Raw genomic sequence first — 56,272 nt, 5'->3', positions numbered from 1 at the left:
CTCGCGGTGGGGGCGACGGCCGTGCTCGAACCGGAGCCCTCGCGCCCGGAGTTGCTGGCCGGGCGGGCCCGGGAGTCCGGCGCGACGCTGTTCTTCGCAGGGCCGACGTTCTTCGCCAACATGCTCCGCGCCGACCTGCCCGGCGACACGCTCGCCGGTGTCAGACTCGCGGCCTCCGCGGGCGAGCCGCTGCCCGCCGCGCTTCAGCGCCGCTGGAGCGAGCGGTTCGGCGTCGACATCATCGACGGCATCGGGATGACCGAGACGCTGCACATCTTCCTGTCGAACGCGCCGGGGGCGATCCGCCCGGGCACGACGGGCCGCCCGGTGCCCGGCTACGAACTGCGCGTCCTCGACGAGGAGGACCGCGAGGCACCGGCCGGCACACCGGGCACCCTGCACGTCCGCGGCCGCTCCGTCGCCACCGGCTACTGGTCCCGCTACGACGAGTCCCGCCAGGTGTTCCGTGGCGAGTGGCTGCGCACCGGAGACACCTACGTACGGGACGAGGACGGGTACTTCACATGTCTGGGCCGTACCGGAGACATGCTCAAGGCCGGTGGCATCTGGGTGTCCCCCGCCGAGGTCGAGGCGCGGCTGCTCGAACACCCCGCCGTCGCCCAGGCCGCGGTCGTCGCGGCGACGGACACGGACGGCCTGGAGAAGCCGGTCGCGTACGTCGTCACGTCACCGGGGCAGCACGTCGGCGCAGGCGAGCTCATCGCGTACTGCCGCACCGGGCTGCCCGCTTTCAAGCGGCCCCGGCACGTGCTGTTCACCGAGGCGCTGCCGACGACCGCCACCGGCAAGATCCGCCGCGTGGAGCTACGGGCCCGCGCGGCCGACGATGTGACCGCTTCCCGAGACCTGCACGAGGAGACCTGATGCTGGACGGCCACCCGCTGATCGACGTCCATCTCCACCCGGCGCGCCTGTCCACGCTGAAACCGACGTACGAGGAGTGGACCCAGGGAGTCGCCGACCACGATCTCCTCGCCCGCATCTACGACGACGACACGGTGGACCCCGAGGCGTTCCACCGCCATCTCGTCTCCGAGGGCGTCGACATCGCGCTGCTGCTGTCGGAGTACAGCCCGCGGGCGACGGGCATCCAGCCGATCGAGGACCTGCTGCCGATCACGTCCTACGACCCGTCAAGGGCCAAGCCGATCGCCAACATCAATCCGCATCTGCACTACCCCATCGAGGAGGAGCTCCAGCGGCAGCTCGACCTGGGCGCGGTCGCCTGCAAGCTGCACCCCGTGCACGCGGGGGTCGCCGCCAACGACCGGCGCCTCTACCCCGCGTACGAGCTCTGCCAGTCGGCCGGCATCCCGCTCGTCGTGCACTGCGGCACGAGCACGTTTCCCGGCGCCCTCAACAAGTACGCCGATCCGCTGTTCCTGGACGACGTGCTGCGCGACTTCCGCCGCCTGGACGTGGCGCTCGCGCACGGCGGGCGCGGCTGGTGGTATGACGCGGCGGCCTTCATGGCGCTGTCCAACGAACACGTGTGGATCGAGCTCTCCGGCCTCCCGCCGTCCCGTCTGCGCACGTACTACAGCAAGCACGACTGGTCCCGTCTCACCCGTCGCATGATCTTCGGCACCGACTGGCCGGGCGTCCCGGGCATCGCGAGGAACGCCCGCGCGGTCGCGGCCCTGTGCCCGGACGAGACGACCACGGGCCTGGTCCTGGCGGGGAACGCGGCGCAGGTGTACCGGCTCAAATTGGAGGAGTGACTCACAGGGGAGGAGTGAGCGGCGAGGCGGTCAGCCGGTCCCACTCCTCCTGCGCGGCCCCGTGCCACCGCTCGTGCAGCTCGGTGAAGAGGTTGGCGGCGCGCACGCCGATCCAGTGCGGAGGCAGCAGCTCCAGGGGCAGTTGCGGGTCGAGGGCCGGGAAGCGGCGCCATGCGTCGACGAGGCGGACCTGTGCGAGGAGGGTGTTCGCACCGGGTTCGGCGCGCATGCCGGCGAAGGAGCGGACGAACTCCGCGTACTCCGTGGCCAGGTCGCCGAGCCGCCACGCCTGTTCCACCATGTCCCGTTCGGAGCCGATCCCCGCGAAGGGCCCGCAGAACGAGGACACCTCGGGGCCGAGGCCCAGCTCCTCCACCACCTGCTTGGCCTCCGCCTCGCGTGCGGTGTGCGGGCCCACCCAGAGGCCGGGGGCGGGGCTGCCGAGGCCCACCCAGGTCAGCCGGGTGCGCAGCCGGTGGCGCAGTTCGCGCTTCGTCTCCGGGACGCTGACGAGCAGCACCAGCCAGCGGCCGTCCCAGCTCGCCCGCTCCTGCCCGAAGGAGTAGATGCGCTCCGCGCCCTCGCTCAGCAGCGTCCTGCCGTGTTCGGTCAGTGCCCAGCGCACCCGCCGCCCGGACCGCTCGGCGGTGAGGATGCCGCTCGCGGACAGCCGGTTCAGCGCCTGGCGGGCCGCCTTCTCCTCGACGCCGAGGCCGTCCATCACGCGCAACAGCGCCGAGGTCCAGACGGGGGCGTCCCGTGGCAGCACGTACTCACCGAGCACGGTGAGCAGGAGGGAGCGCGCGCTCCCCGATCCGGTCGGCCTGGTCAATCCGGGCTCCTCCACTGGGCGTTGTGCCAGGGTAGCCGAATCCCGCTACATGCCGACGGCGTAGCGCCACACTTTCGTAGAGCGTCGCGGGGCGCGGAGTCCGGCGTCAGCGCCGCCCCTTGAGCCTCTCCACTCCCGCCACGCCGACGGCGGCGAGGCCGATCTGCATGGCGAGTTCGATCCAGTCGATGCCGTCGGTCTCGGCGACGTCGAAGGCGCCCGCGAGAGCGGTTCCGACGAGTGCCGCGGCGATGCCGACCAGCAACGTCCACAGGATGCCGATGCGTTGGCGGCCCGGTATCGCCAGTCGCCCCAGTACGCCGATCACGATGCCGATGACGATTGCGGTGAAGATGCCGGAGATCTCCATGCCTGTCTGCCTCCCCTTGATCCGACACTTCGACGTTTCGACACAGCTGTCGAATGTCGATTTACGTGTTCCCCGACAGGGGGGACGCAGTCCCGCAGGCGACGGTTGAGCGCTAGGGCCCTTCTGACGGATCAGGCTGGATGCGGGTGGCCGCGAATGTTCGGTGCCGACAAGCGGGGTCTGGTGCGTGCAGCTGCAAGGCGGAGGAGGGCGTCAACGCGGAGCGTTGGCAACCGACGACAACGCAGCAGATGCGCGTGCCAGGGCCCACGACTCCGGCAAGATCCGTCAGAAGGGCCCTAAGCGGCCGCCTGTGGGTGGGTGAGACGGGCCAGCAGGTCGTCGAGGGCGACGAGGCCGGTGAGTCGGCCGGTGTCGTCGCGGACGACGGCGAGCGAGGCCCGGCGGTGGCGGAGTTGCTCGATGGCCTGGCCGACCGTGTCGGATGCCAGCAACTCCGGTACTGGGCGAGCCAGTTCGCCCGCAGTGGTGGCGCGCCCCCGGCTGCGGGCGATCAGCGCGTCGCGGGCGTGCACGGAGCCGACGATCCGGTCCCCCGCGCGGACGAGGAGGCGGCTGCGGTCGCGCGCCGCCGCCGTGGCGAGGATCGTGTCGAGGTCCGCGTCCGCCGGGACGGAGGTGATCCGCGCGGCGGGGGTCTGGAGGCCGCCGACGGGGGTGAGCGGTTCGACCAGCGAGCTGGTGATCAGCTCCGAGTCGTCCTTGCTGATCAGGCCGAGCCGCTCGGACTCCACGACGAGGTGCGTGAGCTGCTCCCGGTTGTGGACCTCGGCGAGTTCGTCGCGCGGGGTGACCCGGCACATCCGTACCAGCGCGTTGCTCACCTTGTTGAGGACCCAGATCAGCGGGCGGACCACCTTGACCACGGCGCGGAACGGCGGAGCCAGCAGCATCGCCGAGCGTTCGGGGTGGGCGATCGCCCAGGACTTGGGCGCCATCTCGCCGACGACCATGTGCAGGAACACGACGACGATCATCGCGAAGGCGAAGGAGACGCCGTAGCTGAGGCCGCTGGGCAGGCCCCAGCTGTGCAGCAGCGGGTCCAGCTCGTGGGAGATGGCGGGCTTGGAGATCGAGCCGAGGCCCAGCGTGCAGATGGTGATGCCGAGTTGGGCGCCCGCGAGCATCAACGACAGCTCACGCATGCCGGCGAGCGCCGCCTTGGCGCCGCGGGCGCCGGACGCGACCGCCTGCTCCATGCGATGCCGTTTGGCCGCGACGAGCGCGAACTCGGCGGCGACGAAGAATCCGCTGCCGATCAGCAGCAGGACCGTGATGAAGAGGGCCATGGGGAAGCTCATGAGCGCGGCTCCTCCTCGGTGTCGGCGGGGGCGGATGCGCGGGACAGGTGGACGAGTTCGGGTACGTGGCGGTCGAGGGTGCGGACGTCGATGACGGCGTGCTCACCGTCGCCCGCCAGGTCGACCGTGACCCGGTCGCCGATCGCCGGGAAGCGGCCGAGGCGGTCCACGATCAGTCCTGCCACGGTGTCGTAGCCCTCCTCCTCGGGCAGCTCGACGCCGGTGGCCTCGGCAACCTCGTCGATGCGGCGGCCGGCGTCGATCACCCAGCCCGTGCCGTCCGGGTCATGGACCGCCAGCTGCGTCTCGCGGTCGGTCTCGTCCGCGATGTCACCGACCAGTTCCTCGGCGATGTCCTCGTACGTGACGACACCGGCCACGCCGCCGTGTTCGTCGAGGACGACCGCGAACTCGTCGTCGGCCTCCCGCATCCGGTCGACGGCGGCGGGGAGCTGGAGCCGGTCCGGCAGCAGCAGGGGGTGGCGGGCCAGGGTCCCGGCCGGGGTGCTCGCGTACGCGGACTGCTGGAGCCGCATCAGTTCGCGCACGCCGAGGACGCCCGTGACGTCGTCGGGGTGGTCGCCCATGACCGGGTAGTTGGAGTGGCCGTGCTTGGCGATCAGCTCGATCGCGTCGGCCGCCGTGGCCTCCTTGCGGACGAAGATCGCGTCGGCGCGCGGCACCATCACCTGGTCCAGGGTCCGCTCGTTGAACTCCAGGGCGTGGTCGAGGAGCGTGGCGGTCTCGCGGGGCAGCTCGCCCTGCTGGTGGGACTCGCCGATGAGATGGCTGAGTTCCTCCAGGGTGGCGCCGTGGTGCAGTTCCTCGACGGGCTCGATGCCGACCTTGCGCAGCAGCTTGTTCGCCGCGCTGTCGAAGAGGTGCACGAGGGGGCCGACGACCTTCAGGTAGCCGACCGTGGACCCTGCGAGCGACTTGGCGAGGCGTTCGGGGACGGCGAGGGCGAGGTTCTTCGGGGCCAGCTCGCCCAGCACCATCTGGACGACCGTGGCCAGGACGAACGCCAGGACGACCGAGATGCCGGTCACCGCGGCGTCCGGGATGCCGATGCCGTCCAGGACCGGGCGCAGCAGGGTCGAGACGGACGGTTCGGCGAGGAAGCCGACGACAAGGCCTGTGACCGTGATGCCGAGCTGGGCACCGGACAGCATGAAGGACAGCCGCTCGAGGACCGTGAGGGCCTTGGCCGCTCTCTTGTCGCCCGCCTCGGCGTCGCGGGCGAGCGCGAGCCGGTCCGCCGCGACATACGCGAATTCCTGGGCCACGAAGTAACCGGTCCCCGCGGTCAGCACGAGGACCGCGAGGAGGCCGAGCACGGCACTCAGCATGTGCCACCACCTCGCCGCGTGCCGTGCTCATCGATCAAGGGGCGGGGTGGTCGGGGACTGTGCCCCGCTGGGTCCGTCGGTCTGGCGGACAACCGGCTGCTCCTTCTCATTTTACTTTCTCTTTGCTTCATTACGACAACGCCCGGCCCGGCGCCGCCGTTCCCGACCACTCTCCGTCGGGCCTGTGGGCGGCGCCACCGCACCCAGGGATGATGGACTGGCCCCCGCACCCAGCCACCAGGAGGAGCCGGTGACGACGTCCCGCCACAGGACCGCACGCCGCGCACAGGGCGAGCTGGAGGCGCAGGTCCTGGCCGCGCTGCGCACGGCCGACACCCCGGTGAGCGCCGGGTGGGTGCGCGACCGGATGGACGGCGACCTCGCGTACACCACCGTGGTGACGATCCTGGCGAGGCTCCAGGCCAAGGACGCGGTCACCCGGCGGCGCGAGGGGCGCTCGTTCGTGTGGACGCCCGTGGCCGACGAGGCCGGGCTCGCCGCGTTCAAGATGCGCAAGGTACTGGACGCCGAGGCGGACCGGGAGGCCGTCCTGGCGAGCTTCGTCACCTCGCTGCCCGAGGGTGACGAGCGGCTGCTGCGGGATCTGCTGCGGCGCGCGGAAGCGGGCATGGACGCGGACTCGGACGCGGACGCGGCGGCCGGCGACGAGGAAGGCACGGGCTGAACCGTGGGCATCTTCGTCTTTCTGCCGCTGGTGCTGCCGCTGACGGCCTGGCCGGTGGCCCGGCTCGCCGCGCACCGGCTGCATCCGCGCACCGCGACCCGGCTCCTGACCTGCGTGGCCGCCGTGATGGCGGTCTGCAGCACGGTGTGCATCGGCCTGTTGATGGTGGTCGGCACCGCGCAGCTGCCGGGCAATCCGCTGCCGGACGGCTGGTCGGACCCTGAGGTGCGGGCCGCCGTGCCGCAGGACGAGATCGCGGGCAAGGCGGCCATTCCGGCGCTGCTCGCCGTCGTCGCCGCCAGCGCCCGAACGCTGTGGCGCCACTTCACGCTGCGCCGCCGCGCCCACTCCGCGCTCGCGGGACTGCCCGCCACCCAGGTCGCGGTGCTGCCCGACCCACAGGCGTACGCCTACGCGCTGCCCGGTGGCGGTCGGGGCCGGATCGTCGTCAGCACGTCGCTGCTCGACCGGCTCGCGCCCGCGGAGCGGCGGGCCCTGTTCGCCCACGAGCGGGCCCATCTGACGGCCCGGCACCACCGCCACCTGCTGGCCGTGCGCCTGGCCGCCCGCGCCAACCCCTTTCTGCGCCCGCTGAGTTCGGCCGTCGCGTACACGGCCGAGCGGTGGGCCGACGAGGAGGCGGCCGCGCTGGTGGGTGACCGCAGGGTGGTCGCCCGCGCGATCGGCAAGGCGGCCCTGTCCGCGGGCGGGGCACGCGAGCCCCTCTTCGCGGCGTTCGCCGCTCCCGGCCCGCTGCCCCGCCGCGTCGCCGCACTGCTCGCGCCGCCGCCCGGCGCACCGGGCCGGGCCACCGCGTTCACGTCCGTGGGGCTCGCCACGTGGACGGCGGGGTTCGGCGCGGCGGCGTCCGCCATGTCGTCCGCCAACTCCGCGCTCACCCTGGCGGCCACGCTCCACGCGGCCACACCCCTCTGACATCGGGAACAGGACCTAGAGGTCGAACTCGGTCGGCGCCAGGCCGAGCATCTGGCACGCCTCGCGCACGACGCCCCGCTCGGCCTGGTCGAAGTCGCCGTCCGCACCGCCGATGACGATGCCGATCTGGATCACGGCGCGCCCCTCGGCCTCCTTCTTCTTCGCCTTGGCGACCTCCTGCAACACGCTGACCTTGCCGAAGTCGAAGTCGGCCGTCAGCTTGTCGAGGTTCGCGTCGAAGCGCTTCTGGAGGTCCGCGGCGTCGAAGTTCTGCAGCACCTCATTGCTCATGATGAGCTGCGCGACGCGGCGGCGCTCCGAGGCGTCGATGGTGCCGTCGGCCGCGGCCACCAGCGCGCACATCGCCATGGAGGCGTCCCGGAAGGCCCCGGACTTCAGGTCGTTCTTCTTCGCCACCAGCTGCGTCTGCATCGTCGACGCGGAATCCTTGATGCGGTCCCACAGGGCCACGGGTGCTCCTCACATTGCGATTTCCTACGGTGCCGTACTTCTACAGCACTGTAGAAACTAGCGAAGCACCGGGAAAGTTCCGCCCCACCCCTATACTTCTACACGCCTGTAGAACCTCTCCTACGCCCACAAGGGAGTTCACGCCTCGATGGTGTTCAAACGACTGCTCGGCTCGCTCGGCGTGGGCGGGCCCACCGTCGACACGGTCCTGCCCGACTGGACCACCGCCCCCGGTGGCACGGTCTCCGGCCGGGTCCACCTCAAAGGCGGCAGCGGCGACTTCGAGATCGAGCACATCACCCTGGAGCTCGTCGCCCAGGTCGAGGCGGAGCACGACGAGGGTGAGAGCCACGGCACCGTGGCGTTCGACCGGATCGTGGTCGGCGGCGGCTTCCGGCTCGTCGCGGGCGCCGAGCACAGCGTGCCGTTCACGGTGACGCTGCCGTGGGAGACACCGATCACCGAGCTGTACGGGCAGCAGCTCGGCATCGCCCTCGGCGTACGCACCGAAATCTCGGTCGCCGGCGCCAAGGACAAGGGAGACCTCGACCAGCTCGCCGTCGGACCGCTCCCCGTGCAGGAGGCGATCCTCGAAGCGTTCGGGCAGCTCGGCTTCGGCTTCACGTCCGCGGACCTGGAGTACGGGTACATCGGCGGCACCGGCCAGCAGCTCCCCTTCTACCAGGAGATCGAGCTGGCGCCTTCCCCGCAGTACGCGCACGCCGTCAAGGAGATCGAGCTGACCTTCCTCGCCACCCCCAGCGGCACGGAGGTGGTCCTGGAGGCCGACAAGCGCGGCGGCCCCTTCTCCGGCGGCCCCGACACGCTCACCCGCTTCACCGTGGCGCACGACGAGGTCGGACGCCTGGACTGGAACGCGGTCGTCGACGGCTGGGTACGGCAGTTGGTCGAGCACCACGCGGCCTATGACACCCACGCCTCGTACGGGCACGGTGGCGGTCACGGTGGCGGTCACCACTCCGGTCCCGGCATGGGCACGGCCGTGGCGGTCGGCGCCGCCGGGCTCGCGGTCGGTGTGGTCGGCGGCGTGGTCGCCGCCGAAGTCGTCGACGAGGTCGGGGACTTCTTCGAGGACGAGGACGAAGGCGACGACGAGGGCGGCGAGGACTGACCATGTTCGGACTCAGCGAGATCGCTATCGTCCTGATCGTGATCGCCGTCGTGATCGGCGTGAAGAAGCTGCCGGAACTGACCCGCAGCGCGGGCAAGTCGGCCCGCATCCTCAAGGCCGAGGCGAGGGCCGCGAAGGAGCAGGACGATCCGGCGGGCGACCGGCCCCGGACGCCCCCGCAGGTCATCCAGGGCGAGACGGTGACTCCGCCCCCGCGAGAGCAGGGGCAGGAGCCACCGAAGGCGTAGGGCCTGCCGTTTGGATCAGGCCGCCTCAGGCGTCGGCTGAAGCTTCTCGAAGAAGAACTCGTGCTTCAGGTACGACGTGTCGTACTCGTGGCCCGGATACGGCGGGAGCAGCTGCGCGGCCTGGAAGAGGCGCCAGCCGTCGAGGAGGGCTTCGAGGCCCGTCTCGTACGGCGGGTCGTCGCTGTCGCCGGTGGTGTGGTCGGTGGTCCCGGTGCCGTCGTAGCGGGCCCAGCCGACCACCTTGGCGTCGAGCGCCGAGTTGGCGAGGTAGAGGACGAGTACCTGCTGTCTCATGCGTGGCTCCCGATGGTGGGACGGTTGGAGACCCTGGTCACCCAGTGGTCGAGGTCGAAGGTGTCGTCGCCGGTCAGCGCGCGCCACAGCCGGATCCGGTTGTGGATCTCCAGGCGTCCGGTGGCGGGCTCGTACCAGGGGAAGACGTGCCGGAGTTCGTCGCCGACGGCCGGGTCGTCGAGGTCCGTGGTGTCCCACAGGCGCACCTGCGGCACGGTCGGATTGAACCGGATCTTGAACATGTAGCGCCGGATGTCACTGTCGTTGCGGCGCCCGCCGTGCCAGATGCCGTGGTGCATCAGCAGGACGGTGCCGGCGGGGCAGGTCAGCCGGTTCTGGCCGCGCAGGTTCTGGTAGCGGCCGGTGTCGGTCTCGTTGGTGTGTCGCAGATGACTGCCGGGCACGCTCAGCGTGCCGCCCATGTCGAGCGTCACGTCCTGCGGGTAGTACATGAGTTGGACGTCGAAGGCGTCCGGCCGCACATCGATGATCGCGTCTCCGTGCAGCGGCTGGGCGGTGCCGTCCCTGGCCTCGCGCACATGCACGGCGTGGTGGTCGACGGTCGGATCCGGGCCGACCAGGCTCTCCAATGCCCCCGCCACGGCGGGGAGTTCAAGGAGTCGGCGGGCGAAGGAGCCGTCCGGGTAGGCCTTCGGGACGGGGGTGCCGTACGGCGCGGCGGGAATTCCGGCCTCGAAGACATCGATGGCTTGTTGGTTCAGCTCCGGTGGGACGACCGCGTCGAGGCGGAGCGAACCGTGGGCGACGAAGCGCGCCATCTGTACGGAGCTCAGCAGCTGCTCACTGGTTGGCATGAGGCAAACGTAGGCAGCCGATGCCCGTTCGTCGTGGGCTGTATCGGGCCTCTACTGGTAATTTCCCGGCATGACCGAGAGCGTCGCGTTGCAGTTGGACCAGCCGCCCCACGTGGTCAGCGCGGGCGTCGGCATCCACGGCGGGCAGGCGCTGAGCGAGTCCTTCCGGCTGCCCGACCTGTGGCAGCTGCACCTCTACAGCTACGCGGGCGAGCTGACGGTGGACGGCCACCGGCACCCGATCCGGCCGGGACACCTCAGCCTGATCCGGCCGGACACCGAGGCCCACTTCCGGTACGCGTCGCGGCGCAGCGAGCACCTGTACGCGCACTTCCGGCTGCCGGGCCGCGACCCGCAGGGCCTGCGCCGGGTGCCGGTCATGCAGGACGCCGGCGCGCAGGCGGCGCTGCTCGGCACGCTGCTCGGGAGCGCCGTGGCGGCCATGCCGACGGCGCGGGCCCGGGCCTCCGCCGAGGTGTGGACGGTGCTGTGGCACACCACCCAACTGGGCCCGCCCGAACGGACAGGACGCCCCCACCCGGCGCTGGCGGCGGCAACGGAGTACATCGAGAGGTCCCTCGCGACGACGCTGACGGTGCCGGGGATCGCCGCCGCGGCGGGCGTCTCCCCCGGCCATCTGACCCGGTTGTTCCGCGCCGACACGGGAGACACCGTGGTGGCCTGGATCCGCAGGCGCCGGATGGAGCGCGCCCGGCACCTGCTGCAGTCCTCCACGCTCGCGATCACCGCGGTCGCCGCCACGGTGGGCATCCCGGACCTCCAGGCGTTCAACAAGACGTGCCGCAGGGAGCTGGGCGCGGCACCGCGGGAGGTGCGGGGGCGGCGCCGAGGGGAGTGAGCGGCGGTTCAGCCCGCGGAACCGGGGAGCCACGGGCTCGGGTCCCAGCCGAAGGACTCCGCCCACGCGTCGAGCGCCGCGCCGAGCGAGGCGGTGCGCTCGGGTTCACGCGCGCGCAGGTCGGTCGTCTCGGCGGGGTCGGCGTCCAGGTCGATCAGCATCTCGTCGAGGACGAACGGGCCGCCGAGCGCCTCGCGCGGGGAGCGGACGAGCTTCCACCGGCCCCGGCGGACGGCGAGTTGGGGTCCGTACTCCCAGAACAGATCGCGTTCTCCGGCGCCGGAGCCCCCTGCCCACCCCGGGACCACGCCGTCGATGTCCTCCGGTACGGGGACGCCGACCGCGCCGAGCAGCGCGGGCAGCAGGTCCATCATCAGTCCGGGCTCGGTGATCTCCTGGCCGGAGTCGGCGACGGCGGGCCAGCGCACGATGGTGGGTTCGCGGATGCCGCCCTCGAAGAGCGAGCCCTTCGCCCCGCGGAAGCCTCCGGTGGAGCCGCCCTGGTAGTCGATCTCCTCGCCGTTCAGCCAGTTGCGGGTCTCGGTGGACGGGCCGTTGTCGGAGGAGAAGAACACGATGGTGTTCTCCCGCTGCCCTGCCGCGTCGATCGCGGCGAGGATGCGGCCCACGCCGTCGTCGAGGGCGGAGACCATCGCGGCCATGATGCGGCGTTCCGGGTCGAGTTCGGGGAAGCGGTCGACGTATTGGCGCGGCGCGTGCATCGGGTAGTGCGGGGCGTTGAACGGGACGTAGCAGAAGTACGGGGCGTCCCCCTGCGAGGCCGTCTCGGTGATGAAGTCCGCGGCGCGCTCGGCGATGACTTCGGTGAGGTAGCGGCCGTTGTCGTAGATCTCCTCGCCGTCCTGCCACAGGTCGTGGACCGGGTTGCCTTCGCCCCAGTAGAAGATGTGCGAGTAGTAGTCGACGCATCCGGCGAGGAATCCGGTGTGGGTGTCGAAGCCGCGGTCCAGCGGGCCGTAGCCGGTCGCGGTGCCCAGGTGCCACTTGCCGAAGATGCCGGTGCGATAGCCCGCGTCGCGCAATTGGGAGGCCAGCGTGGGCTGTTCGGGCAGTCCTACGGTGCCGCGCCTGCCGCCGAGGATCTCCTGGACCCCGGCGCGGACCGGGTACTTGCCGGTGAGCAGGGAGGCGCGGGAGGGCGAGCAGACCGGCGAGTTGGAGTACCAGTGCGTCAACCGGGCGCCGTCAGCGGCCAGTTGGTCGAGGTGCGGGGTACGGATGTCCTCGGACCCGAAGCAGCCTACGTCGCCGAAGCCGAGGTCGTCGGCGTAGATGACGACGACACTCAAGCCCCGCCGGCGATTGAGGCGCGGGGTCCGGGGCAGCGCCCCGCGTCCGTCGGCACGGTTCCCGCTCATGACGTCGCATCCTCCGGAACGACCGTGTTCACGGCCTGGTAGACGGCCCGCGGCCCACCCGCGGGGGCCCGGTGCAGCTCGGTGATGCCACGCGCGGCCAGCGCTGCCGCGTCGGTGACGGAGGAGAGGACGAGCGCGGGGTGGGTGCCGGTGCTCGCCAGGCGCATCCACGCGTCGAAGACCGCGCCGCCGGGTCCGAGCGCGCCGCGTGCCACGGGTGTGTCCTCGTCGTCGACGTCGATCACGACCGCTGCCGTGCGCTCCGGTACGGCCGGGGGCGTGGCCCGCAGCTCGGCCGCGAGCTCCGCGAAGCGGCGGCCGGTCGGCTTGGCGCGGCGCTGGGAGTCGATCAGGCCGAGGGTGTATTCGAGTTCGGGGAAGTCGCCGAAGCGGCGCGGCACGTCGTGCGAGCACCACCAGGTCACACCCCACAGGTTCGCGGTCGCCACGGCGGAGCGGACCGTGGCCTCCAGGAAGCCGGGGGCCTCCTCCGCCGTCATGCAGTTGAGGGGCGCGCCCACTTCCTGAAGCCAGATCGGGCGGTCCGGGTCCGTGGCGAAGGCCCGGGACAGCTCGATCAGGTACTCGGCGTGGTGGTCGGTCTCGAAGGAGCGGCTGCCGTAGCGCTGTGCGGTGCCGTTGAACACCCAGGAGTGGATCGAGGTGAGGGCGCCGGAGCGGCCGGCGTGGGCCGGGGTGAAGGGGTGGCCGTCGAGGTACCAGACGGCGTCGTAGGCGCTGTGCAGGTGTTCCTTGCCGGGGGCGGCGGTCTCGGCGGCGTCGAGCAGTGTGTCGAGCCATGAGGTGATCTGCCGGGGGTCGGCGCGCATGGGGCTGGGGTGCGGGTCGCCGGAGAACTGGTTGAGTTCGTTGCCGAGGGTCAGGCCGAGGAAGTTGGGCCGGTCGGCGAGCCCTTCGGCCAGGCTCCGCACGAGCAGCGCCTGCCCGGCGACGGCGTCCGGGTCGGTGAACATGTTGCGGCGGTGCCAGGTGTCGAGCCAGGCCGGCACGAAGTCGAAGCTGGAGAGGTGGCCCTGGAGCGCGTCGACGGAGGCGTCGAGGCCGAACTCGGCTGCCGCGTCGACCACGCGGCGGACGTCCTCGACGGCCTGCGGGCGCACCCAGGTGCGGTTGGGCTGGAGCTGCGGCCACAGCGGCATGAGGCGCACATGGTCGAGGCCGAGTTCGGCAAGGCCCTCGAAGTCGCTGCGCACCTCGTCGAGGTCGAGCTGCATCCAGGAGAACATCCACGTCTGGGACGGGGTGTAGTTGGCGCCGAAGCGCAGGCCGCGGCGCGCGTGGTGGCTCATCGTGCGGGGTTCCTTCGGGTCAAGTGGGGGGTGGTGCCGGTCAGAGGCGGCCGAGTGCGGCGGCCCGTTCGGCGGGGCTGGGCCGCTCGTAGGGGGTGTCGCCGAGTTCCGCCTGGACGCGGGCCAGCTCCCGCGTCAACTCCTCGCGGATCGCCCGGTGTTGGGGATCGTGGTACACGGATCGGAGCTCGTGCGGGTCGGCCTCCAGGTCGAACAGCTCCCACTCCGGCGGGTACGTGACGTTGTTGGTGTTGGGCAGGCCGAGGCCGTCCGCGTAGTAGTAGATGAGCTTGTGGCGGTCGGTGCGGATGCCGTAGTGCGCCCACACGTGGTGCATGTGGTCGTCGTGTTCGTAGAAGCGGTAGTAGAAGGTCTCGCGGCGCTCCGCCTCCGGGTCGCCGGTCATCAGGGGCAGCAGGCTCATGCCCTGCATGCGCGGGTGGGCGGGCACTCCGGCCGCGTCGAGGACCGTCTGCGCGAGGTCGACGTTGGCGACGAGGGCGTCGGTGCTCCGGCCGGCGGGCACCTTGCGCGGGTAGCTCATCACGAGCGGGATGCGCAGGGAGCCCTCGTACATGAACCGCTTGTCGAACCAGCCGTGTTCACCGAGGTAGAAGCCGTGGTCGGCGGTGTAGATCGTGAGTGTGTCGTCCTGTTCGCCGCGCGCGGTGACGTGGTCGGACAGGCGGCCCACGTTCTCGTCGATGGCGGTGACACAGCGCAGGTAGTCCGCCAGGTAGCGCTGGTACTTCCAGCGGGCCATGGCCTCGTAGTCGAGGCCTTCCGGCGGGTCCTCCTTGAGGTCGACGTCGGCGAGGTCGTCGGCGATGCGCATCGTCGCGCGGTGGGCGGGGGTGGCCCGGCCGCGGTAGTCGTCGTCGAAGGTCTCCGGCAGCGGGATCGGCTCGGTGAACAGGTGCTTGTGCCGCTCGTGCGGGATCCATGGGCGGTGCGGGGCCTTGTGCCAGACGAGGGCGCACCACGGTTCGTCGGCGGGCTGTTCGTCGAGCCAGGCCGTCACCCGGTCGGTGAGGATGTCGGTGACGTAGCCCTCGTGCTGGACCTTGCCGTCCTCCGTGAGGAACACCGGGTCGTGGTAGGTGCCCTGGTCGTCGAGGACCTCCCAGTGGTCGAAGCCCTGCGGGTCGTGGCCCTCGCCGTGGCCGAGGTGCCACTTGCCGAACATGGCGGTGCGGTAGCCGGCCGCCTTCAGCTCGGAGACGAAGGTGGGCTGGCTCGCGTCGATGGGGGTGGCGAGCGTGGTGACACCGTTGACGTGGCTGTAGGTGCCGGTGAGGACGGCGGCGCGGGCCGGGGTGCACAGCGAGTTGTTGACCAGGGCCCGGTCGAAGCGCATGCCCGCGAAGGCGATCTTGTCGATGTTCGGGGTGGTGTTCATCCGGGAGCCGTAGGCGCTGATGGCCGGGGCGGCGTGGTCGTCGGTGAGGACGAGGAGGATGTTGGGCCTGCGGGTCATGACGTGGTGGCTCCTGTCCCGATCGCTGGTACGTGCCTCATCCCTTGACCGCTCCCTCGCCGACGCCCCGGAAGAAGTACCGCTGGAGCGCGAAGAAGAAGACCACCAGCGGGAGGATCGCGATGACGGTGCCGGCGGCGATGATGCGGGGGTCCTTCACGAACGTGCCCTGGAGGTAGTTCAGGCCGACGGTGAGCGTGTACTGGCTCTGGTCGGAGAGCACGATCAGCGGCCACAGGAAGTTGTCCCAGGAGCCGACGAACGCGAAGATCGCGACGACGGCGATGGTGCCGCGCACCGAGGGGACGGCGATGCGCCGGAAGCGCTGCCAGGCGTTCGCCCCGTCGATGATCCCGGCCTCCTCCAGTTCGTTCGGGATGCCGGACATCGCGTTGCGCATGAGGAGGACGTTGAGGGCGCTGACCGCGGACGGCAGGATCACGCCGAGCAGCGAGTTGTTGATGCCCATGGACAGGGCGAGCATGTACTTCGCGATGAGCACGACCTCGCCGGGCACCAGCATCGCGGTCAGGAAGACGGCGAAGGCGAGCTTCTTGCCCCGGAAGTCCATCTTGGCCAGGGCGTAGCCCGCGCAGGTGGCGCCGATGACGTTGGTGCACACCACGGCCACCGCGACGAGCAGCGAGTTCATCGCGTAGTGCCAGATCGGGACGATGTCGGCGACCTTGGAGTACGCGCTCAGGGTGGGCTTCTCGGGCAGCAGTTGCGGGGGCGAGGAGTAGATGTCCACGCCGTTGCCCTTGAGGGAGGTGGACACCTGCCAGAGCAGCGGGCCGACGCACAGGATGGCCACCGCCGTCAGGCCCGCGTAGCGCGCGGCGTTCAGCGACAGGCGGCGCCTGTGCGCGCGGCGGTGGGCGGGGCTCGGCGCGAGGGGATCGTGGGGAGCGTGGGTGGCGGTCACTTCTCGTTCTCCCGGGTCTGCATCCTGAGGACGGCGATCATCAGGCCGATGGTGATGACGAAGACGACGAGGGAGAGCGCGGAGGCGTAGCCGACCTCGGCGTCGAGTCCCGTGCCGACCCGCTGGATCAGCATGATGACCGTCATCGCGGAGCCGCCCGGTCCCGCGGTGTTGCCCGACAGGACGTAGATCTCGGTGAACACCCGGAAGGCCGCGACCGAGGACAGCGCGCCGACCAGCACCATCGTGTTGCGGACACCGGGGATGGTGACCGAGACGAAGCGGCGCCACCATCCGGCGCCGTCCATCGCGGCGGCGTCGTAGAGGTCCCTGCTGACGTTGGTCAGGGCGGCCAGGTAGATGACCATGTACCAGCCGAGGCCGGTCCAGATCGTCACGAACATGGCGCTGCCCATCAGCAGCCACCGCTCGGTCAGGAACGGCACGGGCTCGGTGATGACACCGAGCGCCTTGAGCGTCTGGTTGACCAGGCCCTGGCTGTCGAGCATCCAGGACCACATGATGCCGACGGCGACGGTCGAGGACACCACGGGGATGTAGTACGCGGTCCGGAAGAGGCCGGCGCCCGGCAATCTGGTGTGCACCAGCATGGCGAGCAGCAGCGGCAGGAACACCATGCAGGGCACGACGATCACCATGTACAGCGCGGAGTTCTGCAGCGCCGTCCAGAACCGGTCGTCGTGGATCATGCGGCTGAAGTTGTCGAGCCCGATGAACGCGCCGCCCTTGAGGCGGGTGGCGTCGGTGAAGGCGAGCACGATCGTGTTGAGGAACGGGAAGACCGTGAAGACTCCCTCGCTGATCAGCGCGACGGCGAGGAACAGCCAGGGGGTGAGCCTGCCGTGCCGGGCGGCGTGCCCGCCCCGCGCCGCCCGCCCCTGGTCCGCCGTGCGCTCCTGCGGCGCGCGGCGGACCAGGCGGCGAGCGGCGCCCACCGGCTTCGTGGGAGTCGTCACTTGCCGTCCTGTGCCTGCTTGTTGGCGAAGGCGACGGCGTCGTCAAGGGCCTTCTTGACCGACTTCTTGCCGCTCACGGCCAGGGCGATCTGCTCGCGCAGGTCGGTCTTCTGGGCCTCCGATGTGCCGGGCCAGGTGTACTCGACGGCCTTGTCGAGCTGGTCGGCGGAGAGGACGCGCACCTTGGCGGCGTCGCTGCCGTCGTCGGCGTGGAAGTACTCGGCCTTGGCGCCGTCACTGCCCGAGGGGAAGACATCCGCCTCCTTGGCGAAGGCCAGCTGGTTCTCGGCGTCGGTGACGAAGCGGGCGAAAGCGAGGGCCGTCGCGGAGTTCTTGGTGTGCGCGGAGACGCCCACGGACTGGATGTACATGCCCGGCGCGTTGTTGGTGATCTGCGGCTGGATGGCGAGGTTCTTGTAGACGCTCGGCGCGTTCTTCTTGAGCTCCTTCACGGTGTACGAGCTGCCGGGCAGGTACGCGAGCCGTCCGGACTGGAAGTTCTTGCCCTCGTTGACGTAGTCCTGGCTGAGGGCCTCCGGGATGATCGCGCCCGCCTTGTACAGCTCGACGTACTTCTTGACGAACGCGACGCCCTCGGGGCTGTTGAAGACGTACTTGGTCTGGGCGTCGTTCATGACCTTGATGCCGTACTTGGCCATCACGTCGGTGCCGGGCAGCTGGCCGATCATGGCGTACTGCTTCTTCGACTTCTTGGCCATCTCCATGGCCTGGTCGAAGAGTTCGTCGTACGTCGTGGGGAGCTTCTTGGTGTTCATCCCGGCCTTCTTGAACAGGCCGGTGTTGTAGAGCGTCGGGCCGGTGTTGAGGTACCAGGGGTAGGCGTAGTGGCCGCCCGCGTCCTTCCAGTCGTTGCTCTTCCACGCTCCGGCCAGGTAGTCCTTGCCGGCGCCGGGGTCCGCCTCGTCGAGGTCGAGGAGCAGCTTGGCCTTGGCGAGCGGGGCGGCGGTGCTGCGGTCGAGGTTGATGACGTCCGGGAGGGTGTCACCGGCGGCGTCGGCCGAGAGCTTGTCGGCGTACCCCTCGGCGGGCTGGTCGATCCACTTGACCTTCGTGCCGGGGTGCTTCTTCTCGAAGGTGTCGACGACGTCCTCGAAGTAGCCTTTGAAGCCGGCCTTCAGGTTCCAGGTCTGGAAGCTGATGGAACCGGTGATCTTCCCCTTGGCCGCGTCCTGGGCCTTGCCGCCGTCGTCACCGCCGCCGCCACCCACGCCGCAGCCGGTGAGCACCAGGGACGCCGTGACACTTGTGGCCAGGGCCAGTCGCCGGACGTATCTCATCGTCATCTCTCCATCTTCCGGAAAAGCTCTGCTGATGGGACGTGCAGTTGAGTTGATGGGGGCGTGCCGTGAAGTCGGCCCGGATCAGCGCCAGTTCGGCCTGCGGTGGACCCGAAGGGAAAACTAAGGCGCTTTAGCAGCAGGGTCAACAGGCGGTGAACCGCGGATCGTGGCCCTGTCAGTGCGCCCTTGTGGCCTCCGGCCATGGCAACGGAACTGGACCATGACCCGCGCCCGCTCTTCACACGGGCACTCGACCAAGCCGGGAAGCAGGTCGCGGCGGTGCGGCCCGGCGAGCTGGGCAAGCGCGTTCGCCCGGGCCCGCGGCGAGGTCGAGCGGGTGTGGGGAGACGACGAGCGGCTCGACCGGACGGCCGAGCTGCCGTGGGCCACGTTGCCCGGCCGGGACGCTCTCGAGGCCTACACCCATGAGTTCACGGCCATCAACACCCGGCCGGCCGCCTACCTGGGGCGCCGCCCATAGCCGGCAGAGGGCCCGCGCTACGCGAAGGGCACCGTCGCGGTAGCCGAATCGGCCACCGTGGCCCGCCCGTTGGGTGCCACGGGGACCAGTTGGAGCACCGCCGACCGCTCGTCGCCGAGGCGGGGCACGTGGTCGACGTAGTAGCAGTCCGCCGTGACGCGGCCCAGCCAGATCATGTCGTCCGTGCTGTGTGCGGTGCGTCGGCGGAACAGGTCGTAGTACCAGACGTGAGGGTCGAAGTCCCACGTCAGGCGGGCCTCCGCGCTGCGTGCTCCGGCGCGGACACGGTGCTGCTCGACCTTCAGGTGACGGGGCGCGGCCGGGCGGAAGCGCTGGTGGCCGAGGCTGGAGACGGTCAGTTCACCGAGGGCGATCCGGCAGGGTTCGGCCCGCCGGGCACGCACCGCCACCGATATCGCCTCGATGGTGCGCCCTGCGTACGTGGTCAGTCCGAACACGGCCTGCTGCCATGAGGTGTTGTGCCGCTGGGTGGTGCGCCAGCCCTCCTGCAGGCGGCCGTTGGTGTCCCAGCCGCCGGAGCGCGCGCCGCCCTGTCCGGACCCGTACCCCCACTCCGGTGCCCAGTCGTCGTCGACCTCCAGTTCGTCGACCGACAGCCACTCGGTGTGCGCGGGACGGTCGGCGAAGACCAGGCCGACCTGGAGCCCGCTGGGGCGGGCGTGTGAGGTGAAGGTGAGGCTGAGCCACGCGGGTTCGGCGCGGGGAACGGCCAGTTCGGTGCGGAAGAGGCGGACCTCGGTGGGGTCGTCCGGATCCGGCGTGCCGGAGATCATCAGGGAGCTGCCGCCGTTGAAGCCGCCCGTGAGGTCGTAGTCCACGGTCAGCGGCCCCTTGGCGGGCCGGCCGTCCCCCAGGTGGCGGGTCCAGAACTGCCAGGTCGGCAGCTGGTCCTGGCTGCCCAGGTTGTACCAGGGTCGTTCGGACGCGGTGCGTCCGTCGATGCAGAAGACGTCGGCGGCGCCGGTGTTGAACCGGGTCAGGAACGGCAGTTTCGTGATCGACGAACGGGCGGACACATAGTCGGCCATGCCGCGCTCGCCCGTGTTCGCCTCGTCGTCGGATCTGGCGGGGTTCTCGGCGTTGCCGGACCAGAACTTGCGCTCGCCCGCGTAGACGGCGTCGCGGACGACCCCGAAGTCCTCGGGCAGGGTGCCGCCGTTCTCCTCCTTGAGCGCGGCGAGCGAGCGCTTCGTCGTCTCGTTGGTCAGGCTGAACAGGGCGACGCTGCCCAGGGCGGGCCCTTCGCCGTGCGGGGGCACCACGTCGTAGATGTCGGACCGGGACGTCTCCACCCCGAGTGCCGTGCGGTAGCCCTCCAGCTCGATGCCGAAATAGACCTGCCGGAACCGGTCGAGCTGCTCGTTGTCGATCGTCTCGCGCGTGGTGTCGAGGTAGTCCTTCCAGCTGTAGTCGAGGAACCAGCTGTCCGCGGCGCCCTTGGTGGTGAGGTAGTCGGCGTACTCCGGCTCGATGGTCTGCCAGTTCGCCGGGGTCGGCGCGTACACCTGCAGATACAGCTCCCGGTCCTGCTGGGCCGCGCGGGCGCGCATCTGCCGGAACATCTCCAGGACGAGCGGCTTGTCCTCGGCGGCGACCTCGCCGCCCTCCATGTCGAACATGTAGCCGTCGAAGCCGAAGTAGACGGCCATGTCGGCGAGCCTGTCGCCCACGGGGAAGCGGCCCTTTGCGTCCCGTCGCAGCATGTGGGCGCGGTCGAAGTTCGCCCCGTCCGAGTTGAACATGAAGGCGATGCAGCGGCCGCCGTTACGGTGCACGGCGTCGGTCAGGGCCGCGTTCGGGACGGCGCTGAACACCTGCCAGTACGAGACGATGTCGCGGTACTGCTGGAACCGCGACACATGTACGTCGCGGCGGCCGGTGCCGTACCGGTAGGTGTGGGCGAGCGTGGTGGCGGGGGGTTCGAGGATCGGCCCGTAGAACTCGGAGAAGTCCGCGACCTGGACGCGCGGGTCGATCTCCGGCTGCGCCTGCTGTCCGCGCTCGGCGCCGACGCGGTCGGCGACCGGGACGAACGAGCGGTGGTACTTCAGGTCGGCGTTGCGGTAGTCGAACGCCAGGAACTCGTCGAGGTCGGTGCGCCCGTCGATGTAGAAGCGCCAGTCGTCGGGCCAGTCGCGGAAGCGGGGCGCGATGCTCGGCTCGGCGGCGTCCGCCGCCGCGGCCTGGGCCGAGGCGGCCCGGGCGACCTGCGGCAGCAGCGGTGTGGCGCCGAAGGCCGCCGCGACCGTCGCCAGGCGCAGGACCGCGCGGCGGTTGAGGTGGAAGGGGCTTCCGGGCTCTACGTGTTCGGTCAAGACGGGGACACTCCTTGGGAAGGGCCGCGTACCTCTCGGCGACATCGATCACGACGGTGGAGCGGGGCGCGTCAGGTGGCGGGTGCCGCCGCCTCAAGGCGTTCACGGGTGGGGCGCAGGATGGCCACCACTGGCCGTCCGGTGACCAGGCGGCCGTCCTCGACGAAGCGCTCCTCCCGTCCGGTCAGCGCCTGGATCAGGTGTCCGCGCCAGGTGTGCAGCAGGTCCCGCGCCGCCGGGTCGTCCACCAGGTTGTGCTGTTCGTGCGGGTCGGCGGCGAGGTCGAAGAGCTGCTCGTGGCCGTCGCCCGACATCCACAGGTACTTGGTGCGCCCGTCGGTCACCCACTGCAAGGACTGCCCGAGCAGCACGTGCTCGCCGTGCAGCAACGGCCGCCAGGTGTCCGGCTGTTCGCCGCGCAGCAGCGGTACGAGGCTGCGTCCGTCGCACGTGTCGGGGACCGGGAGCCCGGCCAGGTCGAGGAGGGTCGGCATGATGTCGCGCAGTTCGACCACCTCGTCGGCGACGTTCCCGGCCGCGTACCCGTCGGGCAGTCCGCCGAAGAGCAGGGGGACGCGGGCCGAGCCCTCGTAGCCGAAGCCCTTGCGGAACAGGTGGTGTTCGCCGAGCATCTCGCCGTGGTCCGAGGTGAAGGCGATGACCGTGTCGTCGCGCAGGCCGAAGTCCTCCAGGGCCATGCGGATCCGGTGGATCTGGAGGTCGATGTGCGCCATGTGCCCGTAGTAGCCGGCCCGCGCACGGTGCAGGGTCCGGACGTCCATGCGGCCCGCGAAGGCCTCGTGGTCGCCGTCCTTTCGATGACCGGCGAAGTCGTCCGTCCAGTCCCCCACCACCGGTTCGTACGGCGGGAGTTGGAGGAATTCGTCGAAGGCCCAGGCAGGCGGGTCGTACGGCGGGTGCGGCCGGTGGAAGGACAGGTAGAGGAAGAACGGCCGTGAGGGGTCGCGGCGGTAGAGCCACTCGGTGGTCTGCGTGGCGACCCAGTTCGTCGGGTGCAGGTGTTCGGGCCTGTCCCAGGGGCGGGCGACGACCGAGTTGCAGCCCGCCCCGTGGTCGGCGTACTCGGCGTCGGGGCCGACGCCCGGCTGGCGGCGCAGCCACGGCACGTAGTCGTCGAAGAAGGCGAAGTTGCGGCGTTCCTCGCGGCGGGCGTAGTGCAGGAACCCGTCGTGCAGGACGACGTCGTCGAACCCGGCGCGGGCCCGCTCGGGCCACACGTGCATCTTGCCGATGGCCTGCGTCTGGTATCCGCCGCGCCGCAGCTCACCCGCCAGGGTGACCGGGTGGGCGGTCTCGAACGGCACCCCCTCGACGTATCCGACGCGGCCGTGGCGCTCCTGGGACTGGCCGGTGAACAGGGCGGCGCGGGCCGGGATGCAGGTGGGAGTGGCGGAGTAGGCGGACGTGAAGTGTGTTCCGGAGGCGGCGAGTTGGTCGAGGTGCGGAGTGCGTACGTGGGGGTGTCCTGCGACGGAGAGGCAGTCGCCGCGCCACTGGTCGACGCAGATGAGGACGATGTTCGGTGCGGACACGGGCGTCGCCTTTCTCAGGGGACTCTCTGCTCACGGCCTGCTCACGGTCTGCTCAGGGCCTGTTCAGGAAGCCGGCTCGGTCGGCTCGGTCGGCGGCGTGCGCTCGCAGCGGGAACTGGTGCGCTCGATGAGTTCGGGGACGCTCTCCATGGTGTCGCCGGTCGCCTCGTCGGTGCCGTCGAGGATGGCGATGAGCCGGGTGGCGACGTCGGAGCCGAACGCGAACGCGTCGCGACTCAGGGCGGTCAGCGGCGGCTCCATGGCGCTGGCGATGGGGGTGTCCTCCCACACGACGACGCACACGTCGGCGGGTGTCGCCAGGCCGAGCCGGCGGATCTCGCCGACTCCGGCGACGGCGAGGATCTCGTTGTCGTAGACGAGCGCGGTGGGCCGGTCGTCGGACGACAGGAGCAGCCGGGTCGCCTTCGCGGCCGACGACGAGGAGAAGTCGGTCGACATCACCATGTGCCCGGACATCCCGAGCTCGCGCGCCCCGGTGTGGAAGGCGTCGACGCGGCGGGCGATGTGCAGCATCTCGCCGGCCCCGCATACGTAAGCGATGGAGTCGTGCCCGGTGTCGTGCAGGTGCGTGACGATCCGGCGCATCGGCTCCCGGTCGTCGATCGCGACGGCGGGCAGCCTGCGGCGCGGGTCGGGGCCACCGGCGATCAGGGCCGGAAGCCCGAGGTCGGCGAGCGCGTCGGGCCGCGGGTCGTCGACGCGCAGGTCGACGAGGACGACGGCGTCGACGCGCCCCGCCACCTGCCACGTCCGGTACGTCTCGATCTCCGCCTCGACGGAGTCGACGACCTGCAACAACAGTGCCTGCCGCCGCTCACTGAGCACGCTCTGCAGACCCGTCATGAACCGCAGGAAGAACGACTCGGAGCCGACGTCCCGCGCGCTGCGGGCGATGACCAGGCCGACGGTCCCGGACTTGCCGCCGGTGAGCACCTTGGCCGCGTGGTGCGGGACCCAGCCGTGTTCGTCGGCCACGGCGAGGATGCGCCGTCGCGTCTCGTCCGACACACCGGGCTTGCCGTTGAGCGCGAACGAGGCAGCCGTCTCGGACACCCCGGCGAGCCGGGCGATGTCGCGCAGGGTCAGGCGGCGCGGGCGTGCGGGCATGGAGCTCCGTTCGGGGTGACGAGGGTGCGGCCCGGTGCGCTGCGCTCTCAACGGGCCGCCCGTGCAAGGACCTTGGGCCGGATCCTGTGCGCGCCGCGACTTTAGCGCTTTAGTTCGGCGCTCGGGAAGACCGCGGTCACGACCTCCCGCCGAACTCCCAGTTGTGCACCTCGATGTCGGCGTACCGGTCCGGGGGCAGGACGGCGCGGGCCGCGTCCGCGTCCGGCGCCCGGAGCAGCGCCGCCGTACCCAGCCAGAGGGCGCCGTCGTCCGACAACAGCGGTCCGTAGGCGATCAGTTCGTCCCTGCTGAAAAGTGCGCCGTCCGGGCCGTCGGGCACCTCGGCGTCGGCGGCAGGCTCCGCGCCGAGGCCGAGCACGAGATACCGGTCGCCGCCGGTCCGGCCGCCGGGGAACTCCCACATTGTGCGGCCCAGCACGTTGCGCCAGCGCCGCAGCAGCACGTCCCGGTAGGCACCGGCCTGGTAGCCCGGCTCATCGAAGGCGAACGCGCGGGCCGCGGCGGCGTCGGGCAGGTCGACGATGTGCACGCTTCCGGTGAGCGTCTCGCCGTCGTCGGCGAACGTCGGGCCGCGGGCGATCATCTCCTTCGCGTACCGGTCCATGTAGGACCAGTGCTCCTGCACCAGTTCGTAACGTAGCGTCAGGGAGCCATTGCGGTCCCGGTGGTAGCAGAGAAATTCCATGCCCCCAGGATCTCTCCCCCGACCGTGGCGGCGCCAAGAGGGGGCGCACGAGGGGCTCACGGCAGGGCGTCGGGCGGGGCGGCCCGCCGGACGGTGCCGCCGTACGCCTGCCGACCGCGCTTTCAGGACGGCGCGCACCCGGGACAATCTGGACGCCGGTCGTGTCGTTCGCCATCGTCGATCGTGTGGGTTGACGACACCGAAGCGGGGACATCCATGATCACAGCAAAAGCAGGGGGCAGGAGGCACCGCTCCATACCGGTGACGTATGTCGCGGCAGGCGTGCAGACCGCGGGAGTGCTGCTGGTGGCCTGCCGCGTCCATGTCGCCCTGCGCCGGCTCGAAGCCATGACCGCGCAGGAGCAGCGGCGCAAGGCGCTCACCGATTACCGGCGGGACCACCAACAGCTCATCGCCCGGGCCACGGCGGACCCCACCCTGCTGCCCGTGCTCGACGCGTACGACGAAGAAGAACTGCCGGACGACGTCAAGCGAAGGCACCTGTACGCGAACGAGCTGTACCAGCACGCCCTGCACGGGTACCACGTCGGGATCCTGAACCTCACCGAGCTCCACGGACACCTGCGTTACATCTTCCAGAGCCGCTCCATGCGCGCCTACTGGGCAGCGACCCGGCATCACCGGGCGAGCCTTCCGGAGGGCTCCGACGAGGCCCGTCTCGGCCGGGTGGTCGACGCTCTCGTCGCGGATCTCGACGCCAACGACGCGGACCGCGAAGGCGAGTCCTGGTGGGTCGTCGGACGACCGCCCGAGGACGTCTAGAGCCCTTCCTGCACCGGTTCCCAGCCACTGTGACCAGCGGCGTCAACACGCTGAACCATCGACCCCTTGCGCCCACTGCCGTTGCGCTAGGTTGGTGCGCCGTGACCAATTCCCTTCACGGTGACGACCGTTCCGACCTGCAGATCGTGCGCCGTATCGGCGTGCCCCCCGTCGAGCGCGGAAGCGTCGGTGGCCAGGCGTGCCCCGATATCTTCGAGCTGGAGGACGGCAGCTTCGCGGTCATCGGGACGGACAGGACCGACCTGCTCGGTGACCGACTGCCCGCCGACGCCGCGTGCGCCGACCACGAAAAGATCGTCGTCATCACCCGCGAAACTCTGCTGCGTGCCCGGTCCGACATCCTCGCGCTCAAGGGCTGAGAGCAGACCGCCCGTACCCTCCCGGCCTTCGGTCGGCCGAGCGACTGTTCCGGCAGCTCGCGAGGCCAACCGGAGGCCGCCTTCTTTGCGCGATCCGAAACACACAGGGAAACGGCCGCTACACACATGGAAACGGCCGTTTCTGGAAAACCTTGCGCCTGAGTTCTCTCGGCACCATCCGTACGCGCCCGCAGGCGGCCGCACCGCGCCGCTCCAGGTCCACCGGGGAAAGCGAGAAGGCACGTGCTCAGACGAGACCGCCGCACGACGCGGCGCCTGCTGGCCGCCGGCGCGGCAGCCACCGCGCTCGCCACCATGGCCGCGTGTTCCGGTTCCGACAACGCCTCATCGAAGGGCGCGGGCGGGCCTCTGGTGTTCGGGATCACCGCGGACGCGACCCAGCTCCTGCCCTGGACGGCCACCGCCGTTCAGTCCCAGCACGTGCTCGGCCAGGTCTACAGCTCGCTCCTCGACCAGGACGACAAACTCAACCCGGTCGCGGGGCTCGCCGAACTGCCGCACGTCTCCAAGGACGGCCGCACGTACACCTTCACGCTGAAGTCCGGCGTCACCTTCACCGACGGGTCCGCGCTCGATTCCGACGACGTCAAGTACAGCCTGGATCGCATCCTCGATCCCGACACCAAGGCCGTGGCGCGCAGTTCGCTCGCCGCCGTCCGGAAGGTGACCGCCCCCGACAAGACGCATGTCGTCCTCACTCTGAAGGCGCAGGACGCCTCGCTTCTCACCGCGCTCACCAGCGTCAACACCGTCGTCCTGCCGTCCGACAAGCCGTTGGCGAGCCTCAAGCGGAAGCCCGTCGGCTCCGGGCCCTACGCGTATCGGAACCGCACGCCCAACCAGTCCCTCACCCTGGTGCGCAACGCCGACTACTTCCGGGGCAGGCCGGGCCTGCGCTCCCTGGAGTTCCGCGTCATCCAGGACAAGAACTCCCTGGCGTCGGCGCTGCGTTCGGGCTCCGTCGACATGGCGATCTTCGACGACTCCGTCACCGCCAAGACCGCGAAGTCCGGGTCCGTCTCGATCCACACCGTCGACCAACTCGACTATCACGCACTTCAGTTGCGCGCCGACTCCCGTACGTTCCGCGGTCTCGACACGCGGCTCGCCGTGCAGTGCGCCATCGACCGCGAGCAGGTGGTCAAGACCGCGGCGCTCGGGCAGGGCAAGGTCGTGGGCCCGTTCACCTCGCCCGCCTTCGCCTCCGATCCCGACGCCCGCCCCTGCCCGAAGCGCGACATCAAGGCCGCCAAGAAGCACCTCGCGGACGCGGGCAGGCCCAAGGGCTTCGCGTTCACCGCGCTCGTCCCGCAGGGCCTGTACTCCACCGCCACCGACGAGGCGCAGAACCTTCAGGCCCAACTCGGCGACGTGGGCATCAAGATGAAGATCGAGACACTGGACTCCAGTGCCTACGTGGACCGTTGGCTGGCCGGGAAGTTCGACGCCGCGATCGCCCTCAACGGCGCGGTGGCCGACCCCGCCCCCGCGTACGCCCGCTACTTCACCAGCGACGGCAACTTCAACAAGGTCGCCGGCTACCACTCCGCCGCCCTGGACAAGCTGTTCGCCGAAGGCATCGCAACCAGCGACACCGGGGCCCGCAAGGAGATCTACGCCAAGATCTCGCGGAACCTGGAAGACAACGCCGCGTGGATCTGGCTCTACAGCGGGCGCAGTTACATCGCCACGAACACCCGGGTGCACGGGTTCCGGCCGGTGATCGACGCGAGTCTGCAGAGCCTGTGGGAGACGAAGCTCGGATGACGGCAACCGTGCAGCTGTCGCCGTGGGGGCGGCTCGGCCGCCTCGTCACGCACCCGGTCGTGCGCCGCGTCGCCGAGGCCGTGCTCACCCTGGTCGGCGTGTCCGTGCTGACGTTCGTGGTGCTGCGGGTGCTGCCCGGCGACCAGATCACCGCCGCGTACGGCACCGACGCGGGCGACCTCACCGGCGCCCAGCGCGCCCAACTCCGGGCGTACTACGGCCTGGACCAGCCGCTGACCGGGCAGTACCTCTCCTGGCTCGGCGGGATCCTCACCGGCAACCTCGGGTTCTCCTCGAACGCGGGCCAGAGCGTCGCGCACCTGACCGCGCACGCGCTGCCGGTCACTCTTGAACTCGCCGTCCTGGCCATCGTGTTGGCGCTCGCCCTCGGTGTCCTCGGCGGCCTGCTCGCCGCGTCCAGGCCCGGCGCGCTGCGGGACGGCGTGACGCAGACGGCGTCCCTGCTCGCGCTGTCCGCGCCCGTCTTCCTCACCGGCACCGTCCTCGCGCGCGTGCTCGCCGACTCCTTCGGCTGGAACCCCAACGGACAGGCGTACGCGCCGCTGACCGGGAACCTGCCCCTCAACCTCCAGCAGATGGTGCTGCCCGCGCTGGTGCTCGGCGTGAGCATCGCCTCGCCGATCGCGCAGACCACGCGGACGGCGGTCCTCGACATCCGCGGGGAGGACTTCATCAACACGGCGCGCGCCAAAGGGGTTCCCGAACGCGCGCTCCAGGTGCGGCACGTGCTGCGCAACGCGCTGATTCCCGTCGTCACCATGAGCGGCCTGCAGTTCGGGTTCCTGCTGGGCGGGGCCGTCGTCGTCGAGCAGGTCTTCTCGCTGCCGGGGATCGGGCGGCAGGTGCTGCTCGGCATGGGGCAGAAGGAGTACGCGGTGGTGCAGAGCACGGTCCTGGTGATCGCGGTGCTGTTCGTGCTGGTCAACCTGGCGACGGATCTCGTCTACCGGCTGGTCGACCCCAGGGTGTGGTCGCGATGAGCGTGCTGCCCAGCCAGCGGCCCCGTCCGCTCGCTTCCGCCGCGCCACCGGCCCGCCGTCACCCCCTGCTGCGGGGACTCGTACGCAACCGGAGCGGTCTCATCGGCGCCGTGCTCACGCTCGTCGTCGTGGTCACCTCCGCCGCGGGCCTGCTCGGCACGCTGCCGTACGACCCGGCCACGCAGGATGTCTCCGCCGCGCTGACCGCGCCGAGCGGTCAACACTGGCTGGGAACCGACCAGTTCGGCCGGGATGTCTTCTCGCGTGTCGCCGCGGGGCTGGGCAGTTCGCTGCTCGTGGCCGCCGGGGCGGTCGCCGTGTCCGGTGCCGTGGGGGTCGTCCTCGGGGTCGTCGCCGGCTACTTCGGCGGGGTGCTCGACCGGGTCATCGGGGTGCTGACCAATGTGCTCTTCGCGTTTCCTTCGCTGCTGCTCGCGCTCGCCCTGGCCGCGACGCTCTCCCGCAGCCGGGCCACGGTCGCCCTCGCCATCGCGGTGGTGTACGCGCCGATCTTCGTACGGGTCGCGCGCGGTCCCGTACTGACGCTGCGCGGCGCGGACTACGTCATCGCCGCCACCGCCGTCGGACAGCGGCGCCTGGCCACCCTCTTCACCCACGTACTGCCCAACATGCGCGGCATCGTGCTGGTCCAGATCACGCTCAGCCTCTCCTGGGCGGTCCTGACGGAGGCCTCGCTCAGCTTCCTCGGCTTCGGCACGCCGCCGCCCGCCGCGTCGCTCGGCGTCATGGTGTTCGACGCGCGCACCCTGTCCAGCGTCGCGCCGTGGCTGCTCGCCGGGCCGGGCGTCGCGCTCATCGTGTTCGTGTTCGGGCTCAACCTGCTCGGCGCGGGGCTGCGGGATGCGCTCGATCCACGCGCGGGAGACCGCCGATGACATCCGGCACCGCCGTCACCCAGGAAGGACAAGGACAAGGATTGTGATGCGCGTACTCGGCATGATCTCGGGGACCTCGCACGACGGCATCGACGTCGCCGTCGTCGACTTCACGCAGGACGGCACGACGCTGCGCGGCCACCTCGCCCATCACGGCTCGACCCCGTACGCGCCGCGGCTGCGCGCCGATCTCGTGGCCGCGCTGCCGCCGCGCCGGATCACAGCGGCGGACGTCTGCGCCCTGGACACCCGCATCGGGCAGGCCTTCGCCGACGCGGCCCGTGCCGCGCTCGACCAGGCGCCCGCCGACGCGGTGTGCAGCCACGGCCAGACCCTGTACCACTGGGTGGAGGGCAACACGGCCCGTGGCACGCTCCAGATCGGCGGACCGGCCTGGATCGCGCAGGGCACGGGCCTGCCCGTGGTCAGCGATCTGCGCAGCGCCGACGTCGCCGCGGGCGGCCAGGGCGCCCCGCTCGTCCCCCTGCTCGACCGGATGCTGCTCGCACCCGACGTGGAAAAGGGCCTGCGCGTCGGCGCGCTCAACCTCGGCGGCATCGCCAACCTCACCGTCGCCGCCCCGGGCTGCGAACCGGCCGCGTGGGACATCGGCCCGGCCAACGCCCTCATCGACGCCGTCGTGGCCGACTCCCCCGACACGGCCGACGTGTTCGACCGCGACGGCCGCCTCGCCGCGTCCGGGACGGTGGACGACGAGCTGCTCGCCGGACTGCTCACCGAGCCCTACTACGCGCTCGCGCCGCCCAAGAGCTGCGGCAAGGAACTCTTCGACGCGCTGTACGTCTCCGGGTACGTGGAGAAGGCGGCGCGGCGGTCCGGCCGCCGCCCCGCGCTGGACGACGTGGTCGCCACCCTGACCGCGCTCACCGCGGAGACCGTCGCACGGACCGTGCGCGAGGCACGTCTCGATGTGTTGTACGTGTCCGGGGGCGGCCTGCGCAATCCCGCGCTGATGGCCGCGATCACGGGCCGGCTCGACGGCCTCCCGGTGCGGTCGAGCGATGCGCTCGGGGTGCCGTCCGACGCGAAGGAGGCGCTGGCCTTCGCCCTCATCGGCTGGCACAGCCTGCACGGGCTGCCGGGCAATGTGGTGGCGTGCACGGGGGCTTCGCGCGAGCGGGTCCTCGGACAACTCACCCTTGGTGAGCGGGGATTGATGACTCCCGGTGCGCCGCCGCCGCGGCCCGAGCGGCTGGTGGTCACCGGCGGGGTGGCATGAGCGTCGACCTGGCCCCGGCGGCCGCCGAGGTCCTGGGGACGGGTGGCCCTGGCCGGCGTCCTGCCGGGGTGTGTCTGGGCGTGGCCACCCCCGCCACGGGCACCGTACTGGCGGCGGCGGGCTGGGCGCGGCGCCCCGACGGCTCGGTGCCGGGCGAGCCGATGACCACCGGGACGGTCTTCGACCTGGCGTCGGTGACGAAGGTGGCGGCCACGACGGCCGTGGCCATGCGGCTCGTCGCGGCGGGACGCCTTGACCTCGACGCACCGGTGGGGCGGCACTTGGCCGGGTTCCGCACCAGTGGAGACGTTCGCGTCCGTGTCACCGCCGCCCACCTGCTCGCCCACCGCTCAGGGCTGCCCCCGTGGTGGCCGCTGTACTGCCGGACCACGGACCGCGAGAGCGCACTCGACCTGGCCGAGCGGCTCCCGCTGGAGACACCACCCGGCTCCCGACGCACGTACTCCGACGTGGGTTTCATGCTGCTCGGCCGCCTCGTCGAGCGGGTCACGGGCATGGGCCTGGCCACGGCGTTCCGGCAGTGGGTCGCCGAGCCGCTCGCCCTGACCCGCACCGGCTTCGGGCCCGTCCCACCGGCCACCGCCGCCGTTTGCAGTGACGGCGACCGGATCGAGGCGCACATGGTGGAGACCGGCCGGCCCTACCCCGTGCCCTTCACGACGGCCGACTTCACCGGCTGGCGGACCACGCCCGTCCGTGGCGCGGCGGCCGACTGCAACACCGCGCACGCCTTGGCGGGTGTCAGCGGGCACGCGGGCCTGTTCGCCCCGCTGGACGAGCTGCTCCGGCTGGCCTCGGCCCTCGTGCACGACGAGTCCTTCGTCCCGGCGGCCGTACGCTCCCGGTTCCTCGCGGTGGCGGACCCGCGCGACCCCGAACAGGGCCTGGGTTTCCGGCGGTTCACGCTGGACACTCCCGACGGGCCGGTGCCGATGGTCGGCCACGACGGGTTCACCGGGACGCACGTCGCGGTGGCCACCGACCGCCCGCTCGCCCTGGCCCTCGCCGCCACCCGCCTGCACGGCACGCGCACGGACCGGGCGGGTCTGCTGCCCGTGGACCACCTGGCCGCCGCCGCACACCACGGAACGGTACGAGCCCTCACACCCCTGGAGTCGCCATGACCGCCCCCGTCCCGGCCGAGGCCGATCCGCGCGACGGCGTCGCCGCGCGCGGCGGTGCCACGCTGCGCATCCGCGGTCTCTCGGTGGCCTACCGGACCTCCGGCCGTGATGTCACCGCCGTGGACCGGGTCGACCTCGATCTCGCGGCGGGCGAGACGGTGGCGGTGGTCGGGGCTTCGGGTTCGGGCAAGTCGACGCTGGCCGCGAGCGTCAACCGGCTCCTCGCCGACAACGGGCGGATCACGCGCGGCTCGGTCCACCTCGACGACCTGGAGCTCACCACCGCTCCGGTCAAGGTCCTGCGCCAGGTGCGCGGCGCGCGGATCGGGATGGTGCCGCAGGACCCCATGACGAACCTCGACCCGGTCGCCACGATCGGCTCGCAGATCACGGAGGCGCTGCGGGTGCACGGCCTCGCGCGGGGCGAGCGGGCCCGCGCCGAGGCGGTGACGCTGCTGGAACGCGCGGGCATCACGGACGCGGCGTCCCGCTTCTCCCAGTATCCGCACGAGTTCTCCGGCGGCATGCGCCAACGCGTCCTGATCGCCATGGCGTTGGCCTGCCGCCCGGACGTCCTGATCGCCGACGAGCCCACCTCGGCGCTCGACGTCACGGTGCAGCGCCTCGTCCTGGACCAAATGGCCGCACTTACCCGGGACTTGGGGACGTCGGTGCTGCTCATCACCCACGACCTGGCGCTGGCCGCCGAGCGGGCCGACCGGGTGGTGGTGATGCACGAGGGCCGCGTCGTGGAGACCGGCCCCGCGCACTCGATCGTCGCTGATGCCCAACACCCCTACACACGCCGCCTGTTGGCAGCGGCCCCGGGTATCGCCCGCGCCAAGGTGACACCGCTCCCCCACCCGGCCCCCACCACGCTGCCCCTCCTCGAACTGCGGGGCGTCACCAAGGAGTACCGGCTGCGCGGCCGCCGCGAGCCGCTGCGCGCCGTGGACGACCTCAGCCTCACCGTCCATCCCGGCCGCACGGTCTCCCTGGTCGGCGAATCCGGCTCCGGCAAGTCCACGACGGCCCGCATCGCCCTGCGCCTGGAGGACTCCGACGCGGGCACGACGCACTTCGAGGACGCGGACGTCACCAGGACGCACGGCCGTCGCCTCCTCCCGTTCCGCCGCGCCGTCCAGCCGGTGTTCCAGAACCCGTACGCCTCCCTCGACCCGCGCCACACCGTCGCCCGGATCGTCGCCGAGCCCCTGCGCGTGCACGGCATCGGCGCCGGCCGCGCCGACCACCGCGCACGGGCCGCCGACCTGCTCGACCAGGTGGCGCTGCCCTCGGCCTGCTTGGACCGTTACCCCCACGAACTCTCCGGCGGCCAGCGGCAGCGGGTGGCCATCGCCCGGGCCCTCGCGCTCGGGCCACGGCTGATCGTCATGGACGAGGCGGTGTCCGCGCTCGACGTCCTGGTCCAGGACCAGATCCTCGACCTCATGGTGGAACTCCAGCGCGACCTGGACCTCGGCTACCTGTTCATCAGCCACGACCTGGACGTGGTCCGCCTCGTCTCCCACCACGTCCTGGTGATGCGCGCGGGCCGCGTGGTCGAACAGGGCACACCCGCCGCGATCTTCGACGCCCCCCAGCACCCGTACACCCGCCAGCTCATCGCGGCGATCCCGGGCAAGAGAGCCCTCTGACCGGGCCCTCGCCCGCCTCGCTCTTCGCCCCGCCCGTTCCCGCACCCCGCCGCGCCCCGAGAATGGCCCCGTGGGCGGAGATCACATCACTCCGCACTATTGACCGGTCAATTGGCGAATGGTTGGATCAAATCAATGGGCATCCCCAAGTACCAACTGATCCGGGCCGAGATCGAGGCCCGGATCACCTCGGGCGAATGGCAGCCCGGCACCCGCGTACCGACGGAGGCCGAGCTGCGCGAGGAGTACGGGGTGAGCCGCGCCACCGCGCAGCGCACCCTGCACGAACTCGCCCAGGCAGGCCTGGTGGTCCGCTACCGGCGGCGCGGAACGTTCGTCGCCGAAGGGGCCCGCCAGGAGAATCTGCTGCGCTTCACCGACGTGCGGCAGACCGGGCCCGAGGTACCGGGTCCGCACATCGTCCAGTCCGCCAAGGTCGTTCCGGCGGGTGACGCCGGCGTCACCCTGCCCGGAGTGTCCGACACCGAACCCGTCAACGAGCTGCGGCGCGTCAAGTACAGCGAGGACGGCGAACCACTGGCCGTCGAACTGTCCGCCGTGCCCTTCTCCCTCGCCCCGCACCTGCTGAGCGAGGACCTGGAACAGCTGACCATCCTGCACTACTTCCACCGCACCGGTATCCCCGTCAGCACCTCACGCATGTACGTCGAGGCCCAGGTCCTGGACGACACGACCGCGGCCCTGCTGGAGACCCCGCCCGGCGAGGCCGTCCTGCGGCTGCGACGCCTTACCCGGCTCACCGACGGCGGGCTCGCGGAGGCCATGTGGCACATCATGCGCCCGGGCCGCACCGAGTTCTTCGTCGAGCAGTCGGTCCTGGAGGTGCCACAAGCGCCGGAGGTACCGGGCGGCTCCTGACCCTTCTCGTACTCGCTGGAAGGAACCCCCATGCCCACTTCCCCGCTACGCGTCGCCGTCGTCGGCACCGGTGTCATCGGCGCCATGACGGCCTGGCACCTCGCCGCCCGAGGTGCCGAGGTGCTCGCCCTCGACGCGTACGCCCCCGGCCACGACCGCGGCGCCTCGGCCGGCGAGTCCCGGATCTTCCGCACCGCGTACAAGGAAGGCGCGTCCTACGTTCCACTGCTGCGCCGCTCGTACGAACTGTGGCGCCGCCTGGAAAGCGAGGCCGACCGCGAGCTGCTCACCCTCTGCGGCGGGCTCACGCTCGGCCCGCCCGACCATCCCGATCTGCGCGCCGTGCGGGGCAGCGCGGCCGAACACGGCCTGGACGTCGAGGTGTTGGACGCCAAGGACGCCGCTCGGCGCTTCCCGCAGCACCGGCTCGACGCGGACGAGATCGCCGTCCTCGACCCGGGCGCCGGAGTGCTCCGCCCCGAACCCGCCGTGCAGTCCGCGCTCGCCCGGGCACAGGAGCTGGGCGCCCAACTGCTGCCGTACCACCGGGTGGACGGGCTCGATGAGCGTCCCGGCGGCGGCTGGCACGTCCGTACCCAGCAGGGCACGTACGACGTCGATCACGTGGTGCTGAGCCCCGGCCCCTGGTCCGGCTCGTTCGCCCGGCTCGCGGGGCTTCCGCTTCAGGGGCGGCGCATCACGGCCGCGTGGTTCGCCGCCAAGGACGTCGCCGCCCACCGGCCCGACCGGCTGCCCATCGCCATCCGGCGCCACCACGAAGCCGGATTCTCCTGCTTCCCCGTACTCGACGGAACCGCCGTCAAGATCGTCCCGCACCACCTGCCGTGGCACGACACGGACGCCCCCGAGGACCTGCCCCGCAGCGCGGACACCGGGTTCGCGCGGGCCGCGTCCGCTGCCGTGGCCCGGCTGCTGCCCGGCCTCGTCCCGCACCCCGTACGGATCGGTGTGTACGCGGAGGCGTTCAGCGCCGACGACCACGCGCTGGTCGGCCCGCTGCCCGGCGCGCGCGACGCCACACTCCTCGCCGGGTTCTCCGGGCACGGCTTCAAACTCGCCCCGGTCTTCGGGGAGATCGCCGCCTCCCTGGTCACGGACGGGAAGTCGCCGTACGACATCTCGTTCCTCGATCCGGCGCGCTTCACGGGCTGACACACCACTCCCCCCACCCGCACGGCACCGCACACCCTCCTGGCTTCCCCCTGCCCTCCCAAGGAGCGTGACCCCTTGCCGCACCACTCCACCGCTCAAATAGCCGCGATCGTCGTCGCGGGTCTGGTCATCATCGCCGCCGGGGCACTGCTCTCGGTGTACTTCGGCCGCCGCGCGAAGAGTTCCGCCGACTGGCTCTCCGCGCCCGAGTCGCTGCCCCTCATCGTCGTCGTCATCACCCAGTTCGCGACGGCGGCGGGCGGTGGCGTACTGATCGCCCACGTCGGCATCGCGTACGCCTCCGGCTGGTCGGTCTTCGCGTACGAACTCTGCGTCGTGCTGGGCTTCTTCGGGCTCGCCCTGACCGCGCGCTGGCTGCGCGACCAGGGCTTCGGCACCGTCCCGGATGTCGTCACCCGCCTGTTCGGGCACAGCCGTGTCGTCGTGGCGCTCGCCGGGGTGTGCGCCCTGGTCGTCCCGTTCGGCTGGCTGGCCACTCAATTCGTGGCGTTCTCCCAGCTGTTCGGGCAGCTGACCGGGCTCTCGCCGAGTCTGCTGATCGCGGTCATCGCCGCGGGTTCGCTGCTGTTCGTGCTGCCCGGCGGGCTGACGTCGGTGGCCTGGACGGACTTCGTCTTCGGTATCTTCAAGATCGTGATGTCGCTCGTGGTCGCCGCCTACGCCGTCCATCTCGCGGGCGGCTGGAGCGGCATCACGACACATGTGCCCGAGCGGCTGTGGCAGCCGTCCGGCCTGTTCGCCGCCGGAGGCGACCAGGTGTGGCTGTGGGTGGCCGCGATCCTGCCCGGCACCCTCACCAACCAGCTCTACTACCAGCGCATCTTCGCCACCAAGAACGTCTCGGACGCCCGCCGCGGCATCATCCTCAGCGGGCTCACCATCCTGGTCGGCGGTGTCTACGCGGCCGCCATCGGCCTCTCCGTCCGCGCCCAGCACCCCGGCCTGACCAACCCCGAGGAGGCGGCGGGCTGGCTGATCACGCAGCTGCCGCCGCTTCTCCTGGTCACCTACGGCGCGTTCCTGGTCGCCACCATCGTCTCGACCTCGGGCAGCGCGCTGCAGTCGGTCGTCACCAGCCTGGTGCGCGACCTGTACAGCAGCGTCGTGGGCGGGCGGCGCACCGACCGCCGCATGGTGACACTCTCGCGGCTCTGTACGGTCGTGGTCACCGCGATCGCCGCCGTGCTCGCCATCTCGTTCCCGACCGCGCTCACCTGGCTGGTCGCCACCTACGCGTACTCGGCCGCCGCGCTCGCCGCACCGCTCTTCCTCGGCTACGCGCTGCGCCGCCGGTTCCGACTGACACCTGCCGCGGCCCTCGCCGCGATGACCGCCGGCCTCGCGGGCTGCGGCGCGGCCCAACTCGCCGACACCGTCGTGCCGTACGCGGTGTACGGCATCGCCGCCTCCACCGTCGTCCTGCTCGGCTGCGCCCTCGCCTCGGGCCGCCCGACGGCCCCCGTGCCCGCCCAGTCCTCCCCCGTCCCCGCACCGGAAGGAAGCACCTCCGCATGACCGCACCCACCCCCCGCATCGCCGTCATCGGCGCCGGAGTCCTCGGCACCGCGACCGCCCGCGCCCTCGCCCTGCGCGGCGCCGCGGTCACCCTCTACGAGAGCACCGGATTCGCCGCCGGAACGACCGGCACCACGTTCGCCTGGATCAACTCCCATGCCAAGACCCCGATTTCGTACCACGAGCTGAACATGGCGGGTGTCGACGAGCACCACGCGCTGCGCGAGGCGGGCGGCCCGGCGCCCGACTGGTTCTTCCCGTCCGGGAACCTGGAGTGGGCGGCCGACGACGTGGGCGACGCACGTCTCGCGGAGGCCCTTGAACTCCTGGAGGGCCGTAACTACCCGTGGCGGTGGCTGAAGCCGGACCGGGCCCGCGAGCTCGTGCCCGACCTGCGGATCCCCGACGAGGTGCGGCGCATCGCGTACTTCCCCGAGGAGGGCTACGTGCTGCCGCATCCGCTCGTCGCCCGCCTGTGGGGCGAGGCCCGGGACCACGGCGCGGAGCTGCGCTGCCCGGCCGAGGTGACCGGCATCGACGAGCGTGCTTCGGACGTGCGGATCGAACTGGCCGACGGCACCAGCGAGGCCTTCGACCTGGTCGTCAGCGCGACCGGGCGGTGGAGCGAGCGGACCGCGGCGCTGACCGGGGTGTCACTGCCCATGGCGGACCCGAACGCGCCCGGCTCCGCCACGGTCGGCCTCCTCGGCTACACCTCGCCGACGGCGACGCGCCTCGACGCGGTGCTCACCACGCCGCGCCTCAACGTCCGCCCGGACGGCGGCGGCCGCCTCGTCGTCCAGGGCCTCGACCTGGACCCGGACGCCGACCCGGCCGCCCCGCCGCCAGTGGACGGTCCGCACGCCGCTCAACTCCTGGACCGGCTGGCCGACTTGCTGCACGGCACGCGCGGCGCCCGCCTCGAATCGTTCCGGGTGGGACAGCGCGCCCTCCCCGCGGACGGCCTCACCGTCGCGGGCCGGCTGCGCCCGGGCGGCAGGGTCTACGCGCTGGCGACGCACAGCGGCATCACGCTCGGCCCGCTGCTCGGGCGTCTCGCGGCGCACGAGCTGCTGACCGGCGAACGGGACCCGCTGCTCGCCGACTTCGCCCCGGACCGCCTCACGGGCGCGGACCCCGGGTCCTTCGGAGAGCTGGAGCGTCCGCGCTTCGCCGGCCAGCAGTGACCTGGGCTACTCCGTGAGCGAAGGCCCCATGTACTGCTCCGCGAAGGACCGTACGTACGCGGGGTCGTCGCGCAGCCGCTGCCACCGGGCCCGGCGCAGCCGTTCGCGGTAGGCGGCGTGCGGGGTGCCGGGCTCGTCGGCGTGCAGGAGTTCCAGCATGGTGTGGCTGAACTCCTGCACCTGCCACACGTCGGCGAGGCGGCGCCGGGAGTACGCGGCCAGCACCTCGTCCAGGGGCTCCTCGCCCGCGAAGTGGCCCGGAAGGGATGCGGCGAGGTCGGCGGCGTCGGCCACCGCGAGGTTCATGCCCTTGCCCCCGGAGGGCGGCACGATGTGCGCGGCGTCGCCGAGCAGCACGACCCGTCCGTGGTGCATGGGTTCCACGACCTTGGTGTGCATGTCGACGACGGCCCGGTCCAGGACCGGTCCTTCGTTGAGCGTCCAGTCCGGCAGGTCGAGCCGTATGTGCAACTCCTTCCAGATCCGTTCGTCCGGCCACTGCGCGACGGTGTCACCGGCGGGTATCTGGAGGTACATGCGTGTCACGTCGCGGGAGCGCAGCATGTGTCCCGCGAAGCCGTCGGGGTGCTGCGCGTACACGGTGTGTCCTGCGGACGGCGGTGCCTCGACGAGCACGCCCAGGAGGCGTGCTTCGTGCGGGACGTCGTACCGGGTGAAGGCCGAGTCCGGCAGCGCCGCGCGCGTCGGCCCGTGCCATCCGTCGGCCCCGGCGACGACGTCCGCGCGGAGCACGGTGCCGTCGGCGCACACGACGCGCGGCGCCTCGTCCGCCACGACGTCGGTGACCGGGGTGCCGAGCAGCAGGGTGCCACCATCGCCGACGTAGGCGTCCAACAGGTCGGCCACGACGTCCTGTTGGGGATACACGTAGCTGGGCGCGTCGCCGCACCACGCCTCGTAGTCCACGGTGACCCGCTCGCCCTCGGCGTGTATCTCGCAGCGTGTGTGCGCGAGGCCCTCGGCGCGCAGCCGGTCGGACAGTCCGTGCCGGTCGAGCAGCTGGACGGTACGGCGTTCCAGGAAACCGGCCCGCGAGCGCGCCAGCAACTGCTCCCGCGTGAACTTGTCGACCACCACACAGTCGATCCCACGCCGCCGCAACAACACACCGAGCGTCAGCCCGGCGGGACCCGCTCCGACCACGACCACACTCGTGTCGACCGTACGCACCAGATCTCACTCCCTCTGCGGGCCGGGAGGGGGAGGCCGGCCCCGTCGGCGCACGTTACGGGAGTGATCGACACGGGTGTGCGGCAGGCCCCCTGGTCATCCGCTCCCCGCCGCCCCGCACCCGCACGTGCGGCCCAGATGAATGCGGTGCGGCAGCCCTCGCGGAGCCTCGCGGACGGTCCGCTGTTCGTCCAATCGGTGCTCGGGCTCCTCGGCGGGATCGGCGCGGGCCGCCACCAGCTCCCGCTGGCGACCATCGGCGCCGCCCAGGGCTCCCACGTACGCGTGGGCCTGGAGGACTCGCTGTGGATCGGTCCGGGCGAACTGGCCAGGACCAACGCCGAGCAGGTGTCCCGGATCCGCACCGTCCTGGAGGCCCTCAACCTGGAGGTCGCCACGCCCGACGAGGCCCGCGAGATCCTCAATCTGAAGGGGCGGGACAAGGTCGGCTTCTGAGCACACCCTTGCTCAGCTGCGCGAGGGTGTCGGGGATCACAGAGCGGCGCGGGCGGCCTGCGGAATGTGTGCGGGAGCAGGGCGGTTGGCACGGGCGCGATCACACCTCGCACCCTGCCGACCAGTACCCATGCACTTCTTTAGGAGCACCCGTGGCCGACCCCACGTCCCGCGCCGCCGAGATACTCTCCCGCCCCGTCGCGCTGAACGGCCTGACCGTCCCGAACCGCATCGCGATGGCGCCGATGACACGCATGTTCTCGCCGGACGGCATTCCCGGTGAGGACGTGCGCTCGTACTACGCGCGGCGGGCCGCGGCGGGCGTCGGCCTGATCATCACCGAGGGCACCTACGTGGGCCACGACTCGGCCGGCGACAGCGACCGGGTGCCGCGCTTCCACGGCGAGGAGCAGCTGGCCGGGTGGGCGCGGGTCGCCGAGGACGTGCACGCGGCGGGTGGCACGATCGTTCCGCAGCTGTGGCACATCGGCATGGTGCGCAAGGCGGGACAGCCGCCCTTCGCCGACGCCCCGCCCGTCGGCCCCTCCGGCATCCGCGTGGACGGCACCGAGGGCGAGGGCCGGGCGATGACGCAGGCCGACCTGGACGATGTCGTCGAAGCCTTCGCGCAGGCCGCCGCGGACGCGGAGCGGATCGGTCTCGACGGCGTCGAGGTGCACGGCGCGCACGGCTATCTGCTGGACCAGTTCCTGTGGGCGGGCACCAACCGTCGTGGCGACGCCTACGGCGGCGACGCCGTGGCCCGTACGAAGTTCGCGGCCGAGGTCGTGGCCGCGATCCGTGAGCGCGTCTCCGCCGAGTTCCCGATCATCTTCCGCTACTCGCAGTGGAAGCAGGAGGCGTACGACGCGCGGCTCGCCGAGACCCCGGAGGAGCTCGACGCGATCCTCGCCCCGCTGGCGGCGGCCGGTGTCGACGTCTTCCACGCCTCCACCCGCCGCTACTGGCGTCCGGAGTTCGACGGCTCGGACCTGAACCTGGCGGGCTGGACGAAGAAGCTCACCGGGAAGCCGACCATCACCGTCGGCTCCGTCGGTCTCGACGGCGACTTCATCCGCGGCTTCGCGGGCGAGGGCTCCCCCGTCAAGGGCATCGACGACCTTCTCGACAGCCTGGAGCGCGACGAGTTCGACATGGTCGCGGTCGGCCGCGCCCTGCTCCAGGACCCGCAGTGGGCGGCGAAGGTCCTCGCGGGCCGCTTCGACGACCTGAAGCCGTACGACGCTTCGGCGCTCAAGACGCTGAGCTAGCCCGAAGCCCGAAGCCCGACGAAGGGGCGTTCGCCCTCCCGCCACGCGGCCGGAGGGCGGACGCCCCTTCGTCATGCACGGAATGCACGGAATGCGCAGACGGCGAGCCCGCGCAAAGGTGAGCAACTTCTTGCAACTGCCTGGCCGGAAGTGCATGGTATCGATCATCGTCGCGCTGCATCGGCCGACGTCTGCGAACAGGGAGGGTACGACGGTGAGTCCGAGCAGGGCGGTGTGCGACTGCATCGATCCGCTGGCGGGGGTACGTGCCACCGGCGATCCCGAACACGACGTGTTCCTCACGGGAACCGTCTTCATGGACCTTGTCTTCACCGGGCTCGACGGCGCCCCGCGCATCGGCACCGAGAACTGGGCTCGCGGCATGGGTTCGAGCCCCGGCGGCATCGCCAACATGGCCACCGCGCTCGCCCGCCTGGGCCTGCGCACCACGCTGGCGGCCACGTTCGGCACCGATCTGTACGGCGACTACTGCTGGGAGTCGCTCGCCGACGTCGAGCGCGTCGACCTCACCCACTCGCAGCGGCTGCCCGGCTGGCACTCGCCGCTGACGGTCTCCATGGCGTACGACGGCGAGCGCACCATGGTGACGCACGAGCACCCGGCGCCCCCGCTGGAGCACACCGTGCCGCGCGCCCGCGCCGGAGTCGCCTCGCTCGAACCCGACCGCGAGGACGCCTGGTTGCGGCAGGCGCACGACCAGGGCGCCCGGATCTTCGCCGACGTCGGCTGGGACGAGTCGGGCCGCTGGGACACCGCGACGCTGACCGGACTCCCGTACGCCCATGCCTTCCTGCCCAACGCCACCGAGGCGCTGCACTACACGCGCACCGACACCCCGCAGGACGCGGTGGCCAGGCTGGCCGACCTCGTGCCCATCGCCGTGGTCACCAAGGGCCCCGAGGGCGCCGTCGCCGTCGACTCGCTCACCGGGGAGCACGCCGACGTCCCGGGCCTGCGGGTGGAGGCGCTCGATCCGACCGGCGCCGGGGACGTGTTCATGGCCGGGTTCGTGACCGGCACCCTCGCCGGGTGGCCGCTCGCCGACCGCCTCGCCTTCGCCAACCTCACGGCCGCCCTGTCCGTGCAGCACTTCGGCGGTTCGCTGTCCGCGCCGGGCTGGGTGGAAGTGGCCGCCTGGTGGGGCGAGTTGACCGCGCGGGCCAAGGCCGGCGACGCCGCCGCCGCGGACCTGGCGCGCCGCTACGGCTTCCTGCACGACCTCGTCCCCGCCCGCCTGCACGAGGTGGCCCGCCGCCGCGCCACACCGACCCTCGGCTTCCGCGCCGCGTAGGAGACACCACCATGAGCCCAAGATTCACGCGGAGGTCGATGCTCGCGGCCGCCCTCGCCGTCGGCGCCGCGAGCTGCACACCCGGCACCGACGGTTCGGGCGCCGCGGCCGGCGACACCGCACCGGGCGGCGGCAACGGCATCCCCGACCCCGCGAAGGCCGGGAACGTGACGCTGCGCGTATGGGACCAGGAGGTCCGCGGCGGCACCAACGCCGAGATCGAGCAGCTCAACGAGGAGTTCCAGCAGAAGTACCCGAACGTCACGATCAAGCGGGTCTCGCGGAGCTTCGACGACCTCAAGACGACGCTCAAGCTAGCCCTGTCCGGCAACAACCCGCCCGACGTCGTCCAGGCCAACCAGGGCTACCCGGACATGGTGGCGTTCGTCGAGGCGGGCCTACTCACACCGCTCGACAACTACGCGGGCGTCTACGAGTGGAACACCCGCTATCCGACGACGCTCCTCAACCTCAACCGGGTCTCCGTGGCGGAGCCGGGCGCGTCCCGCCGCTTCGGCACCGGCCGTCTGTACGGGATCTCGCAGACCGGCGAGTTCGTGGGCCTCTACTACAACAAGAAGGTCCTGAAGCAGGCAGGCGTCCAACCCCCGCGCACCTGGGCGGAGTTCACCGACACTCTCGCGAAGCTCAAGAAGTCCGGGGAGCTCCCGATCCAGTTCGGCAACCTCGACAAGTGGCCCGCGATCCACACCTTCGGCATGCTCCAGGACCAGCAGGGCGCCGAGCAGGCCCGCGACACCGTCCTCGGCCGCGGCGACGGCTTCGCCGGCTCCCGTACGACGAAGGCGGCCACCACGCTGACCGACTGGCTGGACCGCGGCTACCTCCCCAAGGACGCCAACGGGCTCGGCTACGACGACGCCAACAAGAAGTTCATGGCCGGGCAGGGCGCGTACACGATCACCGGCACCTGGATGCAGGCCGACCTGAAGAAGCGACTCGGCGACGACCTCGGCGTCATGCCCCCGCCACCGCCCACCGAGGGCGGCAAGCCGGTCACCACCGGCGGCCAAGGCCTGGCGTGGTCGGTCACCTCGCGCTCCGCGCACCCCGAGGTCGCGGCCGCGTACCTGGACTTCATCACCAGCGAGCACGCGGCGGACGTGATGACTCGGAACGGCGTCCTGCCCGCGGTCCCCGGAAAGGCGGCCGACGCCCTCGACCCGAAGTCCCCCGACGGCCAAATGATCGACGGCTGGCGGCAGTTGACGTCCGCGGACGGCCTGGTCCCGTACCTGGACTACGCGACACCCACGTTCTACGACACGACCTCCGCGGCCCTCCAGGACCTCATCGCGGGCAAGACCCCGCCGCGGAACTTCGCCCGCACACTCCAGTCCGACTACGCCCCGTTCATCAAGAAGCAGCAGGGCAACGGCAGTTCGGGAGCGTCGGGCTCGTGACCAAGAGTGTGCACCCATCGCGCCGGGCCCCCGGCGAACCCCGCTCCATCGGCTACCTCTACGTCCTGCCCGCGCTTGCGGTCTACGGCCTGTTCCTCCTCTACCCCTTCGGCCAGGCAGTGGGCCTGTCCTTCCTCCACTGGGACGGACTGACCCGGGCCACGTCGGCGGGCCTGGACAACTACACAGCTCTCTTCACGGACCCCACCCTGCGCGCCCCCTTCGGCCACGCGCTCGTGCTGCTGGTCTTCTACGCGGCGCTGCCGGTGACCATCGGCCTGCTGCTCGCGGCGACGATGTCCCGCATCCGGGTCCGCGGCCTGACCTTCTTCCGTACGGTGCTGTTCCTGCCGCAGGTCCTGGCCATGGTCGTCGTCGGTGTGGCCTGGCGCTCGATCCTGGCGCCTGACGGCCTGCTCAACGACGTGCTGCGGGGCGTGGGCCTGGACAGCCTGGCCCGCCCGTGGCTGGGCGACGACACGTGGGCGCTGCCCGCGGTGGGCGTCGTCGGCACCTGGGTCATGACGGGCCTGTGCATGGTCCTCTTCCTTGCCGGAGCCCAGCGCATCCCGCGCGAACTGTACGAGGCGGCGCGGCTCGACGGCGCGGGCGCGGTGCGGGAGTTCTTCGCGGTGACGCTGCCCGGCCTGCGGGGCGAGATCTCGGTCGCCCTGACCCTCACGATCATCGCGGGTCTGCGCAACTTCGACCTGATCTACATCACCACGGGCGGCGGCCCCGGCAACGCGACGTCCGTTCCGGCCTACGAGGTCTACCACCGTGCGTTCGAACTGAACGAGGTCGGCTCGGCGGCCGCGATCGGCGTGGCGCTCACCGTCCTCATCTTCGCCCTGACCGTCACGGTCTCCCGTCTCGTCGAAGGGCGCCGCGCATGACCTCCCGCATCGAACGCACGGCCACGTACGCGATCCTGGCGCTCTTCGCGGTCCTGGCACTGACCCCGGTGATCGGCATCCTCTCCACCGCCTTCTCCTCGCCGGACGCGGTGGGCGGCGGCTTCACGCTCCCGGACACCCTGCACTGGTCCAACTTCCAACAGGCGTGGCAGCGCGTCCACTTCGGCACGTACCTCGGCAACTCGGTCCTGGTGACGGTCGTCGTGGTGACGGCCTCGACGATCCTGTCCATCCTGGCCGCCTACGCCTTCGGCACGATGCGCTTCCGCGGCTCGACGGCGCTCTTCTACCTGTTCGTCCTGGGCCTCACGCTCCCCCAGGAGGCGCTGGTCGTCCCGCTCTACTTCGACCTGCGGCACTTCCACCTCACGGACACCTACTGGGCGCTGATCCTCCCGCAGACCGCGCAGTCCCTGGCCTTCGGCGTGTTCTGGATGCGCACGTACTTCATGAACAGCAACCGCTCGGTCATCGAGGCGGCACGCGTCGACGGCGCGGGTTCATGGACCACGCTGTGGCGCATCCTCGTCCCGATGGGCCGCCCGGCCATCACCACGCTCATCGTGATCACGTTCATGTGGACGTGGAACGAGTTCCTGATGGCCCTGGTCATGATCAGCGACGAGTCGCTCCGCACAGTCCCCCTCGGCCTGGCCTTCTTCCAGGGCCAACAGAGCGCGGACACGACGCTGCTGGCGGCGGCGTCGGTGCTGATCGCGTTGCCGGTGGTGGTCGTGTATGTGGCCTTGCAGCGGAAGTTCATCGAGGGGATGTTGAGTGGGGCGGTGAAGGAGTAGGGGCGCCGTGTCGCGCACGCTCGACCTCGAAGCGATACTGCGGATCATCGACGAGCTGGCCGAGTCCGACGCGGACCCGGGTGTCGTTCTGGACCGCACGGCCGACGCCCTCGGACGCGCCGTCGGTTTCCGTACCGTGCAGGGCGAGGTCTGGACGGCGACTCCCAGCGGTCGTCCGGCCGGCGATGCGGAGCAGGTCGCTCCTGGTCGGGTGGCGACGCACACCCTCCCCGGCACCGGACAAGGATGTGCCGGTCCGGACGCCCGCGTGACCCAGGCGTACTTCCGTGACTTCATCGGGGCGCTGGGGCGGCACGTGAACGGGTGACTGCGCCAGGTCACCTCATCGCGCGGTCGAACTCCCCCTGGTCCAGAGCCCGTTGCGGCAGCGGCGTCGGCCGCTCCCGGTCGTGGCGCAGGCCGTCCAGGATGAGGGTGAGGTAGCGCTTCCACAGGTCCGGGGTGACGGCCCGGCCCTGCTCGGCGGCGGCCATCAGCATGACGTGGATGAGCGGGACGTCGGTCGGTTCGATGTCGTCGCGCAGCAGGCCGGCCTGTTGCGCGCGGGTGAGCACGGCGGCCACCGCGGGGGTGAGCCGCTCCCGCATGGAGACCGCTCGTCGCCTGTCGGGCGCGCTGTCCAGCAGGACGTCGCGCAGTCCGCGGTTGTCGGCGAAGTACTGACCGGTGACGAGGAGGAGTTGTTCGAGGCCCGTCCAGGGATCCTCGCACCGCGCCGCCTCCTCGGCCACCACGGCCAACCGCTCCACCTGGTCCTCGAAGACCGCCTCGATGAGTTCCTCGCGGTCGGCGAAGCGCCGGTAGACGGTGCCGACGCCGACGCCCGCGTGCCGGGCGATGTCGTCCAGCGTGACGTCCACGCCGCGCTCGGCGAACACCTCACGGGCTGCGGCGATGATGCGCTGCCTGTTGCGCTCGGCGTCGGCCCGCAGGGGCCGGGCGGGGGCGCTTCCGGAGGGGGTGGCGGGGGTGGCTCGGCGACTCATGTCTCCACTGTAGCGAGCCACCCGGAGACACCCCCTCCGGTTGCTGTCACGTGGCGAAGAAGCCGTTCCGGGTGTGCAGCGAGACGTCCTCGTTGTTGGGCAGCGGGGTCCCCTCGTGCTCCGGGCGCAGCACGACCGTCCCGCTCTCCCCCGGCAACAGCGTGAGCAGCGCCGTGTCCGCGCGCATGCCGGGGGCCTCGACGATCAGGTCACCGACCGCGACTCCCGTGGTGAGGTGCACGAGCACGCGGTCCTCCTTGTGCTCGACGGTGTGCTTGACGTCAGGGGCGGGCCAGCGGACGCCGTCGTCGCGTACGAAGACGTGGACCGCGCGGTCGGCCCCCGCGGTGTCCGCGACCACCAGTTCCTCGCGGCGCCGGCCCGCCTGGGTGATCGTTGGGCCGACGGGGAGGGTGCGGACCGACCGCGCGGGCACGGTGAACTCCCTTTCCGTACAGGCCACTTCTCCGTCGGCGACATGAACGCGACGCAGGACGAGTTCGCCCGTCCACGGCTCGTCCGTGTCGTTGACGAGGACGGCGCTGAGCCCCGCTTCCCTCGGCTGGAGCGTGACGAGGCGGTCGGCGAAGGCACCGCGCACCGCGTACCAGGCGGGTTTGGGGCGGCCGCCGTGGTCGATCAGGGACCAGGACAGGGCGGGCCAGACGTCGTTGAGCTGCCAGATCAGTGCCCCGGCCGTGCGTGGCCACCAGGAGCGGAAGTGCTCCACCGCGGTGCGCAGGGCGTGTGCCTGGTTGAGGCTGGTGGCCAGGTGCCAGCGGTCGGTGTCCGTGGCGATGGCGGCCGGGTCGGGGAAGCGGGCCTTCAGGCGGTCGACGAGGTGGCGTTCGCCGCCGGGTTGTTTCTGGTGTGCCAGGAGGGCCGGGTCGTCGGGGCGGTCGGGCAATGTGCCGAGCGCCTCGGTCAGCGTGGCCCGGGTGGCGGGCGCCTGCCAGCCGAACTCGGCGGCGAAGCGCGGGATCTGGTCGCGGTAGTGGGCGTAGTCGAGGAGGTTCCAGGTGTCCCAGAGGTGGCTCGGGCCGTCGCCGGGGACCTGCGGGTGGACGCCGGGCTCGCTCGCCGCGGGGCTGTTCACGACGTACACGGCGCCGGGTGCGTGGGCCTCCACGGCGGCCGGGAGCAGCTCGCGGTAGTAGCCCTCGCCCCAGGTGCGGTCCCGGATCTGCGTGCGCCAGCCCCAGTCCTCATGGCCGAGCAGGTTCTCGTTGGCGCCGTTCCAGACGACGACGCTCGGGTGGGCCGCGAGGCGGCGGACGACGTCGTCGGCCTCGGCCACCACTTCCGAGCGCAGCGGCTCCTCCTCGGGGTAGGCGGCGCAGGCGAACATGAAGTCCTGCCAGATCAGGACGCCGCGCGCGTCGCACGCCGCGTAGAAGGCCTCGTCCTCGTAGATGCCGCCGCCCCAGACCCGCAGGGTGTTCATGTTGGCGGCGCAGGCCTGGTCGACGCGGGTCTCGTAGCGGGCGGGGGTGATGCGGGAGACGAAGAGGTCGTCGGGGATCCAGTTGGCGCCCTTGCAGAACACCGGGCGGCCGTTGACCCGCAGGGTGAACGCACGGCCGTGCTCGTCGGGTGTCGTGTCGATGGCGATGTGCCGGAAGCCGACGCGGTGGTGTGTCTCCTGGAGGACCTTGCCGCCCTCGTCGAGCAGCCGCACGGTCGCGTCGTACTGCGTGGGTGCGCCGTAGCCGCGCGGCCACCACGGCTCGGGCTCCGGTACGTCAACAGTCAGCTGTCGGCGCCCCGTTGAGTCGATCGTGAAGCGCTCGGTGTGTCCCGCGACGGCGACCTCCGCCTCGCACGGGCCGCCCTCCACGGCGAGCCCGACGACGAGCGTTCCGCGCCGCAGGTCCTCGTCCAGGGTCGTGGTGACATCGACGTCCGCGCGGGCCGTGTCCCACACCTCAAGGCGTACGTTCCGCCAGATCCCGGCGGTGACGAGCGTGGGACCCCAGTCCCAGCCGCCCTCGCAGGCCATCGTGCGCAGTTCGTTGTAGGGGTACGACCAGTCGTACGGCAGCGGATCGTCGCCGGCCGCCGCCAGCATCGCCCGCGCGGACGAGGCGAAGCGCACGGTGACCTCATTCGTCCCGGGCCGTACGGCGTCGGTCACGTCGAAGCGGTAACGGCGGTGCATGTTGCGGGTGTTGCCGACCTCCGTGCCGTTGACGAGGACCGTCGCGATCGTCTGGAGTCCATCGAAGGCGAGGTGCACGCGCGAGCCGTCGGGCCGGGCGGCCACGTCGAAGTGTCTGCTGTACTCCCAGTCGGCGAGCCCGACCCACTGCGCCTGCGCCTCGTTCGTGCCGAGGTACGGGTCGGGGATGACCCCGGCCCGCATCAGATCGGTGTGTGCGCATCCCGGCACGACCGCCGGTACCTCGATGTCACCGGCGTCTCCGGTGGCATCGGTGCCACGCAGCGTCCAGCCCTCGCCCGTCAGTTCCACGATCCCGTGCCCTCTCATTCGTCCGGCCGATCCGTCGGCGCCCGATATCCCTCGGGAACCCGCGGTAGCTCCCGCACGCCCGTCTCGAAGACCTCGACGGACTCCAACACCGCGCCATCGCCCACCACTTCGACGGTCAGCTCGGATGCCGTCACCGGCTCGGTGAGGTGGATGCGTCCGGCGCCCACCGTGAGCCCTTCGGCGAGGACGCGGTCGCCTGCCCGCACCACATGGCGTACGACGCGCTGCCCGTAGGTGAGGTCCTCACGCAGCCGGATGTGGTCGAAGGCGACCGGGCCCCCGAGGGAGGCCGTCCAGGTGTCCCCGCGGGTCAGTTCGGCGGTGGCGGCCGGCGTCCCGAAGCGGCGCGTGACCTCGGCGCCGAACTCCGCCACCCGCGCGGCATCGGCGTCCGGGATCCGTCCGCGTGTGTCGGGCGGCAGGTTGAGCAGGAGGTTCGCGCCGAGGCCCACGGAGCGGTAGTGGATGGCGAGCAGGTGCTCCAGGGACTTGGGCTCGTCGTCCGGGTGCCAGAACCAGCCGCGCCGGATCGACACGTCGCACTCGGGCGGCAGGTAGAGGGCCTCGGCGAACTCGGCGGTGACGACCGTGTAGTTGCTCATCTGGGTGTGGTCGACGACGTACTCGACGGGGTCGGCCGCGAGCCCGTCCTCGTTGCCCACCCAGCGGATCGTCGGGTCGCCCATGTTGAACACCATGGCGTCGGGCTGGTGCTTGCGGGCGACGGCCATGATGGCGGTCCAGTCGTACTCATAGCCGTCCGAGCCGGCGCCGTCGAACCACAGCTCCATCAGCGGTCCGTACGAGGTGCACAGCTCGCGGATCTGCTCGGTGTAGAGCTCGGTGTACGCGGCCGGGTCGGCGTACTCGGGCGCGTGGCGGTCCCACGGGGAGAGGTACACCCCGAAGCCGAGCCCGGCCGCCCGGCAGGCCGCCGCCAGTTCGCCGACGACATCGCCCTTCCCGTCCTTCCACGGCGAGGAGGCGACGGAGTAGTCGGTGGTCTTCGTCGGCCACAGGCAGAAGCCGTCGTGGTGTTTCGCGGTGATGATCGCGTAGCGGGCCCCGCCCGCGCGGGCGGCTTCGACCCACTGCTCGGCGTCGAGGTCGGTGGGGTCGAAGGACGACGCCGGGAGGGTGCCGTCGCTCCACTCCTGGCCGTGGAAGGTGTTGATGCCGAAGTGGAAGAAGGCGCCGGTGTTGATGCGCTGCCAGGCGAGTTGGTGCGGTGTCGGTGCGAGGGGGGCGTCGGATCGCAACGCGGGTCCTTTCGGGGTCGTACGGGTCGGGCTCAGGCGTCCTGCTCGTCCTGCGCCCAGCAGTGCACCCAGTGGTTCTCGTCGACCTGGGTCCTGGCCGGGAAGGCCGTCGCGCAGACCGGTTTGGCCAGGGGGCAGCGGGTGCGGAAGCGGCAGCCGGAGGGCGGGTCGACGAGGCTCGGGGGTTCGCCGAGGGTCTCCTCGTCGTCGGAGACGTCCGGCTCGTCGAGGAAGCCGCCGCGGTCGGGGTCGGGGGCCGATTCCAACAGGAGCCTGGTGTAGGGGTGTTGGGGGTTGGCCACGATCTCGTCGCCGGGTCCCGACTCGACGAGCTGACCCGCGTACAGGACCTTGATCTCGTCGGCGAAGTAGCGGGCGCTGGCGATGTCGTGGGTGATGTAGAGGATCGCCAGGCCCTCGTCGTCGCGGAGCCTGCCGAGCAGGTTGAGGATGTCCAGGCGGATGGAGACGTCCAGCATGGAGATCGGCTCGTCGCCGAGGAGCACCTTGGGGCGGGCGGCGAGCGCGCGGGCGATGGCGATGCGCTGGCGCTGGCCGCCGGAGAGCTCGTAGGGGAACTTGTCGATGAACTGGTCGGCCGGTGTGAGGTTGACGCGTTCGAGGAGCTGGAGGATCTGGCGCTCGGTGTCCTCGGCGCCGGACGCGAGGCCGTGCAGTTTGAGGGGGCGGCTGAGGATGTAGCGGATCTTGTGGACCGGGCTGAGCGAGGAGAACGGGTCCTGGAAGATCATTTGGACCTGGCGGTAGTACGCCCGCTTCGCCTTCGCGGTCCTGGCCTTCTTGACGACGTTACCGTCGAGCCGGATCTCGCCCTCGGTGGGCGGGTAGGCCAGGGCGAGCATCCGGGCGAGCGTCGACTTTCCGCTGCCGGACTCGCCGACGAGCGCGGTGATGCGGCCCTTGTGCAGGGCGAGCGAGGTCGGCTCGACGGCCTTGACCTCCTTGCCGTGGCCGCCGGGCCCGTGCATCGGGAAGCGCTTGACGACCTCGCGGGCCTCCAGGACCGGGAGCGTCTCAGGTGCGGGCATGACGGTCCTCGGCTTCCGGGGTCGTGGCGGGGTTCCGGTGGAGATGGCAGGCGACGTCTCCGGCCTCGCCGCCGAGCCGCAGCAGGAGCGGCTCCTCGCGGTCGCAGGCGTCGAGCCGCTGTGCGCAGCGCGGGTGGAAGGAGCATCCGGGCGGCGGGGTGCGAAGGCCGGGTGGCGAGCCGGGGATGCCGGTGATCTCGCGGCGTTCGCCGTGCAGCGGCGGGAAGGCGCCGCGCAGTGCGGTGGTGTACGGGTGTCGGGGGTCCTCGTAGAGGCGGCGCGGCGGCCCCGTCTCCACGATCTTGCCCGCGTACATCACGGCGATCCGGTCGGCGATCTCGATGAGCAGCGACAGGTCGTGGGTGATGAACACCACCGAGAAGCCCAACTCGCGCTTCAGGCGTGCCACTTGGCGCAGGATCTGGCGCTGCATGACGACGTCGACGGCGGTCGTCGGCTCGTCCATGACGACGAGGTCGGGTTGGCAGGCGAGCGCGAGGGCGATGGTGGCGCGCTGACGCATGCCGCCGGACAGCTCGTGCGCGTAAGAGCGCAGCCGGTCGGCGGGGATGCCGACCATGCCGAGCAGCTCCCCCGCCCGCTCCCATGCCGCCTTCTTCGACAGGCCGCGGTGCTTGCGCAGCACGTCGGCGAACTGGGTGCCGAGGCGGAGCACGGGGTTGAGGGCGTTCATCGCGCTCTGGAAGACGATGGCCATCTTCTCCCAGCGCAGCGCGGCCAGTTGACGCTCGGTCAGGCGCAGGATGTCGGTGTTGTCGGCGCCGTCGTGGCCGTGCAGGATCACCGAGCCCGCGGTGGTCACGGCCGGCGGCCGCTCCAGGCGGGTCATGGCGGTGACCAGGGTGGACTTTCCGCAGCCGCTCTCGCCGACGATGCCGAGGGTCTCGCCGCGGCGCAGTGTGAGGTCGACGCCGCGGACGGCGTGCACCGGGTTCTCCTGGTCGAAGTAGTCGACGTGCAGATCGCGGACGGTGAGCAGCGGCGTACCAGGGGTCGCGCTCATGAGGTGGCCTCCTTCACGGGCGTGGCCTGGGCGGGGGCGGTGGCGCCTGCCGCGTGCAGACGGGCGGCGCGGGCACGTTCCCGTACCTGCTTGGAGGGCTTGCGCAGGCGGGGGTTGGACACCTCGTCGATGCCGAAGTTGATGAGCCCGGCGGCGACCCCGACCAGGGCGATGCACGCGCCCGGCGGAATGAACCACCACCAGGCGCCGCGGGTGAGCGCGGCCCCGTTCTGCGCCCAGTACAGCATCGAGCCCCAGCTGGTGATGTTGATGTTGCCGAGGCCCATGAAGGACAGCCCGGCGTCCGCGAACATCGAGCCGACGACCGCGCCGAGGAAGCTCACGGAGATCAACGGCGCGAGGGACGGGATGAGTTCGCGGGTGATGACACCCCAGCGGCTCTCGCCGGTCATCTCGGCGGCGGCCACGAAGTCCCGGTGGCGCAGGGACAGCGTCTGTGCCCGCTTCTGCCGCGCGGCCCACGGCCACGCGGTGAGGCCGATGACGAGGGCCACGGTGAGCCAGCCGCCGCGCCCCTGCACATAGCTCGCCACGATGATGAGGAGCGGCATGCCGGGGATGACCAGGAAGATGTTGGTGGCGACGGTGAGGATCGAGTCGGCGCGCCCGCCGAGATAGCCGCCGGCCACCCCGACCAGGACCGAGAACACCGTGGTGACGACGCCCGCGACGAGCCCGACGAGCAGCGAGACGCGGCTGCCGACGACGAGCTGCGCGAAGACGTCCTCGCCGTTGGCCGTGGTGCCCAGCAGGTGTGCCCCGGAGGGCGGCTCCATGGCCGCGCTGGTGTCGACGTCGCCCGGCGAGAGCCCCATCAGGTTCTCCACGACGAACGGCCCGAACACCGCGAACAGCGCGAAGAACACGATGATCGTGATCCCGACGCGGACCTTGAGGTTCCCGGGCAGCTTCGGCAGCCGCCGCCGGGCGCGTACCGACCTGGTCATGAGCGGGTCTCCCTCGCACGCGGGTCGATCAGTCCGTACACCGAGTCCGCGATGAAGTTCGCGGCGAGCACGGTGAGCGAGACGATCAGGAACAGGGCCTGCATCAGCGGGTAGTCGACGCTGGAGACGGCCTGGTAGAGCAGGTAGCCGACGCCGGGGTACGAGAAGACGATCTCCACGAGGATCTGCCCGCTGACGGCGGAGCCGATGGTGAGGGCGAAGCCGGCGACGCTCGGCAGGACCGCGTTGCGGGCGGCGTACTGGAACATCACGCGGGCCTTGGACAGGCCCTTGGCGCGCGCCAGGAGCACGTAGTCCTCGGAGACGGTCGTCACCATCATGTTGCGCATGCCGACGAGCCAGCCGCCGAACGAGGCGACGACCATCGTGATGGCGGGCAGGATGCCGTGCGTCACCACGCTCATCAGGAACGGGCCGTTGAAGGCGACCGCCAGGTCACCGTCGTACGCGCCGCTGATCGGCAGCCAGTTGAGCTGCACTCCGAACGCCATGACCAGCAGCAGCGCGACCCAGAAGAAGGGCAGCGCGCCGAGGAACATCGAGGCGGGCGTGATGAAGGAGTCGAAGCGCGAGCCGACGCGGGAGCCCGCGAGGACGCCCATCGAGGTGCCGATGACGAACGCGAGTACGGCGGTCAGCCCGACCAGGCCGATCGTCCAGGGAAGGCCGGAGCGGATCACTTCCCACACGGGCGTCGGGTAGTAGGCGACGGACGCCCCGAAGTCGAAGTGGGCGATCTGGCCGAGGTAGGTGACGTACTGGTCCCACAGTGGTGCGCCGGGCGCGCCGAACAGCCGGTAGATGCTGGTCACTTGGTCGGCGGACAGGTTCTGCTTCTGCTGCATCTGGGAGATGAGCGCGGAGGCGGGGTCGCCCGGCATCAGGCGCGGGATGAGGAAGTTGAGGGTGACGGCGACGACGGCGGCACCGATGTAGAAGCCGAGGCGCCGCAGGAAGTAGCGGGCGGCGCCGAGCCGGCCGGCCGCGGTGCGCCGGGCGGGTGGTGGTGCCTCTGCCGCGGCGGGGGTGAGCACGGGGGCGGTGGCCATGGCGGTCAGCCCTTCGCCGGGCGCAGGTTGAGCAGGATGCTCATGGCGTCGACGCCGCCGCCCCACGGGGCGGGCTGGGCGTAGGGGTTCTTCGCGGTCGGCCAGCCGGTCCAGTTCTTGCTGCTGTACTCGGAGGAGACGCCGATCGTGATCAGCGGCGCGGCGGGCACCTCGTCGACCATGATCTTCTGGAACCGGGCCGAGTACTTCTTCACGGTCGCGGCGTCGTTGGCGCTCGCCATGTCCTTGAGCAGCGCGTCGGCCTTCTTGCTCTTGTAGTGGCCGTAGTTGGTCCAGATGCCGCCGTTCTCGCTGTAGAGCATGTCCTTGAAGAAGTTGTACGGCGTCGAGTAGTAGACCCCGCCGCCGATCGTGACGTCGAAGTCACCGGACTTGCGCTTGGCGTCGATCTGCGCCGCCGCGATCGGCTTCACGTTGACGTCGATGCCCGCCTTCTTCAGCTGCGAGGCGAGGACCTTGTCGAACTGGATGGCGTCGCCCCACTCCTGCACCTCCATGATGGAGAAGCTGAGCTGCTTGCCGCTGCCGTCGACGAGCTTGCCGTTCTTCTTCGTGTAGCCGGCCTTCTTGAACTCGGCGAGTGCCTTGGAGAGTTCGGCCTCGGGCTGCTCGGCGTCCTTGTACTTGTCGTCGATCCACTTGCCCTGGGTCTTCGAGTCGAGGCCCGTGAGGTTGAGGGTGTTGAACATCCCCGGGTTGGTCACGTTCAGGAGCTGGCCGCGGTCGACGGCCAGCGACAGCGCCTTACGGACGTGGACGTCGGTGAACGGCTTCTTGGTGTGGTTGAAGAACATGAACTGCCCGCCGTAGGTGGGGTACCAGGCGTGGTGGTTCTTCGGGTCCCTGTCGATGTACTGCTTCTTGACGTCGGGCACGACGCCGCCGCTCCAGTCGAGCTCCCCGCTGAGCAGCTTGGGCACCTCGGACGCCTGCGTGATGATGGGCGCCTTCACGGTCTTGACCGGGACGTTCTTCTGCTTCCAGTAGTCGTCACGGGCCTCGAAGGTGAGCTGCTGCGGGCTGTACTGCTTGAGCGTGTACGGTCCCGAGCCGACCGGGTTCGGGTTGGTGTCCTTCGCGCCGTCCTTCTTCTTCCAGATCTTCGCGGGCACCGGGGTGGTCCCGCCGATGCTGTCGATCTTGGAGTAGGCAGGTGAGTCGAAGGTGATCCGGACGGTGTGCTCGTCCGGCGCGGAGGCCTTGGAGAAGTCGAAGGCCCAGGTCGGGGGCAGCTTGTGCTTCTTGACGTAGTTCAGGGTGAACACCACGTCGTCGGCGGTGAGCTTGGAGCCGTCGCTCCAGTTGGCCCGCTCGTCGAGATGGATGGTGATCTTCTTGCCGCCGTCGGCCCACTCGTACTTCTTCCCCAGCCAGGGCGTGAACTTGCCGCCCTCAAGGATGTTGAAGTCGAAGAGTGCCTCGTACTGGAACCCGAAGGTGCCCTGCGTCGGCTTGAGGGCGAACGGGTTGAAGTTGCGGTTGATGGTGGTGCCCGCGAAACCGAGGTTCGTGGTGAGCGCGCCGCCACTGGCGGAGCCGCCCGCCGGGCTGGGCGCCGCCGAACAGCCGGACAGGGCGAGCGAGAGCACCGCTGCGCCGACGGCGGCGACGCGGGCGCCGGTACGCGCGGTGGTGGGTCGGGACGTGGAGGTCACGCGGGGCTTCGGGTTCATCTGTGGCTCTCCGGAGGGGTGTTGGGGGCGGGGGACATCGCGTGAGGG

General features: G+C 71.1%; 53 protein-coding genes (1 of these 53 cut by a window edge). 27 read left to right on the top strand and 26 right to left on the bottom strand.

Features of this window, described 5'->3' with window-relative positions; translation table 11 throughout:
- Nucleotides 1–885, top strand: the 3' portion of a protein-coding gene (locus OKJ99_RS15230; protein ID WP_326016740.1) for a benzoate-CoA ligase family protein. The gene continues 690 nt to the left of window position 1, outside the view; the window shows 885 of its 1,575 coding nt (coding positions 691–1,575); the start codon falls outside the window, past its left edge; it ends in the stop codon at nucleotides 883–885.
- The gene (locus tag OKJ99_RS15225) at nucleotides 885–1,742 is read left to right on the top strand and encodes an amidohydrolase family protein (protein ID WP_326016739.1); all 858 of its coding nucleotides are present in this window, start codon (nucleotides 885–887) and stop codon (nucleotides 1,740–1,742) included. The genes OKJ99_RS15230 and OKJ99_RS15225 overlap by 1 nt, the downstream gene beginning before the upstream one ends.
- A 1-nt stretch (nucleotide 1,743) precedes the next feature.
- Here OKJ99_RS15225 and OKJ99_RS15220 read toward each other — a convergent pair whose 3' ends face one another.
- The 4 genes from OKJ99_RS15220 to OKJ99_RS15205 all read right to left on the bottom strand — a co-directional run bounded on the left by OKJ99_RS15220 (nucleotide 1,744) and on the right by OKJ99_RS15205 (nucleotide 5,615).
- Entirely contained in the window at nucleotides 1,744–2,574 is an 831-nt protein-coding gene (locus OKJ99_RS15220; protein ID WP_326016738.1) for a PaaX family transcriptional regulator, read from the bottom strand.
- Nucleotides 2,575–2,680: 106 nt separating this feature from the next.
- Nucleotides 2,681–2,944 (bottom strand): GlsB/YeaQ/YmgE family stress response membrane protein, encoded by a 264-nt coding sequence (locus OKJ99_RS15215; RefSeq protein ID WP_326016737.1) that lies wholly within the window; start codon nucleotides 2,942–2,944, stop codon nucleotides 2,681–2,683.
- A gap of 299 nt (nucleotides 2,945–3,243) precedes the next feature.
- A complete protein-coding gene (locus OKJ99_RS15210; protein ID WP_326016736.1) occupies nucleotides 3,244–4,266 on the bottom strand; it encodes a hemolysin family protein in 1,023 nt (340 codons plus the stop codon).
- Complete coding sequence (locus OKJ99_RS15205) at nucleotides 4,263–5,615, bottom strand: hemolysin family protein (protein WP_407700701.1); 1,353 nt, start codon at nucleotides 5,613–5,615, stop codon at nucleotides 4,263–4,265. Before OKJ99_RS15205 ends, OKJ99_RS15210 begins: the two co-directional genes overlap by 4 nt.
- A 250-nt stretch (nucleotides 5,616–5,865) precedes the next feature.
- Here OKJ99_RS15205 and OKJ99_RS15200 point away from each other — a divergent pair, with 250 nt between their 5' ends.
- Together OKJ99_RS15200 and OKJ99_RS15195 are read left to right on the top strand one after the other, a co-directional pair.
- The gene (locus OKJ99_RS15200; protein ID WP_326016735.1) at nucleotides 5,866–6,300 is read left to right on the top strand and encodes a BlaI/MecI/CopY family transcriptional regulator; all 435 of its coding nucleotides are present in this window, start codon (nucleotides 5,866–5,868) and stop codon (nucleotides 6,298–6,300) included.
- A 3-nt stretch (nucleotides 6,301–6,303) separates the two neighbouring features.
- On the top strand, nucleotides 6,304–7,236 hold the full coding sequence (locus OKJ99_RS15195; RefSeq protein WP_326016734.1) for a M56 family metallopeptidase: 933 nt from the start codon (nucleotides 6,304–6,306) through the stop codon (nucleotides 7,234–7,236).
- 15 nt (nucleotides 7,237–7,251) lie between these two features.
- On the opposite strand, the gene OKJ99_RS15190 is transcribed toward OKJ99_RS15195, so the two are convergent.
- On the bottom strand, nucleotides 7,252–7,707 hold the full coding sequence (locus tag OKJ99_RS15190) for a tellurite resistance TerB family protein (protein ID WP_326016733.1): 456 nt from the start codon (nucleotides 7,705–7,707) through the stop codon (nucleotides 7,252–7,254).
- A 148-nt stretch (nucleotides 7,708–7,855) separates the two neighbouring features.
- Between OKJ99_RS15190 and OKJ99_RS15185 the strand changes: the two genes are divergently transcribed.
- The gene (locus tag OKJ99_RS15185) at nucleotides 7,856–8,839 is read left to right on the top strand and encodes a sporulation protein (protein WP_326016732.1); all 984 of its coding nucleotides are present in this window, start codon (nucleotides 7,856–7,858) and stop codon (nucleotides 8,837–8,839) included.
- Nucleotides 8,840–8,841: 2 nt separating this feature from the next.
- Complete coding sequence (locus OKJ99_RS15180) at nucleotides 8,842–9,087, top strand: twin-arginine translocase TatA/TatE family subunit (protein WP_326016731.1); 246 nt, start codon at nucleotides 8,842–8,844, stop codon at nucleotides 9,085–9,087.
- A 15-nt stretch (nucleotides 9,088–9,102) separates the two neighbouring features.
- Here the strand turns inward: OKJ99_RS15180 and OKJ99_RS15175 are convergent, their stop codons facing one another.
- Nucleotides 9,103–9,381 (bottom strand): hypothetical protein, encoded by a 279-nt coding sequence (locus OKJ99_RS15175; protein WP_326016730.1) that lies wholly within the window; start codon nucleotides 9,379–9,381, stop codon nucleotides 9,103–9,105.
- Entirely contained in the window at nucleotides 9,378–10,196 is an 819-nt protein-coding gene (locus OKJ99_RS15170) for a phytanoyl-CoA dioxygenase family protein (protein WP_326016729.1), read from the bottom strand. Before OKJ99_RS15170 ends, OKJ99_RS15175 begins: the two co-directional genes overlap by 4 nt.
- A 70-nt stretch (nucleotides 10,197–10,266) precedes the next feature.
- On the opposite strand from OKJ99_RS15170, the gene OKJ99_RS15165 reads away from it, so the two are divergent.
- Nucleotides 10,267–11,055, top strand: coding sequence for an AraC family transcriptional regulator (locus tag OKJ99_RS15165; RefSeq protein ID WP_326016728.1), 789 nt, complete (start codon nucleotides 10,267–10,269; stop codon nucleotides 11,053–11,055).
- 8 nt (nucleotides 11,056–11,063) lie between these two features.
- On the opposite strand, the gene OKJ99_RS15160 is transcribed toward OKJ99_RS15165, so the two are convergent.
- From OKJ99_RS15160 to OKJ99_RS15135, 6 genes are all read right to left on the bottom strand, one after another.
- A complete protein-coding gene (locus OKJ99_RS15160) occupies nucleotides 11,064–12,434 on the bottom strand; it encodes a sulfatase family protein (RefSeq protein WP_326016727.1) in 1,371 nt (456 codons plus the stop codon).
- The gene (locus tag OKJ99_RS15155) at nucleotides 12,431–13,744 is read right to left on the bottom strand and encodes a glycoside hydrolase 5 family protein (RefSeq protein ID WP_326016726.1); all 1,314 of its coding nucleotides are present in this window, start codon (nucleotides 13,742–13,744) and stop codon (nucleotides 12,431–12,433) included. Before OKJ99_RS15155 ends, OKJ99_RS15160 begins: the two co-directional genes overlap by 4 nt.
- A 40-nt stretch (nucleotides 13,745–13,784) precedes the next feature.
- Nucleotides 13,785–15,221 carry a sulfatase family protein gene (locus tag OKJ99_RS15150; RefSeq protein ID WP_326016725.1) on the bottom strand — a complete coding sequence of 479 codons (1,437 nt, stop codon included), beginning with the start codon at nucleotides 15,219–15,221 and terminating at the stop codon, nucleotides 13,785–13,787.
- 37 nt (nucleotides 15,222–15,258) lie between these two features.
- On the bottom strand, nucleotides 15,259–16,074 hold the full coding sequence (locus OKJ99_RS15145; RefSeq protein WP_326016795.1) for a carbohydrate ABC transporter permease: 816 nt from the start codon (nucleotides 16,072–16,074) through the stop codon (nucleotides 15,259–15,261).
- A gap of 68 nt (nucleotides 16,075–16,142) precedes the next feature.
- Nucleotides 16,143–17,123 (bottom strand): carbohydrate ABC transporter permease, encoded by a 981-nt coding sequence (locus OKJ99_RS15140; RefSeq protein WP_326016724.1) that lies wholly within the window; start codon nucleotides 17,121–17,123, stop codon nucleotides 16,143–16,145.
- A complete protein-coding gene (locus OKJ99_RS15135; RefSeq protein WP_326016723.1) occupies nucleotides 17,120–18,427 on the bottom strand; it encodes an extracellular solute-binding protein in 1,308 nt (435 codons plus the stop codon). Before OKJ99_RS15135 ends, OKJ99_RS15140 begins: the two co-directional genes overlap by 4 nt.
- Nucleotides 18,428–18,644: 217 nt before the next feature.
- On the opposite strand from OKJ99_RS15135, the gene OKJ99_RS15130 reads away from it, so the two are divergent.
- Complete coding sequence (locus tag OKJ99_RS15130) at nucleotides 18,645–18,905, top strand: hypothetical protein (RefSeq protein ID WP_326016722.1); 261 nt, start codon at nucleotides 18,645–18,647, stop codon at nucleotides 18,903–18,905.
- A 17-nt stretch (nucleotides 18,906–18,922) separates the two neighbouring features.
- Here OKJ99_RS15130 and OKJ99_RS15125 read toward each other — a convergent pair whose 3' ends face one another.
- The 4 genes from OKJ99_RS15125 to OKJ99_RS15110 form a co-directional block, all read right to left on the bottom strand.
- Entirely contained in the window at nucleotides 18,923–21,241 is a 2,319-nt protein-coding gene (locus tag OKJ99_RS15125) for an endo-beta-N-acetylglucosaminidase (protein WP_326016721.1), read from the bottom strand.
- A 71-nt stretch (nucleotides 21,242–21,312) separates the two neighbouring features.
- Complete coding sequence (locus OKJ99_RS15120; protein WP_326016720.1) at nucleotides 21,313–22,794, bottom strand: arylsulfatase; 1,482 nt, start codon at nucleotides 22,792–22,794, stop codon at nucleotides 21,313–21,315.
- 63 nt (nucleotides 22,795–22,857) lie between these two features.
- Nucleotides 22,858–23,922 (bottom strand): LacI family DNA-binding transcriptional regulator, encoded by a 1,065-nt coding sequence (locus OKJ99_RS15115; protein WP_326016719.1) that lies wholly within the window; start codon nucleotides 23,920–23,922, stop codon nucleotides 22,858–22,860.
- Between the two features lie 136 nt (nucleotides 23,923–24,058).
- Entirely contained in the window at nucleotides 24,059–24,628 is a 570-nt protein-coding gene (locus OKJ99_RS15110) for a YciI family protein (RefSeq protein ID WP_326016718.1), read from the bottom strand.
- 261 nt (nucleotides 24,629–24,889) lie between these two features.
- Between OKJ99_RS15110 and OKJ99_RS15105 the strand changes: the two genes are divergently transcribed.
- The 12 genes from OKJ99_RS15105 (at nucleotide 24,890) to OKJ99_RS15050 (ending at nucleotide 38,294) form a co-directional block, all read left to right on the top strand.
- Entirely contained in the window at nucleotides 24,890–25,411 is a 522-nt protein-coding gene (locus OKJ99_RS15105) for a DUF6082 family protein (RefSeq protein ID WP_326016717.1), read from the top strand.
- A 137-nt stretch (nucleotides 25,412–25,548) separates the two neighbouring features.
- Nucleotides 25,549–25,791 (top strand): hypothetical protein, encoded by a 243-nt coding sequence (locus tag OKJ99_RS15100; RefSeq protein WP_326016794.1) that lies wholly within the window; start codon nucleotides 25,549–25,551, stop codon nucleotides 25,789–25,791.
- Nucleotides 25,792–26,034: 243 nt separating this feature from the next.
- Nucleotides 26,035–27,579, top strand: coding sequence for an ABC transporter substrate-binding protein (locus OKJ99_RS15095; RefSeq protein WP_326016716.1), 1,545 nt, complete (start codon nucleotides 26,035–26,037; stop codon nucleotides 27,577–27,579).
- Complete coding sequence (locus tag OKJ99_RS15090; protein WP_326016715.1) at nucleotides 27,576–28,580, top strand: ABC transporter permease; 1,005 nt, start codon at nucleotides 27,576–27,578, stop codon at nucleotides 28,578–28,580. The genes OKJ99_RS15095 and OKJ99_RS15090 overlap by 4 nt, the downstream gene beginning before the upstream one ends.
- Nucleotides 28,577–29,476, top strand: a complete 900-nt coding sequence (locus tag OKJ99_RS15085; protein WP_326016714.1) for an ABC transporter permease — start codon at nucleotides 28,577–28,579, stop codon at nucleotides 29,474–29,476. Before OKJ99_RS15090 ends, OKJ99_RS15085 begins: the two co-directional genes overlap by 4 nt.
- 46 nt (nucleotides 29,477–29,522) lie before the next feature.
- The gene (locus tag OKJ99_RS15080; protein ID WP_326016713.1) at nucleotides 29,523–30,716 is read left to right on the top strand and encodes an anhydro-N-acetylmuramic acid kinase; all 1,194 of its coding nucleotides are present in this window, start codon (nucleotides 29,523–29,525) and stop codon (nucleotides 30,714–30,716) included.
- A complete protein-coding gene (locus tag OKJ99_RS15075) occupies nucleotides 30,713–31,861 on the top strand; it encodes a serine hydrolase domain-containing protein (protein ID WP_326016712.1) in 1,149 nt (382 codons plus the stop codon). The genes OKJ99_RS15080 and OKJ99_RS15075 overlap by 4 nt, the downstream gene beginning before the upstream one ends.
- On the top strand, nucleotides 31,858–33,519 hold the full coding sequence (locus tag OKJ99_RS15070) for an ABC transporter ATP-binding protein (RefSeq protein WP_326016711.1): 1,662 nt from the start codon (nucleotides 31,858–31,860) through the stop codon (nucleotides 33,517–33,519). The genes OKJ99_RS15075 and OKJ99_RS15070 overlap by 4 nt, the downstream gene beginning before the upstream one ends.
- A 135-nt stretch (nucleotides 33,520–33,654) precedes the next feature.
- A complete protein-coding gene (locus OKJ99_RS15065; protein WP_326016710.1) occupies nucleotides 33,655–34,398 on the top strand; it encodes a GntR family transcriptional regulator in 744 nt (247 codons plus the stop codon).
- 30 nt (nucleotides 34,399–34,428) lie between these two features.
- The gene (solA, locus tag OKJ99_RS15060; RefSeq protein WP_326016709.1) at nucleotides 34,429–35,571 is read left to right on the top strand and encodes an N-methyl-L-tryptophan oxidase; all 1,143 of its coding nucleotides are present in this window, start codon (nucleotides 34,429–34,431) and stop codon (nucleotides 35,569–35,571) included.
- Nucleotides 35,572–35,646: 75 nt separating this feature from the next.
- A complete protein-coding gene (locus tag OKJ99_RS15055) occupies nucleotides 35,647–37,107 on the top strand; it encodes a sodium:solute symporter family protein (protein ID WP_326016708.1) in 1,461 nt (486 codons plus the stop codon).
- Nucleotides 37,104–38,294, top strand: coding sequence for an NAD(P)/FAD-dependent oxidoreductase (locus OKJ99_RS15050; protein WP_326016707.1), 1,191 nt, complete (start codon nucleotides 37,104–37,106; stop codon nucleotides 38,292–38,294). The genes OKJ99_RS15055 and OKJ99_RS15050 overlap by 4 nt, the downstream gene beginning before the upstream one ends.
- 6 nt (nucleotides 38,295–38,300) lie before the next feature.
- Here OKJ99_RS15050 and OKJ99_RS15045 read toward each other — a convergent pair whose 3' ends face one another.
- A complete protein-coding gene (locus tag OKJ99_RS15045) occupies nucleotides 38,301–39,485 on the bottom strand; it encodes a 4-hydroxybenzoate 3-monooxygenase (RefSeq protein ID WP_326016706.1) in 1,185 nt (394 codons plus the stop codon).
- 147 nt (nucleotides 39,486–39,632) lie between these two features.
- Between OKJ99_RS15045 and OKJ99_RS15040 the strand changes: the two genes are divergently transcribed.
- The 7 genes from OKJ99_RS15040 (at nucleotide 39,633) to OKJ99_RS15010 (ending at nucleotide 45,990) form a co-directional block, all read left to right on the top strand.
- Entirely contained in the window at nucleotides 39,633–39,941 is a 309-nt protein-coding gene (locus OKJ99_RS15040; RefSeq protein ID WP_326016705.1) for a 3-keto-5-aminohexanoate cleavage protein, read from the top strand.
- A gap of 152 nt (nucleotides 39,942–40,093) precedes the next feature.
- A complete protein-coding gene (locus OKJ99_RS15035) occupies nucleotides 40,094–41,212 on the top strand; it encodes an NADH:flavin oxidoreductase (protein WP_326016704.1) in 1,119 nt (372 codons plus the stop codon).
- A gap of 214 nt (nucleotides 41,213–41,426) precedes the next feature.
- Nucleotides 41,427–42,524 carry a carbohydrate kinase family protein gene (locus OKJ99_RS15030; RefSeq protein ID WP_326016703.1) on the top strand — a complete coding sequence of 366 codons (1,098 nt, stop codon included), beginning with the start codon at nucleotides 41,427–41,429 and terminating at the stop codon, nucleotides 42,522–42,524.
- Nucleotides 42,525–42,535: 11 nt separating this feature from the next.
- The gene (locus tag OKJ99_RS15025) at nucleotides 42,536–43,948 is read left to right on the top strand and encodes an ABC transporter substrate-binding protein (protein WP_326016702.1); all 1,413 of its coding nucleotides are present in this window, start codon (nucleotides 42,536–42,538) and stop codon (nucleotides 43,946–43,948) included.
- Nucleotides 43,945–44,844 carry a carbohydrate ABC transporter permease gene (locus tag OKJ99_RS15020; protein ID WP_326016701.1) on the top strand — a complete coding sequence of 300 codons (900 nt, stop codon included), beginning with the start codon at nucleotides 43,945–43,947 and terminating at the stop codon, nucleotides 44,842–44,844. The genes OKJ99_RS15025 and OKJ99_RS15020 overlap by 4 nt, the downstream gene beginning before the upstream one ends.
- Complete coding sequence (locus OKJ99_RS15015) at nucleotides 44,841–45,662, top strand: carbohydrate ABC transporter permease (protein ID WP_326016700.1); 822 nt, start codon at nucleotides 44,841–44,843, stop codon at nucleotides 45,660–45,662. Before OKJ99_RS15020 ends, OKJ99_RS15015 begins: the two co-directional genes overlap by 4 nt.
- Nucleotides 45,663–45,669: 7 nt before the next feature.
- Nucleotides 45,670–45,990: a hypothetical protein gene (locus OKJ99_RS15010; RefSeq protein ID WP_326016699.1), complete on the top strand. Its 321-nt coding sequence runs from the start codon at nucleotides 45,670–45,672 to the stop codon at nucleotides 45,988–45,990.
- 10 nt (nucleotides 45,991–46,000) lie between these two features.
- Here OKJ99_RS15010 and OKJ99_RS15005 read toward each other — a convergent pair whose 3' ends face one another.
- Genes OKJ99_RS15005 through OKJ99_RS14970 form a run of 8 tightly spaced genes read right to left on the bottom strand, consistent with a single transcriptional unit; the run spans nucleotide 46,001 to nucleotide 56,224 of the window.
- Nucleotides 46,001–46,669, bottom strand: coding sequence for a TetR/AcrR family transcriptional regulator (locus OKJ99_RS15005; protein ID WP_326016698.1), 669 nt, complete (start codon nucleotides 46,667–46,669; stop codon nucleotides 46,001–46,003).
- Nucleotides 46,670–46,715: 46 nt separating this feature from the next.
- Nucleotides 46,716–49,157, bottom strand: coding sequence for a glycoside hydrolase family 2 protein (locus tag OKJ99_RS15000; RefSeq protein ID WP_326016697.1), 2,442 nt, complete (start codon nucleotides 49,155–49,157; stop codon nucleotides 46,716–46,718).
- Nucleotides 49,154–50,419, bottom strand: coding sequence for an alpha-L-fucosidase (locus tag OKJ99_RS14995; protein WP_326016696.1), 1,266 nt, complete (start codon nucleotides 50,417–50,419; stop codon nucleotides 49,154–49,156). Before OKJ99_RS14995 ends, OKJ99_RS15000 begins: the two co-directional genes overlap by 4 nt.
- Before the next feature lie 32 nt (nucleotides 50,420–50,451).
- Complete coding sequence (locus OKJ99_RS14990) at nucleotides 50,452–51,468, bottom strand: ABC transporter ATP-binding protein (protein ID WP_407700700.1); 1,017 nt, start codon at nucleotides 51,466–51,468, stop codon at nucleotides 50,452–50,454.
- Nucleotides 51,455–52,492, bottom strand: a complete 1,038-nt coding sequence (locus OKJ99_RS14985; RefSeq protein WP_326016695.1) for an ABC transporter ATP-binding protein — start codon at nucleotides 52,490–52,492, stop codon at nucleotides 51,455–51,457. Before OKJ99_RS14985 ends, OKJ99_RS14990 begins: the two co-directional genes overlap by 14 nt.
- Entirely contained in the window at nucleotides 52,489–53,460 is a 972-nt protein-coding gene (locus OKJ99_RS14980; RefSeq protein WP_326016694.1) for an ABC transporter permease, read from the bottom strand. The genes OKJ99_RS14985 and OKJ99_RS14980 overlap by 4 nt, the downstream gene beginning before the upstream one ends.
- On the bottom strand, nucleotides 53,457–54,530 hold the full coding sequence (locus OKJ99_RS14975) for an ABC transporter permease (protein WP_326016692.1): 1,074 nt from the start codon (nucleotides 54,528–54,530) through the stop codon (nucleotides 53,457–53,459). The genes OKJ99_RS14980 and OKJ99_RS14975 overlap by 4 nt, the downstream gene beginning before the upstream one ends.
- A 5-nt stretch (nucleotides 54,531–54,535) precedes the next feature.
- Nucleotides 54,536–56,224: an ABC transporter substrate-binding protein gene (locus OKJ99_RS14970; protein ID WP_326016690.1), complete on the bottom strand. Its 1,689-nt coding sequence runs from the start codon at nucleotides 56,222–56,224 to the stop codon at nucleotides 54,536–54,538.
- Nucleotides 56,225–56,272 lie beyond the last annotated feature (48 nt).

The sequence above is a fragment of the Streptomyces endophyticus genome (assembly GCF_035798155.1).
GTDB classification, from domain to species: Bacteria; Actinomycetota; Actinomycetes; order Streptomycetales; family Streptomycetaceae; genus Streptomyces; species Streptomyces endophyticus.
The sequence above is the reverse complement of the archived record's forward strand: the minus strand, read 5'-3'. Positions and strand labels throughout refer to the sequence as shown.

Coding starts and splice junctions, on each gene's coding strand:
- OKJ99_RS15025 (WP_326016702.1), top strand. CDS start 42,536: ATGAGCCCAAGATTCACGCGGAGGTCGATGCTCGCGGCCGCCCTCGCC.
- OKJ99_RS15050 (WP_326016707.1), top strand. CDS start 37,104: ATGACCGCACCCACCCCCCGCATCGCCGTCATCGGCGCCGGAGTCCTC.
- OKJ99_RS15090 (WP_326016715.1), top strand. CDS start 27,576: ATGACGGCAACCGTGCAGCTGTCGCCGTGGGGGCGGCTCGGCCGCCTC.
- OKJ99_RS15160 (WP_326016727.1), bottom strand. CDS start 12,434: ATGAGCGGGAACCGTGCCGACGGACGCGGGGCGCTGCCCCGGACCCCG.
- OKJ99_RS15065 (WP_326016710.1), top strand. CDS start 33,655: ATGGGCATCCCCAAGTACCAACTGATCCGGGCCGAGATCGAGGCCCGG.
- OKJ99_RS15180 (WP_326016731.1), top strand. CDS start 8,842: ATGTTCGGACTCAGCGAGATCGCTATCGTCCTGATCGTGATCGCCGTC.
- OKJ99_RS15110 (WP_326016718.1), bottom strand. CDS start 24,628: ATGGAATTTCTCTGCTACCACCGGGACCGCAATGGCTCCCTGACGCTA.
- OKJ99_RS15175 (WP_326016730.1), bottom strand. CDS start 9,381: ATGAGACAGCAGGTACTCGTCCTCTACCTCGCCAACTCGGCGCTCGAC.
- OKJ99_RS15185 (WP_326016732.1), top strand. CDS start 7,856: ATGGTGTTCAAACGACTGCTCGGCTCGCTCGGCGTGGGCGGGCCCACC.
- OKJ99_RS15150 (WP_326016725.1), bottom strand. CDS start 15,221: ATGACCCGCAGGCCCAACATCCTCCTCGTCCTCACCGACGACCACGCC.
- OKJ99_RS15135 (WP_326016723.1), bottom strand. CDS start 18,427: ATGACGATGAGATACGTCCGGCGACTGGCCCTGGCCACAAGTGTCACG.
- OKJ99_RS14970 (WP_326016690.1), bottom strand. CDS start 56,224: ATGAACCCGAAGCCCCGCGTGACCTCCACGTCCCGACCCACCACCGCG.
- solA (WP_326016709.1), top strand. CDS start 34,429: ATGCCCACTTCCCCGCTACGCGTCGCCGTCGTCGGCACCGGTGTCATC.
- OKJ99_RS15075 (WP_326016712.1), top strand. CDS start 30,713: ATGAGCGTCGACCTGGCCCCGGCGGCCGCCGAGGTCCTGGGGACGGGT.
- OKJ99_RS15080 (WP_326016713.1), top strand. CDS start 29,523: ATGCGCGTACTCGGCATGATCTCGGGGACCTCGCACGACGGCATCGAC.
- OKJ99_RS15210 (WP_326016736.1), bottom strand. CDS start 4,266: ATGAGCTTCCCCATGGCCCTCTTCATCACGGTCCTGCTGCTGATCGGC.
- OKJ99_RS15070 (WP_326016711.1), top strand. CDS start 31,858: ATGACCGCCCCCGTCCCGGCCGAGGCCGATCCGCGCGACGGCGTCGCC.
- OKJ99_RS14975 (WP_326016692.1), bottom strand. CDS start 54,530: ATGGCCACCGCCCCCGTGCTCACCCCCGCCGCGGCAGAGGCACCACCA.
- OKJ99_RS15130 (WP_326016722.1), top strand. CDS start 18,645: ATGACCCGCGCCCGCTCTTCACACGGGCACTCGACCAAGCCGGGAAGC.
- OKJ99_RS14990 (WP_407700700.1), bottom strand. CDS start 51,468: ATGCCCGCACCTGAGACGCTCCCGGTCCTGGAGGCCCGCGAGGTCGTC.
- OKJ99_RS14985 (WP_326016695.1), bottom strand. CDS start 52,492: ATGAGCGCGACCCCTGGTACGCCGCTGCTCACCGTCCGCGATCTGCAC.
- OKJ99_RS14980 (WP_326016694.1), bottom strand. CDS start 53,460: ATGACCAGGTCGGTACGCGCCCGGCGGCGGCTGCCGAAGCTGCCCGGG.
- OKJ99_RS15115 (WP_326016719.1), bottom strand. CDS start 23,922: ATGCCCGCACGCCCGCGCCGCCTGACCCTGCGCGACATCGCCCGGCTC.
- OKJ99_RS15215 (WP_326016737.1), bottom strand. CDS start 2,944: ATGGAGATCTCCGGCATCTTCACCGCAATCGTCATCGGCATCGTGATC.
- OKJ99_RS15155 (WP_326016726.1), bottom strand. CDS start 13,744: ATGAGCCACCACGCGCGCCGCGGCCTGCGCTTCGGCGCCAACTACACC.
- OKJ99_RS15165 (WP_326016728.1), top strand. CDS start 10,267: ATGACCGAGAGCGTCGCGTTGCAGTTGGACCAGCCGCCCCACGTGGTC.
- OKJ99_RS15205 (WP_407700701.1), bottom strand. CDS start 5,615: ATGCTGAGTGCCGTGCTCGGCCTCCTCGCGGTCCTCGTGCTGACCGCG.
- OKJ99_RS15085 (WP_326016714.1), top strand. CDS start 28,577: ATGAGCGTGCTGCCCAGCCAGCGGCCCCGTCCGCTCGCTTCCGCCGCG.
- OKJ99_RS15005 (WP_326016698.1), bottom strand. CDS start 46,669: ATGAGTCGCCGAGCCACCCCCGCCACCCCCTCCGGAAGCGCCCCCGCC.
- OKJ99_RS15225 (WP_326016739.1), top strand. CDS start 885: ATGCTGGACGGCCACCCGCTGATCGACGTCCATCTCCACCCGGCGCGC.
- OKJ99_RS15000 (WP_326016697.1), bottom strand. CDS start 49,157: ATGAGAGGGCACGGGATCGTGGAACTGACGGGCGAGGGCTGGACGCTG.
- OKJ99_RS15170 (WP_326016729.1), bottom strand. CDS start 10,196: ATGCCAACCAGTGAGCAGCTGCTGAGCTCCGTACAGATGGCGCGCTTC.
- OKJ99_RS15015 (WP_326016700.1), top strand. CDS start 44,841: ATGACCTCCCGCATCGAACGCACGGCCACGTACGCGATCCTGGCGCTC.